Origin of the sequence: Sorangium sp. So ce693, assembly GCF_051521375.1 — a bacterium.
Classification (GTDB): Bacteria; Myxococcota_A; Polyangia; order Polyangiales; family Polyangiaceae; genus Sorangium; species Sorangium atrum.
This window is the reverse complement of record NZ_CP150347.1, coordinates 12,173,228-12,230,898: the sequence shown is the minus strand read 5'-3', so window position 1 is coordinate 12,230,898 and position 57,671 is coordinate 12,173,228. Positions and strand designations below refer to the sequence as shown.

Below are 57,671 nucleotides of genomic sequence, written 5' to 3'. Positions count from 1 at the left end.
AGCACCCCGCCGCCGGGCGGCGACGCTCGACGTGCGATGTCTCGTCGCAATCGCCCGTGATGTTCGGCTCCGCGCTCGGCAAAGCGGACCCGGCATTCCGTGATGGCCGCGTCCAACGCCGCACCCATCACGGTAGAGCTTGTACCTGCGCTAGCGCCGATGGGGCCGGTAGTAACCGGTGGCCGGGCGGTAGTAGCCGGCGGCCGGACGGTAGTAGCCGGCGGCCGGACGGTAGTAGCCGGCGGCCGGACGGTAGTAGCCGGCGGCCGGACGGTAGTATCCAACAGCCGGACGGAAGGGATAACGCACGCTGTCGAGCGATGTTGGCGGTGCTGTCTCCTCGACGAGATTCAGGTTGTCGATCGGCACCGTATTCGCCGCAGAAGCAAGCGCGGAGATCCCGCACACTCCTGCGCTGACGGCGATGAGGCCAAGAATTTTCAGATGGTTCATTTGTCGGCTCCCTCCTCTTCGGTCGCGTGACGTCGCGCCCACGGACACGACGGTGCGCCCATGACGATGCAGAGAACGGGCCGAGTTCTGCCGGTGCGGCAGGTGGCAGGCTGCCGATCGCAGCGCACCAATCATTCCTGAGTTGTGGGTTGGTCAGGTGAAGCCGTGCAACGCGTGAGCAGCGTACTGCGACACCGCAGCGTCAGCGGCATTACAGCCATTCAAGGCAGTCGAGAACCTACCCCGGCAGGGAGCATCCAGGTTCTTGGGATCGTGTTCAGGACGCTCACCAGGGCAGCGGTCCCTCCTCGTTCGAGAAGCTGCCCGTCGGCCCGTTCGCGTCGAGCAGCGCCAGCCGCACCGGCTCGCGCGCCCCTTGCTCCACGCTGCGCGTCCCCCTGAAGTTGTTCAGGTCCGTCGAGGTGAACCCCGGGCACGCCGCGTTCACCTTGATCCGCGTCCCCTCCAGCTCGTTCGCGAACGCCACCGTGATCGCGTTCAGCGCGGTCTTCGACGGCACGTACGCCGCGCTCGGTAGCCGGTGCGGGTTCGATGGATCGGACTGCTTCGCCAGCGACCCCACCTCGCTCGACACGTTGACGATCCGCCCCGCGGGCGCCTCGCGGAGCAGCGGCAGCATCGCCTGCGTCACCGCGATCACCCCGAACACGTTCGTCTCGAACACCGCCCGCACCTCGGCGACGGGCGCCACGCTCGGTCGGCTCGCCTTCAGCAGCTCCTCGAACGGCGTCCCCGGCTTGCCGGCGTGCGAGATCGCGGCGTTGTTCACGAGCACGTCCAGGCGCCCGAGCTCGCGCCGGATCCACGCCGCCGCCGCGGCGATCGACGCCTCGCTCGTCACGTCCAGCTGCACCGCGCGCGCGCCGGCCCCGACGCTCTTCGCGGCCGCCTCCCCGAGCTCCAGGTTCCGCGCCCCGACGAGCACCGTGAGGCCGCGCCCGGCGAGCTCCTTTGCGATCTGAAGACCGATTCCCTTGTTTGCCCCGGTGACCAGGGCGACCAGCTTGTCATGCATGGCCCCAGTGTGCGGCCGCCCCGAGCGCCCACTAGGCGATCCTTGGCGCGACCTATCCGCCAAGAATGCCCAAGCCCCGAGCCCCCGCGCACGCTACCGTCCCGACATGACGGACTCCGTCGAGCTGCCCGTTTCGGTGCCTGGCCTCCGCGTCTTCCGCACGACCACCGAGAGCGTCCGCGCCGGCGTCAAGCAGTACTACGCCGTCGCCCGCGTCGAGCGCGGCGGCTTCGACTGGTGGGGGCGAGGCAGCGCGTGGCACAGCCCTCCCGGCTCCATCCTCGTCAAGGAGCCCGGCGACGTCCACCGTGACCTCGCTCTCCACGGGACCACCGTCTTCACCGCCGTCGTCCTCCCCGCGAACGACGTCGCCCGCGCCCGCGACGCGGGCAAGGTCGTCGCCATCCCCCACCTCGAAGCCGGGGACGAACGCGCCGCCCCCTTCCACCGCCTCCACGACGCCATCTGCGCCGGCGCCGATCGCCTCTCCCTCGAGGTCGCCCTCGCCGAGGCCATCGCCACCTTCGGCCGCCTGAGCAGCGCCCGCTCCGACCACACACGGCCCGTCCGCCGCGCCATGGAGTACCTCCGCGAGCGCCTCGCCGAGTCCATCACGCTCGACGACCTCGCGGCTCACGCCTCCCTCGACAAGTTCCACCTCTGCCGCGCCTTCCGAGCCCAGATCGGCATGCCTCCCCACATGTACCTCACCCACCTCCGCGTCCAGCGCGCCCAGCAGCTCCTCACCCAGGGCGTGAGAGCGTCCGAGCTCGCCCCGCGCGTCGGGTTCTATGATCAGAGCCAGCTCACGCGGCACTTCAGGAGGATCGTCGGGGTGACGCCGGCGAGGTACGGGAACGCGAGGGTGAGCGTCGCGGGGTAAAGCCTGCGGGGCCTGACGCTCGGCGAGGTCGTCTGAACTGCCCTCGCTCGTCTCCGGTCCTCGCTCCTTCTACCCCGCTCCGTCGAGCTCAGATCCGCTCGGTGGCGAGCGCGGGCTGGGCGAACAGGTCGGCGTGCTGGGCCACGAAATCGTGCACGCTCGTCGCCCGCTTTCCCGTGATCGTCTCCACGTCGTGGGTGAGGCGATCGTAACGGTTCTGGGCGTGGAGCCGGGCCATCGTCGAGATGTGATGCGCGAGGTGCTCGGGCAATCGTCGCGGGAGCAGCACGCGGTTCTGCCACTCTTCGAAGGGAACATCGACGTAGCGAATCGGTCGGCCCAAGGCGCTCGAGTACTCCGCCGCGACGGCTCGCATGTCCTCGGACCGCGGACCGGTCAGCCCGTAGATTCGGCCGATGTGGGGCGCGGGGTCGGCCAGGATGGTCGCGGCGACCTCGGCCACGTCACTCGCCGCGACCGGTGACGTGCGACCGGTGCCGAAGGGGAGCCGGATGGTCGCGTCCTCGGCGATCGACTCCGCCGCCCAGGCCAGGAAGAAGGGGTTTTCGAGGAAGACCGTGGGGCGCAGGTGAACGACAGGGAGGCCGGACCAATCGAGCACCTGCTCGGCGAGCCAGTGCTGGCGCTGCTGGGGAGAGTCGGTCATCCGGGACGCGCTCATCTGCGACACGGTCATCTGCGAGATGTTCAGAAATACTTCGAGATCGCCGCGGTCGCGCGCGAGGGCGGCCGCGGTGACGGTGGCTTCGAGGTGCTCGGCGGAGACGCTCAGGCCGAAGTAGACGCGCCGAACCCCTTCGAGGGCACGGAGGACGTCTTCGGCGCGGGTGAGATCGCCCGCGATGACCTCGGCGCCGGTCGCGCGCAGCGCCTCGGCGCGCTCGTCTTCGCGGTGAACGAGGGCGCGGACCGGGAGGCCGCGCCGGCGGAGCAGCTCGACCGTCTTGCGGCCCACGGCGCCGACACGACCCGCGGCCCCGGTAACGAGGATCGAGAACACCCGATGCCATTAAGCGCGGACGTCGAAGCGTCAAGCCCATCGCCGGCGGCCAGCGGCGAGCTGTCCTGTTCCGAGCGCGAGCCCGGTCGCCAGCCCCCTTGACGCTGGGTCCGCGCGTCAACTCGGCATATGGCGGTGGTCGATGGCCAGCTCGAAGTCCACGAAATAATTCTGAGCTCGACGCGGCTGGAGGGCATTCAGACACAGGGGGAGCCGGCCGACCTCGGGAAGTCAGCGGCGCACCGCTATTCGCCGCCGTCTTGCGCGTCGACAGCGGCGGGGAGGAAGCCGCGGATGGCTATCGCGATCGCCTCGGCGTGCGTCTCGAGCGCGAAGTGGCCGGTGTCGTAGAGCTTGACCTCGGCGTCGGGGTTGTCGCGCTGGAAGGCCTTGGCGCCCTCGGGTAAGAAGAAGGGGTCGTTCTTTCCCCAGACCGCGAGCAGCGGCGGCCGCTGGGCCGCGAAGTAGGCGTGAAACTGAGGGTACATCGCGACGTTGCTCGCGTAGTCGCGGAACAGGTCGAGCTGGAGCTCATCGTTGCCGGGGCGCGCCAGGAGGGCGGAGTCGAGCGTGTAGGACTCCGGGGCGACCAGCGTTGGGTCGGGCACGCCGTGCACGTACTGCCACCTCGTGGTCTCAGGGGTGAGCATTGTGCGGAGCGCTTCCCGGTGGTCGGCGGTCGGCTCCCGCCAGTACCGCTGGATCGGGTCCCAGGCGGTGCTCAGGCCTTCCTCGTACGCGTTGCCGTTCTGCGTGATGATCGCCGACACGCGCTCGGGCCGCGCCAGCGCGAGGCGGAAGCCGATCGGCGCGCCGTAATCGAAGACGTAGAGGGCGTAGCGGGTGAGGTCGAGGGCGTCGGTGAAGCCCTCGACGACCCTTGTGAGGTGGTCGAACGTATAGGCGAACCGGGCGCGATCCGGCGCGTCCGAGAAGCCGAAGCCGGGGAGATCGGGAGCGACGAGGTGATAGCGGTCCGCGAGGCGCGGTATCAAGTCGCGGAACATGTGCGACGAGGTCGGAAAGCCGTGCAAGAGCAGCAGAGTCGGACGCGTGGGGTCGCCGGCCTCGCGGTAGAAGACTTGATGACCGGCGACGGCGACCGTTCGGTGATGGATCATGGTGGAACCCCCGGGTGCCAGGGTCTACCACCGCGCGCGCCCGGGTCTACGTGCTACGTGTCCGCGCGTCCTCCGCGTCGTCCGTCGGGGTCTCCACGCGGCTGGTAACCCCCGGCTCACGAAGGGCTTCCGTCCACGCCCTCCGGGGAAAGCGTCCGCTCGGGCCCTTCCCCGCCTGCGCCACCGCCGCTCGCGCCGCCATCGCTCTCTCCACGCCTGTCCGACTCCCCCTCCTTCCTCGGTCGGCCCGAGTTCGGCCGGCCCGCGGCGAACAGCGACGGGAACCGCTCCTGCACGCGCGTGTTCCTCCGCCATAGCCACAGCGCCGTCGCCCGCACCTCGTCGTAGCGCCGGCAGAGCAGCGTCCAGACCCGCACGTACCGGCCGTAGGCCTCCCGCGCCTTCGGCGTCATCGCCGTCGAGCGCCGCTGGACCATCACCCCGGCCAGCTCCCGCGCGCGCGCCGCGTCGCCGGCCCGGTAGAGCTTCCGGTCGTCCTTCACCACGCCGGCGCGCAGCTCGTAGATCCGCGCGTAGCCGAGCAGGTCGTTCGCGAGGTCGCGGTGCCCGGTGCCGGGCCGCAGGCGATCGAGCTCCGGCTTGATCACCGGGTCGTCCGAGAGGTGGTACTCGCATAGCGCCTGCATGCGCCCCTCGATCTCCATCGCCTCGCTGACGAGCTCGACGGGCAGCCGCGCGTCCGTCGTGAGCGCGCCGGCGGCGCGGGCCTCGGCCAGCGCATGGAGCGCGGCGAAGCACACGAGCTCCAGCTCATCGAGGTGCGTGATGTCGAAGTCCTCCCGGGGCAACCGCGCGAAATGCGCGCGAACGTCGGGCGAGGACACGAACCCGACGACGCCGAGGGCCGCAACCGTGGCCGCCTCGACATCCAGCCTCACGGTCACGAGGTCGGCCTCGGCGAGGCGGTCGAGCTCCGCGGCGAGCGCCTCGATCGCCTCCTTGCCGGCGGCGGGAGAGTAGATGGGCGAGGGATACGTCGTCTCTCCAGCTGGCATGGCGGCCGCGGAGCGCTTCTTCGACTTGGTCACAGCAGGCATATCTCTCCTCCTGAAGTCTCCTCGAAAAGGGAGCGTGTCGGTTGCGTTCGACCCGGGCCGTCACCTCGCCGCGCAAGCCGCGCGAGCGAACGATGGACCCGTGCCGCCGGGATCGAGCGCGCCGCGCGAAGGGGATCCGTCGCCCGGCGTTCTTCCGTCCCGTCGAGGAGAACAATCGGGAGCGCGACCCCGATCGGGTCACGAAAATCGACCCGAGCCCGTCGTTTTCCTTGTCTATCCGTCCGGGAGGCGGCCCTGCACGTCCGGAGATCCGTCGACACGAGAAAGAGACGCCGGCGAGGCTCTCGGTGGGGGCTCGGTCGACTGCGGTCAGGTCGTCGAGCGCTGCAGGCAATTTCGACCGTTGCGGGTCGAGGTTGACCGTTACCCCGGGCAGCCTCCGTCCAGAGCTCGAGCTCTCGCAGGAGCCTCCCGACAGCTTCCAGGCAGAGTTTCAGCTTCCCCCGGCAGCTCCCGCCAACCGCCGTCCAGAGCTCGAGGTCTCCCGGGAGCCTCCCGACAGCTTCCAAGCAGAGTTTCAGCTTCCCCCAGCGGCTCCCGCCAACCTCCGGCCAAAGCTCGAGCTCTCCCCGGAGCCTCTCGGCAGGTGGTGTCAGGGATAGGGCCTCTCCCAGATCTAGTGTCCGGAACCTGAAAATGCAGTGTCCGGAATGCTGATATCTGTTGTGACCTCGTGATCGGTCCGTAGGCTTCCGCGGGAATCAGTGCGGGGCGCGACGCCTGCCAGCGTCCGCCCCGCGTGGCCGACACCTCACACAGCGAGGTCCCGACAGATGTTGACCGTAGTCCCTCCCCCGTGCGGGTGGTCCTCCCCCGCTTCCGTGGACACCCCCGGAGGCACCAGGAGGCAGGGATGGGACGGAGAAAGAGGAGGGCGTTCACGCCCGAGTTCAAGGCGGAGGCGGTACGGCTGGCGAAGGCGGGCGACCGGAGCATCGGCCAGGTGGCGAAGGACCTCGACCTGACCGAGACGGCGCTGCGCGACTGGATCAAGCACGCGAACATTGACGCGGGCCACGGCTCGCCGGGGGCGTTGACGACGGTGGAGCGTGAGGAACTGCAGCGGCTGCGCCGCGATGTGAAGCGGCTGGAGATGGAGCGCGATATCTTAAAAAAAGCGGCGGCCTTCTTCGCGAAGGAGAGCGAGTGAGGTTTGAGTTCATCGACGCGGAGAAGGCGCACTACCCGGTGCTGGTGCTGTGCGCCGTGCTGCAGGTCGCGCGCAGCGGCTATTACGCATGGGCCAGCCGCTCGGAGTCCGCGCGGGCCCAGGCCGATGCCCAGCTCAGCGCGCTGATTAAGGCCGTGCACCACAAGAGCCGGGGCAGATACGGCAGCCCGCGCGTTCACGCCGAACTGCGTGCTCGCGACATCCGTGTTGGAAAAAAGCGGGTCGCACGGCTGATGCGCGCGGAGCGGCTCGCGACACGCAGCAAGCGGCGCTTCCGCCGCACCACCGACTCGCGGCACAAGGACCCGATCGCGCCGAACGTGATCGAGCGGCAGTTCGAGGCCCAAGCCCCCAACCAGGTCTGGGTGACCGACGTGACGTACATCCCCACCGGCGAGGGCTGGCTGTACCTGGCCGTCATCCTGGACCTGTTCTCGCGCCGCGTGGTCGGCTGGACCGCGAGCGCGACCAACGATCGCGCCCTGGCGCTTGCCGCGCTGGCGCCCGCCTTGAGGGCGCGCCGTCCAGCGCCTGGGCTGGTGCACCACTCGGACCGCGGTAGCCCCTACGCCAGCGACGACTACCGCGGAGTGCTCGGGTTGCATGGGCTCATCCCGAGCATGAGCCGCGCCGGCGACTGATGGGACAACGCCGTGGCCGAGAGCTTTTTCGCGACGCTGAAGGTGGAACTGGTCGAGCAGGAGCGCTACCCGACGCGAGCGGCCGCCATCGCGTCAATCGGCGACTACATCGAGAACTTCTATAACCTGAAACGACGGCATTCACGGCTCGCCTACGTGAGCCCGATCGAGTTCGAATTGAAGACCTATGTGACCGCGTTCGCGGCATAGTGAAACTGTCCGCGGAAGCGGGGGAGGACCAGACACGCGTCTCCAGCGGGAGCGGTGCGGGCATGACGGGCCTTGCCTCTCCCCCTGGGCCAGCCCATGATGCGGCTGCGACGCGCGCTCTGTGGGCCACCTCAGGGTGTGTTTGCAGCCCGCCCGTAGTGACCAGCTACGGGCGGGCGCTTTCGTTAAGGCCCTTAGTCTACCACTTGAGATGTCGCCGGCTCGCTCTTGATGGGCCCGGTCGGGCAGTGCATGTCCTAGCTCGCATGCGCGATTACAGCCTGTTTGACGACGTTTTCGAGCGATGGTCGCGAGCGCCGACGGACGGCGAAGCGCCAGCTGTGATGCCACGGCGTGAGCGCACATCGCTCATTCGCGCCGTGCGCGCGCTCGCTTCACCTGCTTGCGGACTTTCGGATGCTGTTGGCTGGCCTCCACGATGACCCGGCCAACGACCTCGACCGCGAGATCGAAAGCCCGCTCCGCGAGGCGCTGGAACCAGAGCCCGAACGGCGAGTCGATCGGCCGGTACAGCCCCAGGTCGCCGGGCTCCCCGCCGGCCCAGGTGATGGGCAGACCGGACGCCTCCAGCGTCTGCCTGGCGAAACCCTGGGCGAGCTGGAGGGCTTGCAGCGCGTCGACGCCCTCCTGCCACTTGAACACCTCAGCGCCGAGCCCGGAGATGAGCACCGGGCAGCACCAGTCGCCGCCCTGCGCGCCGGGAGCAATCGGCTTGCCGATGACGAGTACGATCTGCCGGTCAGGCTGGCCATCCACGCCGTAGTGACGGACCGCGATGGGCTCACCGATGCGCTTCTTGGGCATGGGGCAAGGTTAGTCCGGAAACGACGTGACCAGGCAGTAGACCTCCCATCTGACCGGTGACCCGCTGTTCGCAACTTCCCAGCAAGCCCTCTTTCTCACCGGATCCAGCTTCCACTGTGATCGGCAGAATGCCTCCTTTGCCCGTTGACTCGCGTGGGTCAGCAGCAGGCAGATCCCCTTGGCATCGGACCGCGGCTCTCCCATCGCAGCCCCGAACGCAGCAATGTCGGAGTCTGCCTCTTCGGTCTCCTCCTCGGTGGTGCTCGCAACACAGCTCGCGGACAAGGCGACAATGGCGACACCGATGAGCTTCGCGCCACGCATAGACCCCCCCTGTTTGACCGCTCGCTCCACCTAGAGCCGGGGGAGCTCAGCGGCAGCCGCAGGTCGCCCAGGGCATCGCGTGCTGATGTGGGCGGAATCATGGCGCTGAAGCACGCGACCCGCTTCGCGCGGTACGGCACCTAGCGGTCGTTCGCGCTGCAAAGTCCACTCAGTGGAGTGGGGTGTCCGGGATGCGCCGGGCAAGTGTCCGGAACGCGGATGGCTCCGATGTGGTTCCGGACATCACCTCTCGGCAGCCTCGGGGCATAGTTCCAACTCACCCGGCGACTCCCAGCAGGCTCCGCTCTGAAGTTCACCACCTGCCGGTCGGCCACGACATGCCGCGCTCGCGAGCCGCGCTCTATCCTCGTGCAAGCCCGGGATCGAGCCCGACGCCCCTTCACGAGGACCCGATGAAGAGCCGCCCCCTCCTCCTCTTCCTGTTCCTGCTCGCCGCGGCGAAACTCGCCTCCGCGTGCGGCGGCGACACCGGCAACGGTGACGGTGGTGGCGGCAACGGCGGCGGCGACACCGGCAACGGCGCGCTCCTGTTCGGCCCCTACAAGGACACCAGCGTCAACATGAATTGGAACACCAACGTGATCTCCACGAAGGTGTCGGGGACCCAGACCGTGTTCGCCGACGACTTCACCGCCGCCGGCGGCAACGTCGTCAGCCTGGCCTTCGCCACCGGCGAGTGCGGCGACGAGCGCTGGGGCGACGTGCCCGGCGCGGCGATGGCCGCCGCCAACGTCCCCCTGCTCGAGGCCGCCGGCGTCGGCTACATCCTGTCGACCGGCGGCGCGGCGGGCGCGTTCACCTGCGGCTCCGATGCCGGCTTTGCGACCTTCCTCGATCGCTGGGCCGGACCGCATCTGATCGGCGTCGACCTCGACATCGAGGCCGGCCAGTCGCCCCAGGTGATCGCGGCGCTGGTGCAGCGCATCGAGACAGCGCACGCCGCGTACCCGGACCTGCGCTTCAGCCTGACCGTGGCGACCCTGGCCAGCAACGAGGGCGCGTCGACCGCGCGCTCCCTCGGCAGCAACATCGGCTCGAGCCTCAACGTCCTCGGCGACACCGCCATGGCCGCGGTCGCCGACGTCTTCGGCTTCGACGGCAGCGCGGCGACCTGGCCGAGCTACGTCACCGTCAACCTGATGACCATGAACTACGGCTCGCCCGGTCCCGGCGTGTGCGTCGTGTCGGGCGGACAGTGCGACATGGGCCAGTCGGCGATCCAGGCCGCGTACAACCTGCACGATCACTTCGGCGTGCCCTACGCCAACATCGAGCTCACCCCGATGATCGGCGGCAACGACGTCCGCGGCGAGCTCTACACGCTGGCCGACGTCGACGAGACCGCCGCTTTCGCCAGGTCCCAGGGCCTCGCCGGTGTCCACTACTGGTCCTACGACCGCGACGTCGACTGCCCGATCGGCGCCGCCTCGCCGGTGTGCAACTCCCTCGGCAACGCCGGAACCCGCGGCTTCCTCGCCCGGTTCCTCGCCGCGGGGCTGTAACCACAGCGCGACCGCGCGCGGCGGAGTGGCCGGTGTACGGGGTGAAGCGGCCCTGCGCCCCGGACGCCGCCCAGCCGCGCCCCCCGGTCCCGACCGCGGGGCCAGAGCGCACCCCCCCCGGTCCCGAAGAACGGGTGATGGCGGCGACGAGGTGCGGCCACACAGCCTCGACCATCACCTCGGAGGTACCGGATGCGATGTGGGACATGGCTCGCGCTCTTCGCTCTCCCTGCGCTCGCGGCGTGCTCGGCGGTTCCAGACGAGCCGCCCCGCGCGCTCTCGGCAGAGGAACCGCCCGCGGCCTCCGGCGCCGGCGAGGCAGCTGCCTGCAGCGCCCTCGCGCCGGCGGGACCCGCGCTGAGCCTCGCGCAGCCGGGCACCGACCTGCTCGATCCTCAGTGGGTCCTCGGGGCCAAGGACGCGCCGGTCTATCTCTACACCTCGTCCGCGTCCGCGACCCCGACGGGGGGCCGGGTCCTCCAGCGCGTCACCCTGGACCCCTGGTCAGCGCAGCCGCCCGCCTTCAGCGAGCCGGCGCTGGCGCTGGACGCAAAACACCAGACCATCCCGGGCGATGCCTTCGCGGTGGCACAGCTCTATCCGTTCGACGAGGACGACAACTTCGAGTCCGTGGTCGCTTACCGAGAGCGCTATACGACCCTCTTTCCGGATCCCCTGCCGCCGGGCGGCTTTTTCAGGACCGCGCGCGCCTGGAGCGAGGGAAGCGAGCCCTTCTCTTCATGGTCGCAGCACATCGGCATGCACTACGGCGAACGCATCGTGTCGTTTCGTTCCTCAGGGGCGGAACAGCTCGCGATCACCGAGGTCCACGAGCCCGGCCCGCGGTACGCGATGATGGTCAGCACCGTGTGGAAAGGGGTGGGCAGCTCGAAGAGCGGGATGTACGTCGGGTGCGCAACAACACCCATCGCCTTCGATGCGGCATGGTGGAAGCGAGTGGATGAAGAGGATACGGGATGGGTGCTGCATTACTGGCTCTTCGGCGCCGCGCTGGGCGCGCCCACCGATTGGCAGCTCGGGTGGCGTCCGTGCGACGTCAAGTACCCGGGCGTCGGACCGGCGACGACCATTTACCTGGGGCGGTACTCCGCAGACGGCCTCAGCATCGGTTCCAACGGCGGCGCGATGGCCTCGAATGAGGCGATCCACGAGGCCGCGCCGGTCGCGCGCCTCCGCATGGCCCCCCGCCCGGACGGCGCGTGGCTCGCCTGGACCCTCGCGCCGCTCGAGGACGCGCCGAGCGCGCTGCGCGTCGCGCGCATGACGCCTTCGGGCGGGATCGCGCTGCCCCCCGTCACCGTCCCCTCGTGCTCCACGCCCGTCCCGGAATCGCTGGCCGCCGAGCAGGTGGACGGAGACCTGGTGGTCGCGGTCGTCGAGACGAACACGCGCGGCCAGGACCGGATCGTGCTCCGCCGCCTCGACGCGGATGGCACGTTGACCTCGATGACCACCGTTATCCCGGGAGGGAAGGTGGAAGGCAGCCTGTCGATGCTCGCACAGCGCGATCGCGGGCTCTTGATCGCGTGGGCGGAGCGGCCGTCGAGCTCGTCCGCCTCGCAGCTGCGCGCGGTGCGCCTCGGTTGCGCCGAGGGGTCCTCCGCCGCCACGCCCGTCTGCAGGACCGAGGAGGTGATCCCGCAGTGACGTGGCACGCGGCACGCGCCACGCGGCGCGCGGCCGCCGGCCTCCGAAACTTGGCCCGCCCTCGCCCGGCGTGCGAACCCCGAGCCCGGAGACCTCTGCAAGGATGACCAGCCCTCGCTCCCACGCCGAGCTCGTCACGCTGCGCAAGCTCGCGCAGGACCTCGCCGCCCAGCGCAAGGAGCGCCTGTCGAGCGTGCACCTCCTCGTGGCCATCGCCATGAGCGGCGGCCCCGCCGCCGATCTGCTCCGCGATCGGCGGCTCGACGACGAGGCCCTGCTCAAGGCGACCCGCTCGGTCGACGACGAGGGCCCCGACCCGATCGGCCGGGCGATGGGGGGCGCGCGCGACGTCGCGAAGCGGGCGACCGCGAAGGAGCCCGCGGCGCTCCACCTGCTGCTCGCGCTCCTGTCCGACCGCAGCTCGGCCGCGCACCGCGCGCTCACCCAGTCGGGGGTCGACCTCGCGCGGCTGCGGACCGCGGCGCTCCAGATCGCGCTCGGCGTGGTGCAGGCGCGGCGGACGCCCTCGCGGCTGCTCCAGGACGGCGGCGCGCCGGAGACGCCGCCCGCGCCGGCCGCGGCGCCCACGGCGCGACGCTCCCGCGGCGAGGCCGCCGATCCGGCGCGCACGCCGCGTTCGCCACGCACGTCCCAGGAACTGCGGCCCTCCAAGGGCGCCGGCGTCGCCGTCCCGGAGCTGCGGCCCTCCAAGGGCGCCGGCGTCGCCGTCCCGGAGCTGCGGCCCTCCAAGGGCGCCGGCGCGCCGGAATCGCGGCCCTCCAAGGGCGCCGGCCCGGGCGTCACCGTGCCGCTGTTCCCGCCGACGCCGCTGTTCCCGCCGGGGCGCCCCCGCCCCGCCGCGGCCCCGGCCGGAGCCGACGCGCTGGCCTCCGCCGAGCCGATCGCCCTCACGCCCACCCCCTCTCCGGCGTCCTCGGCCTCCCCTGCCCCCGCTTCCGCCGCCTTCCCGGCCGCGCCCGCGACGGGGCGGCCGCTGCCGCCGCTCGCGCCGCCGACCGCCACGAGCGCCGCCGCGAGCGCCGCCCTCGCGGCGCGCTTCACCCTCGACCGCGCGCGCTTCCCGGCCCTCGCCTCGCTCGGGCACAACCTCTCGCTCGCGGCGGTGCAGGGGGAGCTCGAGCCGATCGTCGGCCGCGAGCACGAGATCGAGCAGGCGCTCGACGTCCTGGCCAAGCGCCACGCGAACAACCCCTGCCTCCTCGGCCCGGCGGGCGTCGGCAAGACCTCGGTGGCGCGCGGCATCACCCACCGGCTCGCGTTCGACGAGCGGGAGCCGCGCGTCGTTGTCGAGCTCGTGCCGTCGGAGCTCCTCGCGGGCACCGGCGCGCGCGGCGCGCTGAGCGAGCGCCTGTCCGCGCTCCGGTCCGAGCTCCGCGAGGCGGGCGGGCGGGTCATCCTGTTCATCGACGGCCTGTCGGAGCTCTTCGGCAGCGGCGCGCTCGACGAGGCGATGGCCGAGCTCAAGCTCGCGCTCGCCCGCGGCGAGCTCACGCTGATCGGCACCGCCACGCCCGAGGAGTACAGGAAGAGCATCGAGGTCGACCCGGCGCTCGCGCGGCGCTTCACGATCGTCGAGATCGACGAGCCCGAGGAGGACGAGGCGTTCCTGCTCCTCCAGAGCGTCGCGGTCGGGCTCGGCGCGCACCACGGGCTCGCGTTCACCGACGAGGCGCTGGCCTCGGCCGTCGCCTGGTCCGTGCGCTACCTGCCCGGGCGCGCGCTGCCCGACAAGGCGCTCTCGATCCTCGACCTCGCGGGCGCGCGCACGCGGCGGCGCGCGTCGTCGACGTCACGCGCGTCGCGCGCGGCGCTCCGCGAACCTGCGCAGCCGGCGCGGCAGGTGGGGCCCGCCGAGGTCGCCGAGGTGGTCGCCGAGCTCGCCGATCTGCCGGTCGAGCGGCTCCTCGAGACCGACCGCGAGCGGATGCTCTCGCTGGAGACGCTCCTCGCCGAGAACGTCGTCGGCCACGGCGAGGCGCTGGCGCGCATCGCGCGGGTGCTCCGCCGGAACGCGGCCGGCCTGCGCGCGCGCCGCCCGATCGGGTCGTTCCTTCTGCTGGGGCCGACCGGCGTGGGCAAGACGGAGACGGCGAAGGCCATCGCCGAGGCGCTGTTCCACTCGCCCGACGCGATGACGCGGCTGGACTTCTCCGAGTACGCGGAGTCGCACGCGGTCGCGCGCCTCGTCGGCGCGCCGCCCGGCTACGTCGGCCACGAGGCGGGCGGCCAGCTCACCGAGGCGGTGCGGCGGAGGCCGTACCAGGTGGTGCTGCTCGACGAGATCGAGAAGGCGCACCGCGACGTGCTCGAGGCGTTCCTCCAGGTCTTCGACGAGGGCCGCCTGACCGACGGCCGCGGACGGCGGGTGGACTTCACGAACACGGTCCTCGTGATGACCTCGAACCTCGGCGCGGCGGAGGCCGGCGCGCTCCGCTCCGAGCGCTCCGTGGGCTTCGCCCGCACCTCCGCGGCCGTGTCGCCCGAGCGCCTCGGCGAGGCGATGCTCTCGGCGGCCCGCGCCACGCTCCCGCCCGAGCTCTACAACCGCATCGACGAGGTCCTCTGCTTCGCGCCGCTCACGCGGGCGGACGTCGCCGAGATCACGCGGCGGCTGCTGGGCGGCCTCGAGCGCGAGCTCGAGGCGCGCGGCGTGGAGCTCGAGGTCGAGCCCGAGGCGATCGACGCGCTGCTCGACGCCGGAGGGTTCGACCCGGAGCTCGGCGCCCGGCCGATGAAGCGCACGATCGCGCGCCTCGTCGAGGCGCCGCTCGCGGAGCTCATCCTGCGCGGCCAGCTCGAGGAAGGGTCGGCGGCGCTCGTGGGCGTCGAGCAGGGCGAGGTCGTGGTGGACGCGATCGCGCGGGCCAACACGCGGCGCTACGCCGCGTGCTCCAGCTGAAGCGCGGCGCTACGCCGCGTGCTCCAGCTGAAGCGCGGCGCTACGCCGCGTGCTCCAGCTGAAGCGCGGCGCTACGCCGCGTGCTCCAGCTGAAGCCCGAGGGCCCTCGGATCGAAGTACGCCTTGAACCTCCTGATGGCGCCGGCCGGGTGCTCGATGACGCTCACGCCGTCGTACGAGAACTCCCCTCCGTGGGATAGCTTTCCACGGCTCGTCCACTCGAGGATGGCGGCCTCGTCCGACTCGACGACGCACCGGAACTCCGACCGCACTTCGCCGAAGGTGTGCCGGTAGCTGCGCCAGAAGTTGCGGGCGCCGTCGGGGCCGTGGAGCGGCCTCGAGACCGTCGGGTTGCTGAGCTCGGCGTCGGGCGCGAACAGCCGCGCCATGGGCTCGACGTCGCCGCTCTCCTCGATCCGATGCAGGGCTTCGATGAACTCGCTCGCCTTGGACATGGTGCCTCCTGCAGTGCGGGCGCCTGCAAGGGGCGGACCTCTCAGTGCGCGACGGAGCGCTCGTGCCGCCGCGTGACGACAGCGATCGCGACGGCGAGCAGCGCGGCCAGCAGGAACCCCCCGCCGAACGCGAGGCCGATGATCCAGGGCTGGATCGCCCTCCCCAGGCCGTCCGCGAAGCCCGTTGCGGCGGCGCGGCTCGCGCGCTCGATCGCGACGCTCGAGCAGCCCGGGTCGCCGGCGGGGCACCCGGCGAGCTGCTCCATGAGCTCTTCCGTCCCCTCGCGCGCCGCGGCCCTCGCCGCGGCGCCCGTGCCCTGCTCGACGAGGGTGACGAGCGCCCGGTCGTGCTGGAGGGCCCCCTCGATCACGGCGCTGCTCACAGCCTCGCTCGTCTGCGCGATGACCGGCTCCAGGCCCTCGGCCTGCCGCCCGATCTCCGCCGCGCCGGCCCGGACCGCATCGTGGACGATGGCCCCCACGAGCGGCCGCTCGCGCTCGTGCGCGCCCTCGGCCGGCCTCTTGGCCGATCCTCCGGCGGGCCCGGCCCGGTCCTGCGCGCCGCGCTCGAGCGCCTCGAGCGTGCCGTGGGTCGCCTCCTTCGCCGCCTCGCGGACGCACCCCGGGGCGAGCGCGAGGGCGGCGATCAGCGCCGCCGCGGCCGATCGGCCGGAGCGCGTCGGCTCGCCCGCGCGCGGCGCCGTCGACGCCGCCGGTCCGGGTCCGGGAGAGAGCGAGCATTGCACAGCCGCGCCGGCCTTCATCAACCGTGCCCGCCGCGCGTCCTGCAGCGTGCGCGGAGCCGCCTCCCCGCGCCCGCGGCCGCTTACGGCGGCCCCGCCTCGATCGCCCGCCGGTACCGCTCGCGCCGGTGCGGCTCGCGCAGGATCTCGTAGGCCTCGTCGAGCACCTCGATGACGAGCCGCACGTCGTCGAGCAGGTCCACGGTCGCGGCGGTGAGCAGGGTGGAGGGCTCGAAGGCCTTCCTCAGCGCGAGGTACGCGCGGCGGATCTCGTAGTTCGTCGCGTCGCGCGGGATGCCGAGGATCGAGAAATAGTCCCCGTCCTCCACCAGCGCGAGCCGCGCCCGGACGCGCTGCCGGATCGCCTCCTCGTCGAGGGGATCCTCCACCGGCGGGGGCGGCGCCTCGGTGATCGACGGCGGGATGAGGACGTCGAGCACCTCCAGGCAGACGAGCGCGTAGAGCACGCTCGCGTTCTCGGGCTCCGCCACGCTCACGAGCTCGCCGACGCTGCGGCCGCGCGCGGTGCGCACGAGCTCCTCCTCCTCGCGCCGCAGCGCGCACTCGCCGAGCAGGTTGCGCCGGACGCCGTCGTCGAGGCGCGCCCCCGGGCCGCCGAGGCGGCGCAGGGCGACCTCGGGGGCGATCACGCGGCGGATCGTCTCGACGAAGACCTCGGCGCCGGTGGCGCCGCCGAAGACGTTCGGCTCCGCCTTGAGGCGGCCCGGCGGCTCGGGCTCGAGGTCGCACGTGCCGGCCTCGACGAGCACGACGTGGCCGATGACCCACTCGGCGTGCGCGCGCAGCACCGGCCAGAGGTCGTCCTGGCCGAGGTGGCCGTGCGCGATGAGCGCCGCGCCTGCGTGCCGGCCCGAGGCGGGGAGCTTGCCCGCGAGCCGCGCCGCGACCTCGCGCTCGAGGTCGCCCCGCCCGACAAGGAAGGCGAGCAGCGTCTCCTCGGGGATGCTCGAGCCGGCGGTGACGAGATCGCCCTCGTGCAGGACGATGCGCCGCGCGCCCTCCTCGGTCGTGATCGCGAGGGCGCCGGAGGAGCGGCTGCCCACCGCGCGGGCGAGCGCGCGCGGCGCGTCGCCCGGGCCGAGCACCGTGGCCGAGGAGGCCCCGCCGGAGCTCGGCGCCTCGTCGACCGGCTCAGGCGCCATGGCGCGGCCGAGCACGGCCGCGCTGACCGTGGCCGGCGCGGGCGGCACAAGCGGCAGCGGAGGCGGCGCGGGCCCGCGCAGGGCCGCGCCGGAGATGGCCATGGACGGCGGAGCTTGCAGGGGCCCGCGGCCGAGCGAGACCGGGCTCGGAGCGGCAGGCGGGCTGGGCGCCAGGAGGCCGCGCCCGAGCGAGCCGGCGCCCGCGCTCGCCGGGACGGGCACGCCAGGCGGCGCAGGGGCGCGCCCCGCCGGGGCGGAGCGGGCCTGGGACGGCACAGACGGCAGCGGCTCGGGCTCGGCCCTGCCGACCGACGGCAACAGCGCGGTCCGCACCTCGACCGAGGGAGGCGACACGAACGCGACGCCCGGAGAGGGCGGCGGCGGAAAGCCGGGCGCGCGGGCATCACGGGCCTCGCGCGACCGGGGCGGCGGCTCCGTGATGCGCTGGCGCACGCTCGGCTCGAGGCGACCCGACGGAGCGCGCGCCCAGTCGACGTCGTCGCCGCCGCGCGCGGGGCCCGGCAGGGCGCGGTCCCACGCAGGCTCCTCTCGCGGCGCGGGGGATGGCGAGGGCGACCGATCCCACGCGGGCTCGGGGCGCGGCGGCGGCGACGCGAAGGCGTGGGGCCGGCCCGCGTCGCGCGGGGTCGGCGGCGCGGCGTCGCGGCCGCCGCTCCGGCGCGCGGGACCGCCGTGATCGCGCTCCTCCCTGCCGTGCAGGTGCGCCTCCCTGTCGAGCGAGAGCGCCGCGAGCTCGGGGCCGGCGCGCTTCGTCGCGTGCGCCCCGTCGAGCGCGGGCTCGGCGTCGAGGTCGTCCTCGTGCTCGTCGCCCGGCTCGGCGAGCTCGACGAGGGAGTCGCCGGGCCCCGTGTGCTCGGCGCGGGTGGCCGCCGGCTGCGGAGCGGGCGCGACGCCGTACGGGCCTTCGCTCGTCCTCGGCTGCGAGGGCGACCCGGTGGGCACCGGGGCGACGGCCGCGCTCGCGCCGGTCCGCGGCTCGTCCTCGTCCGGATCGAGCGGCTCGTCGAGGGCCGAGAGCAGCTCCGGCGACAGCATCAGGTCGACCTCCTCCTCGGCCGCCGGGATGCTCGACGGGTGCGCCTTCGCCGTGACCCGCTGCTCGGCGGCGACGAGGATCTCCTCGAGCTCCGGGCTGATCCGCGCCGGCAGGAGCCGCGGGCCGACCTCGTCGCCGTCCTCCTCCGGGGGCGGCAGCACCGAGCCGACGTCGAGCGGATCGAGATCGCTCGAGAAGTCGGGGTTCGACGGGACGTCATGGTCGAGCGGGAGGCCCGCCGCGAGGCGCGCCTCGACGGCGTGCTCCCCGCGGAACCGCCCGGGCTCCGCGACAGCGCTCACGTGCGCGGCGAGCTCGGCGGTGTCGACCGGGCGCTCGAAGACCTGCCCGAACAGCTGGGGATCGAGCTCCGCCGAGCGGACCGGATCCCCCACGAGGAGCACGGACGCGGCGACGCCGCCCGGCCGCAGGTAGAGGCGCTCGAGCGCCTCGATCGCGCCGGGCTCGTCGATGTCGACGATCACGACCCGCGGCGCGTCGCTCGCGAGGCGCGCGTCGAGCTCGGCGATGGACGCCGCGATCACCTCGAAGCCCCGGCCGCGCAGCGCCGCGCCGATCGCCTCCCCGTCGGCCGACGCGTCGGCCAGCAGGATGGCGCCTTCGCGCGGGCGCGCGTGCACTGCTTCGTAGTCGTCGCGGAGCTCGGACACGGCGGTCATCTCGTGGCGGCGGCCCGGCGGAGCAGCGCCCAGGGGCCCGCATCGACTGGACTCTCGACGGTCGTCGGCGGGCTGTCAAACGCGATCGCGGCCCGCTCGCGTTCCCGCTCGTGTTCCCGCCGCGCAGCGCAGCTCCCGCCACAACGGCCCCGCCGGCGCGGCGAGGTCTCCACCCCTGCTGCGCTGGGAGCGCCCGGCCGACATCACCTCCGCTACGCGAGCGCGAGCGCGACGTCGCTGCGCATCGACGCACGCCCGCACGCGCGCGGCGGCGCCCCCCGCTGCGGGCGCCGCGTGGTAGACGTCGACGCATGGTGCTCGGCGCTTCCCACAACGAGATCGCCCTGACGGCCTTCCTGCTCATCGTCGTGCTGCTCGCCGCGAAGATCGGCCGCATCGGCGAGGCCATCGGGGGGCTGTTCGAGCGGGGAGCGCCCGCGACGGACGGCGGCGCGCCCGAGGACGGCGTGGAACAGGCGGACCCGAAGGAAGAGCGCCAGGAAAGCTGAGCGCGCCCCCTCGCTCGCGGCCTCGCCCGCGCTTGCGTTCTGTTTTTTTAGAATCCATAGTCTCCGATGGTCGTGAACGAGCCGGCCTCGCCGCGGTCGCGGCGGCGCGCGGAGATCGCGGCGCGGATCCCGCGCGGGTACCGCCCGGCGCTCCACCTCGCGGCGCCCACGCTGCTCGGCGCGCTCGTGCTCGCGGCGGCGGTGCGCCTGCTCGATGCCGTCGATGCCGTCGAGCTCCTCGCGGTGCCGGCGACGCTGCTGCTCGCCTTCGCCTTCGAGTGGTGGGCGCACAGGTCGGTGCTGCACCGGCGGGCGCCGCTGCTCGGCGCGCTCTGCGAGCGGCACGAGCGCGAGCACCACCTCGCCTTCACCGCCGACGACATGGCGCTGCGGAGCGCCCGCGAGCTCTGGCTGGTGCTGACGCCGCCCGCCTCGGCGCTCCTGGTCCTCGCCTCGCTGCTGCCGCTCGCCGCGGCGGCGGGCGCCCTGTTCTCGCGCGACGCGGCGCTGCTCGGGCTCGCGACGGCGATGGCGTTCTTCGTCAGCTACGAGTGGCTGCACCTCGCGTATCACCTGCCAGTGGGCAGCCCGGTGTACCGGATCCCGGGGCTCGCGCGGCTCCGCGAGCACCACCGCCGGCACCATGACCCCCGGCTCATGAAGCGCTGGAACTTCAACGTGACCGTGCCCGTGTTCGATCTCGTGCGCGGGACGCGCTGGTCGCCGCCGCCGCGCCGGCCTACGCCGCGCGCGTAGCCGCCGCGCCGGCCTGCACAGCGCGCGCAGCCGCAACGCAAGGGCGCGCAGCGCCACGCAGGGGCGCGCCCTGCGCAGCGCCCTCCTCCGCCCCGCCGGGGCGCGCGAGGTGCGCGCGCGCGCCGGGGCGTCCGCCGCGGCCGTGTGCTAACGGGTCGCGGGTGCAGCCGCGGACCAGAGACGGCCTCGTCCTCCTGCTCGTCGGGGTCCTGCTCGGCGGCGGCGTCGCCTGGCTCCTCGGCCGCCAGCGGGAGAGCCCGCCCGCCGCGCCGCGCGCGCTCGACGCCGTGCCCGCGGGCGCGATGCTCGTCGCGACGCTCGATCTCCCGGCCCTGCGCGCCTCTCCCGCGTTCGCCTCGTTCCTGCGCGAGGAGCGCGAGATCCCGGGGCTCGGCAAGGTGCGCGACGTGTGCGGCTTCGACCCGGTGGCCGCGCTGACCGAGGTCGCGATCGCCATCCCGGCGGCGGGCGAGGGCGGCGACTTCGGGCTGGTCGCGGCCGGCGCCGTGCAGGACGAGGCGCTGCTCGCGTGCGCCTCCAAGGTCATCGAGGCCCGCGGCGGGCGGCCGGTCGTCGCCGGGATCGGCAGCTTCCGCGCGGTGCGGGACTCGAGCGCCGAGGGCCACGGCGAGATCGCCGTGCGCCCCGGGGGGCCGATCCTGCTCGGCGGGGGCGCGTACCTGCGCGCCATGATCGACGCCGCCGAAGGCCGCGCCGGGAACGTCGGCGCGAGCGGCGCGCACGACGCCATCGCCCGCGCCGTGGGCGAGGGGGCGGCGCGCGTCACGGTGGTGCTCACGCCCGAGCAGCGCGCCGAGATCGGGCGCGAGCTCGCGCTGAGCGGCTCCAGCCGGTCGCCCGCGGCGTCCCTGCTCTCCGGCGGCGCCAGCGTCGCGCTCGGCCCCGAGATCGCCGTCCACGCCGCCGTCCTCTGCGACGCGGAGGCCCCCTGCGCCGCGCTCGGCGCGGAGCTGCGCGCGGCCCGCGACGCGCGCGCGGCGGACTTCGCGACGCGGCTCGTCGGCTTCGGGTCCGTGCTCGAGCGCATCGCGATCGCGGCCGAGGGCAAGGCGCTCCACGCCCGCGTCAAGCTGTCGGCCGAGGAGGCCGGCGTCCTCGTCGATCGGCTCGCCTCGCTTCGCGGCCTCCGTCAGCCCGCGCTCCCGCCCAGGCCGCCGCCCGCGCAGGGAGACAGCGACGCGCCGCCGCACGCAGACGCCAGCGCGCCGCCGCACGCAGACGCCGGCCCGCCGCCGCCCGACGCGGTCGTCACACCCCGCCCGCGGGCGATGCCGGACGGCGGCGCGCGGTAGCGCATGGGCCCGCGCCGCGGAGAACCGAGCGCCGCGCTGCGGCGGAGGGGCTCCATGGGTTCGCCCCTTCCCCTCTGGCATTCACCATCCCTGGTCCGATGGTTCCGTGGTCCGCCTGACGAGCGCGCCGCTCCGCCGCCAAAAGCCGCGCGGCACGGCCGATCGGGCCCCCACGGGCTGCCCCGAACTCCTGTAACCTGATCGTTGCCTTCCGACGGGATCGGCGCTCCGGTCCTTCCCGCCGCGCAGGAGGCGGGTGGGGGCACATCGCATGCAGGTCGTCGGGATCTCCGCCTTCGTGGTCGTCGGGACCCTCCTTCTGGTCGCCCTCTGGGCGCTCCGCCGGCGGCTCCACGCCCGCGAGCGCGAGCTCGAGCGGAAGGCGCAGGAGCTCGCGGTGAGCCGCGCCGCGGAGCAGCGGCTTGTGGAGGAGCTCGCCGAGGCGCGGCGGGCCGAGGAGGAGGCGCGCAGGGCGAGGGAGGAGGCCATGAACGCGAGCCGGTCGAAGAGCGCGTTCCTCGCCAACATGAGCCACGAGCTCAGGACCCCGCTCAACTCGATCCTCGGCTTCGCGCAGCTCGTCGAGCGCGACCCCTCGCTCGCCGACCGGCACCGCGAGAACCTCGCGGTCATCTGCAAGAGCGGCGAGCACCTGCTCGGCCTCGTCAACGACATCCTCGAGATGGCGAAGATCGAGGCCGGCCGCATGACGCTCGTCGACGCCGAGTTCGACCTCCACGACACGCTCTCGGGGCTCTCGGAGATGTTCGCTGTCGAGGCCCAGAAGCGGGGCCTCACGCTCACGGTGGAGCGGGCGCAGGACGTGCCGCGGCACGTCCACGGCGACGAGGGGAAGCTGCGGCAGGTGCTGATCAACCTGCTCGGCAACGCGCTGAAGTTCACGCCCCGCGGGTCGGTCACGCTGCGCGCCTCGGCGCGGCGCTCTACCGGCGTACGTGACGGCGGCGCGCACGACGGCGCGGCGGGGCGGGTGCGGGTGTCGTTCGAGGTGGCGGACACCGGCCGGGGCATGGCCAAGGCGGAGCTCGCGGAGCTCTTCGAGGCGTTCGCGCAGACCGCGACCGGGCGGCAATCGCGCGAGGGCACGGGCCTCGGCCTGCACATCAGCCGGCGCATCGTGCGGATGATGGGGGGCGACATCCGGGTGGAGAGCCAGGCGGGCCGCGGGACGACGCTCCGCTTCGACGTGCGCCTCTCGCTGGTCGACGCGCCCGACGCGCGCGCCGGCGGCGCCGCGCGCCATCCGGCGGCGCTCCGGGCCGTGGGGCTGTCGCCGGGCCAGCCGAGGTACCGCGTGCTCGTCGTCGACGACCGGTGGGACGTGCGCCACTGCCTGCTCAAGCTGCTCGACGCGGTGGGCATCGAGGCGCGCAGCGCGACCAACGGGCTCGGCGCGGTGGCGCAGTGGGAGACGTGGGCGCCGCACCTCGTCCTGCTCGATCTCCGCATGCCGCTGCTCGACGGCTACGAGACGGCGAGCCGCATCAAGTCGAGCCCGCGGGGGCACGAGACGGTCGTCGTGGCGATGACCGCGAGCGCGTTCGAGCAGAACCGGGCGCTCGCGGCGGAGGCGGGGTGCGACGACTTCGTGAGCAAGCCGTTCCGCGACGCGGACATCCTCGGCCTCCTGACGAAGCACCTCGGGGCCCGCTTCGAGTACGAGGAGCGCGCCGCCGAGCCCGGCGCGGCCCAGGGGGCGCCGGCCGTCGACCTCGCCCGGGCGGCGGCCGGGCTGCCCGCCGCGCTCCGCAAGGACCTCCGGCGGGCGGCGACGCGGCTCGACGCGAAGGCCGTCCAGGCGACGATCGATCGGTTCCGGCCGGAGGACGCGGAGCTCGCGGGGGCGGTGGCCGAGCTCGCACGGGGGTATCGCTTCGACAGCATCTTGGCGCTATCGAGCGCCGACGAGGAGGAGCCGTCATGACGGACACCGACGCAAAGCCAGCCCCCCGCGGGGCGGCCCCGGGCGCGCGGCCGGAGCGCCCAAGGGAAGAGCCCCCGAGCATCCTGATCGTGGACGACATGCCGGCGAACCTCTCGCTCCTGACCTCGATGCTGACGGCGCAGGGCTACGAGGTACGTGCGGCGATCAGCGGCGCGATGGCGCTGATGTCGGCGGCGGCGGCGCCTCCGGACCTCATCCTGCTCGACGTGAGCATGCCCCACATGGACGGCTACGAGGTGTGCCGCCGGCTCAAGGGCGATCCCGGGACGGCGGACATCCCGGTCATCTTCCTGAGCGCGATGACGGGCATCGGCGACAAGGTGATGGCGTTCGACGCGGGCGGCGTCGATTACGTCACGAAGCCGTTCGAGCTGCGCGAGGTGCTCGCCCGGGTGGGGACGCAGCTGCTCTTGCACCGGCAGCGCCGGGAGCTCGAGCGGCAGCGGAGGGAGCTCGAGGAGCGCTACGCGCAGATGCGCCAGATGCAGGCGGCGCTGCGCGGTTACCTCTCCGACCGGGCGTGGGAGAGCATCGAGGAGAGCGTTTCGTCGAACAGGCCGAGCCCGCCGGCGCGCGAGGTGCTGACGGTGCTGGTCAGCGACATCGAGGAGTTCGTGCGGCTCTCGGAGAGCGAGGAGCCCGGGCCGCTGATCGCGGATCTCAGCCTCTACATGGCCACGGTGGCGCAGATCGTCTACGACCACGCGGGCGAGGTCGACAAGTACGTTGGCGACGGCATGCTCGCGTTCTTCCGGAGCGCGAGTGACGCGCTCGAGGCGGCGCTGCGCATCCAGCGGAGCATCGCGGCCTTCAACGAACACCAGCGCTCGCAGGGCCGGCCCGCCTTCCCGACGCGGCTCGGGCTCTCGACAGGGCCGGTCCTCCTGGCGAGCATCGGGTCGAGCGGCAGGCGGGAGTTCACCATCATCGGCGATCGTGTGAACACCGCGTTTCGGATTCAGGCACAGGCGAGGGCCGGTGGCCTGCTGATGGATGAGGCGACGTTCACCGCGGCCGGGAGCCCGGGAGAAGCGATGCCCGCGCTGGTGCGGATCCGGGGAAAGCAGGGAGAGGAGAGGCTCTATGCGATCTCGCCGGAGGCAATGGTGGAAGGCGGCGGGCGCGGCGGGGCGGAGGGCGGTTGAACGTTCACACGCGCACCCGGCCCGAGAGGCCCGCTGTTCAAGGCTGCTCCCGCGCCTGATCGTGTCGCCCCACACCGCCGGCGCCATTCGAGTTCGAGCGCCTGGATCGTGCGATCTGCCGAAAACCTTCGTTCTTGAACCACGCGATGGCCTCGTGCAATAGTCGCCGCGGAGGATGGAAACGAACATGAAGCTTCGAATTAGCGTTACTTTGCTTGGCCTGCTCGCGACCTTCGCGGCGGGCGCGACTGCGTGCTCGGATGACGATGGTGGCACGACGTCGACGTCGTCCTCGACCAGCGGCACGGGCGGCGGCGCCACCAGCGGTGGCGCCACCGGCGGCGGCGGCGCCGGTGAGGGCGGCGGCGCCACGACCAGCGGCGGCGCCACCGGCGGCGGCGGCGCCGGCGAGGGCGGCGGGACCGGCGGCGGCTCGGCCTGTGAGGCGCTGCTCTGCGACGACTTCGAGTCGTACGAGGGCCAGGGCGAGAACGGCGAGAAGCTGGGCAAGTGGACGGTCTACACGGCCATGACGGGCTCCACCGTGTCGGTCGACACGTCGAAGCATTACAGCGGCACCAAGTCCATCAAGGTGACCACGCCCGCGAGCTCGGGAGACAACAACTACAAGTCGGCCATGATCAAGTTCACGGGCACCGACGCCCTGCCCACCGACGAGAACGTCATCCATGGACGCATGATGTTCTTCCTCGAGGCTGCGCCGACGGGGGATGTGCACTGGACCATCATCGACGGTTCAGGGACGATTCCTGGCAGCGATTTCGAGGGGATGCCCTACGCGGCACAGTATCGCTACGGCGGGCAGCACCCGGTCGCGGGCGGCAGCCAGCTCATGGCGAACTACGATACGCCCGGATACTGGAGCGACCCGAAGACCGGACCGCAGTCGGACTGCTGGCACCACGCGGAGGAGACGACGGTGGTCCCGACCGGCGCATGGACCTGCGTCGAGTTCAGCTTCGACGGGCCGAAGAACGAGATGCGCTTCTGGCTCAATGGCGAGGAGCTCTCCGATCTCAAGGTGTCCGGGACCGGCCAGGGCTGCGCCAACAACGTGGAGAACTACACGTGGAAAGCGCCGGCGTTCGACAGCATCGGCCTCGGCTGGGAGTCCTATCAGGCGGATTCCGCCCGCTCGATGTGGATCGATGACGTCGTGATCGGCACCGGGCCCATCGGCTGCCCGCCCGCGCAGTGAGCGCGCGTCGCTGAGCTCGGCGAGGCGCCGAGGAGAACTCCGCGCCTCGCTCGTCTCTGTCCCCGGGGTCGGGCGCGCGCTGCCCGCGGCCCCGCCTTCAGGCGCGCCGGCGCGCGCGGCGCAGGCCGCGGCGACGCGGCAGCGCGCGCCTGGAGCCGGCGCGCCTGACGAATGTCGGGTTCGCCGATTGATCGCTCGCCAGGACCGCTCTACGAGACGGCGGAGGTCCAACGCCTCACGAACCTGGAGGTCTCCGCTGTGATGAAACCGGCCTATCGTCTCTCGCTGCTCGCCTCGTTCGTCCTGGGCGCCACCGCTTGTGGCGGCGCGCCCGAGCCGGCCCCCGCGGTCCCCGACGTCCCCGCCCAGCCCGCGCAGCCTGCGCCGGAGGCGCCCGCGGCGCCCACGGCCGCGGCGCCCGAGGCCGCCCCGCCGGCCGCGGCGCCGGAGGCCGCGCCGCCTGCGCCGCCGGTGAGCATCTCGGTGCCCATCGAGGCGCGGACCAAGTCGAAGCTCAAGGGCACCGCGACCTTCACCGAGGTCGAGGGCGGCGTGAAGGTCGCCGTCCAGATCTCGGGCGCTCCCAAGGGCAAGGTCGCCGTCCACGTGCACGAGACCGGCGATTGCAGCGCGCCGGACGCGAAGAGCGCGGGCGCGCATTACAACCCCGAGAACCACCCCCACGGCATCCCCGACGGCGCGCCTCACCACCTCGGCGATCTCGGCAACATCGAGGTCAAGCCCGATGGGACCGGCGCCCATGAGATCATCGCCAAGGGCGCGAATCTCAAGGACGGCGCCCCGAACACCTTCCTCGGCCGCGCCATCATCGTCCACGAGAAGGCGGATGACGGCAGCCAGCCCGCCGGAAACGCCGGTGGCCGCATCGGTTGCGGCGTCATCTCGCAGGGCAAGTGAGAGCCGCGCGCGACGCGATCCGCCGCTCCGCGCTCAGGACACGTTGACTCCACCTCGCCGCCCGTCCTGAGGGGGCCTCTCCCCGAGCGCCCGCAGGGCGGGAGTCTCGCTCTCCGTTGTCACCGGGGCGGAACGCTGACCGGATCGCCCTTTACCCCCGACGGCCCGGAAGCGCTGGAGCCCGACGGCCGCTCCTCGGGCCGCGTTCCGCTGGCCAGCAGCGCGACGACGATCGCCGCCGCCACCGCCGCCAGGACGAAGCCCGCCCTGAAGGGCGAGCGCAGCCGCCGGAGCGTGTCGGCGATCGTCGTCTCGTCGGAGTCCTCCTCGACGCGCGCCCTCTCCGGAGCTGGACCGGCCGCGCCCAGCGCTGCGCGGCCGGCCTCCGCCCGGGTCTGCGGCCGGCCCGAGCCGGTCGCCGCCTCGCTCCGCTCCGCAGGACCGGCCTCCGCCCGGGCGCGCGCGTGGTCCGGGATCGTCGCCGCCTTGCTCCGCTCCGCCGGATCCACCTCCGCGTGGGCGCGAGGGCGGCCCGAGCCGGTCGCCGCATCGCTCCGCTCCGCAGGACCGGCCTCGGCCCGGGCGCGAGGGCGCTCCGAGACCGTGACGGCCTCGCTCGGCTCCGCCGTCTCCGCCTCCGCCTGGGCGCGAGGGCGGTCCGAGACCGTCGCCGCCTCGCTCCGCTCCACCACGTCGGCCTCCGCCGCACGGGCGCGCGAGCGGTCCGGGACCGTGGCCACCTCGCTCCGCTCGGCGGGATCGTCGTCCGCAGGAGTCGCAGAGAACACGGGAGGCGGCAGCTCCGGGCGCAGCTCGGTCGCCATGCCGCCGGTGGATGGGCCGGAGCCCATGGTGGTGGGGATCGAGCCGCGCTCCCCCACGTCGCTGCCGTCCACGCCGGGGCGCGCCCCGGACAGCGAGTCGCGCAGGCTCCCGCGGAGGATGCGCTGGATGCGGTCGACGAGCGGCTGGGCAGCGGGCGGCGCGAACGGGCGGAGCGCCAGCGTGAGCTCCGCCAGGTCGGGCCAGCGCTTGTCGCGGTCCCGCTCGAGGCACCGCATGATGATCGGATCGATCTCCGGCGAGAGCCCGCGGCAGACCTTCGACGGCAGCTGCGGCACGAACTTGCCCCCGAGCACGAGCGAGACCGTCTGGACGGAGCGCGCGTGCATGGGATACCGGCCGGTGAGCAGCACGTAGAGGAGCGACCCGACCGCCCAGATGTCCGCGCGCGCGTCGACGTCGCGCTGCCCGCGCATCTGCTCGGGCGGCATGTAGTGGGGCGTCCCCAGCATCTGGCCCGTGCTGGTCCGCATCTCGGCGACGCCGAGGAGCGCCGCCTGCGACACCTTGGAGACGCCGAAGTCGAGCACCTTGATGCACGGCGTCCCCTCGCGGGTGTGCGTCAAGAAGAGGTTGGCCGGCTTCACGTCGCGGTGCACGAGCCCGAGCGCGTGCGCCTCCGCGAGCGCGTCGCACGCCTGGATGACGTAGAGCGTCGCCTCCTCCACCGGCAGCGGGCCCCGCTGCTTGCGGATGACCCGGAGATCGCGGCCGTCGAGGAACTCCATCACCATGTACGGCAGCCCGTTCTCGAGCCGCCCGACGTCGTGCACCTTGACCGCGTGCTCGCTCCTGAGCCGCGACGCGATCCGCGCCTCCTGCAGGAAACGCCCGCACATCTCCGGATCGGCCGCGGTGGCCGGCAGGAGCACTTTGATCGCCCGGAGCTCGTCGAGATCGACGTGGGTCGCGGCGACGACGGCGCCCATCGCGCCCTTGTCGAGCAGCCGGTCCACGCGGTACTTGCCGGCGATCAGGGTTCCGACCTCCAGCCCTTCGATCTCTTCCAGGCCGCGCATGTTCGAAACCTCCGACCGAGAGCGCCGCGCCGCGGCAGCCAGCATAGCGCAGCCGATCGTCGGCCGGACAGCCGATGCCGAGGCGGCGCGCATCTGGCCCTCTGCGCCCTCTGCTGGCCGGTGCGACGTTCGCGCATCGGCGCGGCGCGATGTCGCGGACACTCTCACCGACGCCGAGCGCCGCCGCGCTCCCAGGAGCGCACTGCCCGGCGCGGCCCGCCGGCGCGGCCCGCCCCGGCTCAGCCCCCTTCCCGCGCCGCGCTCGGCCTCTTGATCGCGACCGTCCGCCGCGCGCCGCCCGACTCGAGCGTGAGCTCGAGGGTGGCCCCCTCCTGCGCGCTCGGCAGCGCATGACGCATCGCTTCAAAGCTGACGAGCGGCCGGCCGTTGATCGCGAGCACCGCGTCGCCGACGCGGACGCCCGCGGCCGCGGCGGGGCCGCGGTCTTCCACGGCGACAACGACGGCGTCTCCGCTCGTCTTCAGCTCGCCTTCGAGCAGGGGGAAGAGGGGCGCCGCGGTCAGCCCGAGCGCGCTGACCGTCCTCCGGTAGCTCTGCACGGCGGCGTCGAAGCTCTCCTTGCGCATGCGGTAGCGCGCGACGGCCGCCACCGCGCCGTCGCGCTCCTGGAAGCGCGCGTCGACGCGCTCGGGCGTGGCGAACGCGCCGACCTGCTTCAGGTAGCGGCTCGCCTCGGCCTCCGCCATGCCGGCGCGCCGCGCGCCGCCGCCGTGCGCCTGGATGAAGCCGTACGCCTGCGACCCCGCGAGCGCCGGCACGACGTTGCTCGCGAGCCGGGAGATCGCGTCGGCGCGCGCGACCGCGAGCGCCGCCTCTCGGCTGGCGCCCGAGCCCTCGCCGACAACGAAGATCGCGTCGCCCTCGGCGGTGAACGGCCTGTCCATCCACGGAGGGCCCTCCTCGACCGGCGGCGCCGCGCGCCACCCCGAGCTCGGCGCGGGCGGCGGGGCCGCCCCGGCGGCGGGGCGCGAGCGTCCCCGGGCCTGGTAGGCGAAGGCCACGGCGAGGACGAGCAGCGCTCCCGCCGCGAACGCGGCGAGCACCCCGCGCGATCGGGTGCCTCCGGCCGCCGAGACGGCCGCGGCCGGCGGAGACGCCCCCGCCGGCGCCGCTGCCGACGCCGCGGCGCCCGCCGATGCCGCTGCGCCTGCCGACGCTGCTGCGCCCACGGGCGCCCCGGCCCCCGCCCCCGTCACATGCCCCCCGGCGGCAGACCGCTTCGTCGCCGGCTCATGCGCCCCGGCGAGCGTGGGCGCCGGCTCCGGCGCGGCGCCGAGGCGCTTCAGCGCCGGCCGGAGCCACGGGAACGCGAGCGGCGCGTTGCACCGCTTGCACGGCACGTACGGCTCCCGATCCTCGCGGGCGGCCTGCGCGGCCTCCTTCACGTCGAGCAGCGTCTGCCGGGGCGCGTTGCACCGCTCGCAGGTGCCGTCGACGATCGCCGAGACCACCTCCGCGCGCAGCGGGGGGCTCTCCGCGGCGAGGTGCTCGAGCAGCACCACCGGACAGCCCTCGATCTGGATCGACGTCACCTCGCCGCCCAGCGCGCGGAGCGACAGCGCGAGCGCCCTCGCGCCCTCGGACGTCACCCCCGCCGCGCCCGCGAGATCGAGGACCAGCGGCCCCTCGATCCCGTCGAGCGCGCGCTTCCACCGGACGTGCGCGTCGAGCTTGCAGCGCACGCGGATGCGGGTCCCGCGCTCGTCGACCGTCTTCTCGATCGCCTCGTGGGTCGCCGCGTCGAGCCGCGCGAGCTCGTCGAGCGCGGCCCGCACGTCCGCCGGCAGATCGATCCCCGCCTGGCTCGCCGCGAACGCGAAGTAGCTCTCGGCGTCGTCGTCGAACACCGCCGCCGCGCCGCAGCGCGGGCAGGGGCTCGCGGGCGGCTCGTGCGTCCTGACGAGGTGCGCGTCCCTGTCGCAGTCGAACAGCCGGTCGAAGGCGGCGCCGCAGCGCTCGCACCGGTACGGGCCGTAGAACGACACGACGCGCCCGTCCCCGAAGAAGCGGCGGATCATGCTGATCTGGTTCACGATCGGCTCGGTGCAGCGGCCGATGTAGATCTCGGACGCGCTCCGCGACACCTCGGCCAGCATCGCCATCCACTCGCGCACGCCGAACGACGTGACCCGCTGCACCCCGCCCAGATCGAAGAGCACGCGGCCGGAGATGCCGCGCGCGACCGCGAGGCCCTGGAGCTCCTCGGTCATCCGCCCCGACAGCGAGACGATGAGCAGGCTGCCCAGCCTCCGCTTGGTCACCGTGAGGGCCCGCGGGCCGTGCCCGTGCGCCCCCTCGGGCTCCGCGCCCTCCACGCCGGCGCCGGCGTCCGCGAGCGACAGCGCGGGGAGCCTCCTGGAGCGCGGCGGCGTGTCCGGATCCCCCGCTGCGTCGGGCCGCGACGCCGCGAAGAGCGGCGCGGAGAGCTTCGTGGCGACCCCGCCGGGGCGGCCGGTCTCGACGGCCTGCGGCGCCTCGGCCACGGCGTCGAGCGCGCCCGCGAAGGAGTCCTCGTTCTGTATCGCCTCCTGCTTCTCGACGATGTGCGATTCGAGGCCCTCCCCCGAGGTGAGCGCGCCCCGCCACACCTCCACGCGCTGGCCGAACAGCTCCGACATGAACGACGACAGGGCGAGCGCCGAGGTGGCGAGCCGCTCCTCCCGGGCGAACGCCTCGAGGTCGATCTGGAGATCCCTCGCGGTCGCGTACCGCTTCTCCCGATCCCGCTCCAGGCACTTGAGCAGGATGCGCTCCAGCCCCGGCGGGTAGTCGGCGCAGACCTCGCTCGGCGGCAGCACGGGGTCCTCCACGATCGCCCGCATCAGCTCGAACTCGGTTGCGCCGCGCCGGAACATCCGGCTCCCCGTCGACATCTCGTAGAGCAGCAGGCCGACCGAGTAGATGTCGCTCCGGCGATCGAGGTGCTCGCTCGTGCACTGCTCGGGCGACATGTACGGGACCTTGCCCTTGAGCGCGCCGTCGCGCGTCTCGTTGACGCGGTTCGCCGCCTTCGCGATCCCGAAGTCGAGGATCTTCACGGCCCCGTCGTAGGTGACGATCACGTTGTGCGGGGACACGTCGCGGTGGACGATGTCGAGCGGCTTGCCGTCGAAGCCGACCTTCTCGTGCGCGTAGTGGAGCCCGGCCGCGACGCCCGCCGCGATGGTGATCGCGTGCTCGATCGGCATCCGCCGGTTCGCCGACCGGAGCGACTTCCTGACGGTCCTGAGATCCTCGCCGTGGAGGTACTCCATCGCGATGACCGGCACGCCGTCGACGTCCTCGACGTCGTACATCTGGACGAGGTTGGGGTGGTCCAGGGTGGCGGCGATGCGCGCCTCGTCGAGGAACATCCGCACGAACTCGGGGCTGTCGACGAGGTGCGGGAGGATGCGCTTGACCACGCAGATCTTCCGCACGCCCGAGATGCCCGCGACCGAGGCCACCCAGATCTCGGCCATGCCGCCCATGCCGATCTTCTTGATCAGCCGGTACCTGCCGAGCGTGGAGGGGTGGCGCGAGCCGACGCTCATGGGGCCGGCGGCGTAGCGCTCGGTCATTCGACCGCCTCCATCGCGCGGGCCGGCGGCGTCACTTCTCCAGGAGCGCGGCGGGCGGACATGGTGCTCATCGAGGGCCTTCGGCCTGGGATTTCGCGAAGCTCACGCTGCGGCGCTCACCGCGCGACTCGATCTGGAGCGTCATCGTACCACCGGCCGGCGTGCGCGCCCACGCGTCCGCCGCGGCCTTCCCGAAGATCTCGACGGACTGGACGGGGCGATCGTTGACCGACAGTACGATGTCCCCCGCGACGACCCCTGGATCCGCGCCGCGCTGCGAGCGCTCCGCCGCGACGACGACGAGCTCGCCGGAGGTGCGTACCCTCGCCTCGAGCTGCGGGAAGAAGCGCGCCACGGTGAGCCCCTGGAACGTGGCCGTCTGGCGGTAGAGCTCCGCGGCCGCGTCGAAGCTCTCCCTGGGCAGCCTGTAGCGCGCAAAGGCGAGCACGCCGTCGCCTTCCCGCCGCACGACGGCGTCGACGCGCTCGGGCGTCGCGAACGCGCCGACCTGCGCAAGGAAGCGCCCGGCGATGCGCTCGACGATCTCCGCGCGCTGCGCCGGCCCGGCGTCGGCCGGCGGCTGCGCGACGAGCAGCTCGGCCGCGGGGGAGCCCGCGAGCTCGGCGGCGAGGCCGGACGTGAGGCGCTCGAGCGCGCCGTTGCGCGCCGCCGCGAGCGCGCCCGACTCGCTGGCCGCGGGGCCGCCGCGGCCGACGACGAGCACGCTCTCGCCCTCGACGACGAACGGCCGCTCGACCCACGCGGGCGGGAGGTCGTCCATGACCGACCAGCTCGCCGTGCCGGGGCCGCTCGCGGGCGGCGCCGGCGCGCGCGCCTGGCCCACGGGCGCCGCAGGGGCCGCAGGGGCCGCCGAGGCCGCGGGCGCCGCCGAGGCCGCGGGCGCTGCCGAGGCCGCAGGCGCCGCAGCGTGGCCGACGCCGCCGCGCCACGCCGCGAAACCGACGGCCGCGAGCGCCACGCCGCCGAGGAGCGCGAGGAACGCCGCGTTGCCGCCCGCGCCGCGCTGCTGCGACGCGGCGGCGCCCGCGCTGTGCTGCTGCGCCTCGGGCGCCGCGGCCTGCTGCTGCTGCGGGCTCGCCGGAGGCAGGGCGGGCGGCAGCGGGGCGGAGGGGGCACGCGCCGCGTGGGCGCCGAGGAGGTAGAGCAGCGAGCGGGAGCCGTCGAAGGCGAGCGGCGTGTTGCAGCGCTTGCAGGTGACGCCCGGGTCCTGGCCGCCGTGGAGCAGGGGCGCGCGCCGATCGACCTCGACGAGCACCGTCCGGATCGCGCTGCACGACGCGCAGCGGCCCTCGACGACCGCGGACGCGATCCTCGCGCGCTCGGGCCACGAGGGGCCCGCCGTGCGCTCGGCGAGAAGCCGGGGACAGCCCTCGATGCGGATCGCCTCGACGGCGCCGTCGATCTTGCAGAGCGCAGACTCGAAGCGCGCCGCGCCGTCGGCGGTGACCGCGGGGACGTTGCTCAGGTCGAAGACGACCTGGCCCTCGAGGCCGTCGATGATGCGGCTCCAGCGGAGCGTGGCGGTCAGCTTGCTGCCCACCTTGAGGCGCGTGACGCGCCCCTCGACGGACTTCTCCACCACGTCGCCGACGGCCGGCTCGTCGGACCGCTCGAGCTCGAGGAGGATCTCGCGCACCTCCGGCGGGATCGCGCCGGCGCCGTGCTGGGCGACGAACCCGAAATAGGTCTCCGCGTCGTCGTCGAAGGCGCCCGCGCCTTCGCAGCGGGGGCACACCGCGTCGGGCGCCTTGCCCTCGGCGAGCGAGGCCGCGTCGTGGGCGCAGTCGACGAGGCGCTCGAACTGGGCGCCGCACGACTCGCAGCAGTACGGCGCGTAGAACGAGACGACCCGCCCGTTGCCGGCGAACCGCCGGATCATGCTGAGCTGGTTGATGACCGGCTCGGAGCAGCGCGCGAGGTAGAGGGCGCGGAGGCGCGGCTGGGCCGCGTGGATCATCTGGAGCCACTCGCGGACGCCGAACGACGTGATCCGCTCGACGCCGGCCAGATCGAGCAGGACCTTGCCCTCGAGCTCCCGCGCGAGCGCCGCCCCCTTGAACGCCTCGGTCATGCGCCCGGCGAGCCGGACGACGAGGACGTCGCCGATCGTGCGCCGATCGAACGCGAGGCTGTCGAGGCGGCCGGCGGCGCCGGCGGGCGGCACGCTCCGCGTCGGCGCGGCGCGGTGCGCCCAGGCGGCCGGCGGCGGCCGGTCCACGGTGGTGGGGCTGTGCCCCGACGAGACCGGCCCCGAGGCAGGCTCGGCGCTGTGCGGGCGCGACGCCCTGCGGCCGTTCGGCGGCGGCACCCGGACGGTCGGCCGCGGCTCCTCGCCCTCGCGCGCCGGGGACAGCGGCGACGGCCCGGGCGCCGCGCTCGACGCCGACGCCGGCGCGTCGAAGGCGGTCTCGGACGTGAAGGTCGAGTCCGACGCGATCTCGAGCTCCTCGAACTCCGCCATCCCGCCGGCGGGCTGCGCGACGACGCGCGCCGCCACGGCCGGCGCGCGCTTCGCGGCGCGCGGCCTCCGCTCCCTCGGGCCTTCGCTCCTGACGAGCGGCGTGAGCGCCTCGGAGAGGACGGTGAGGGTCATGGTCTGGTTGTGCAGGTCGCAGTGGCCGGTCGCGTACGGCGAGATCTCCCCGTACGAGTAGAACCCCGTCACCTGCGTGCCCTTCGGCAGCACGTCCAGCACCGCCTCGACCTCTTCCTCGGTCCGGTCGCCCAGCACGATCCGGCGCCCCACGCAGCTGATCGCGATCGCCAGCGCATTGTCCCCGCCCGCCTTGCCCGCCTCGCTCGCCGCCCTCGCCGCCTGCTCCGCGCCCCCGATCAGCCGCTCGAAGTCCGCCTTCATCAGCTGCACGAGGTGCCCTCTCGGCACGTCCCCCGCGAACGTCAGCGACTGCGCGTCGTGGTCCACCGCCAGCACCGTCCGCACCAGCGCCTTCTCGTCCTGCGCCGTCGCGCGCAGCGCCAGCGGGAACAGGAGCGCCGACGCCGGCAGCTCCGCCGCCTTGTCCCCGAGGTACTCCTTGTACAGAGCCAGCGCCGGGCGGCCGTCGACCTCGTAGAGCACGTTGCCCTCCGAGCGCGTCACCACGCGCTCCGGCCCGAACTTGTCCCAGCCGCCCTTCGACCCGTGCTGGATCACCACGTGCTCGCCGTACAGCCCCACGGCCGCCACGAGCCCGCTGCGCACCACGTCCCCCGCGCACACCCACGTCCGCTTGAACTGCGTCCCGTCCCCGGACAGGCCCCCGGTCACCACCACCGACTCCGGCAGCACCGCGTTCAGCCCGCGCACCAGCTGGCTGCCGTTCACCCCGAGCCCCTCCGACAGCACGAGCACCCCGCGCAGCCCCGGCCGCTCCAGCTTGCGCGCCAGCGCCTGCCCCGCGGCGAACGACTCCGACGCGCTCGCCACCTCCACCTGCGCCGTCGCCAGCGCCGTCCGCTCGAACCGCGCCACCGCCACCGTCAGCGTCCCGTCGCGCACCGACGTGCCCGCGATCTCCCCCGCGCTCGAGCACCCCACCACGTGCGACCGCGGGTACGCTCGCCGCAGCTCCCGGATCGCCCCGGGGTCGTCGAGGAGCTCCGGCGCCCCGAACGCCAGCACCAGCGTCCGCTCGCTGTCGAGCACCGGCAGCACCCGCACGGACCACTTCTTGGTGTCCCGATCGTAGTGGAAGGTCTCGAGGATCATGGAGCTCCGCGCTCTCAGGCTACCGCACGCGGGGGGCGACCGGCGTCATGTCGTGACGGGACGGGCGCCATGACGCGGCGGTCGAGCTCGCTGGTACGCCCGTCGTCTTCGTGGCGCCCTACGACACGCGGGCCACGACGAGCGTCACGTCGTCGTCGAGGGCGCGCTCGCCGCGGAACCTGGACACCGCCTCGACGATCGCGTCCCTCGCCTCCTCGGGCGCGCTGGCGGCCACGCTCTGGAAGAGCGATCGCAGCCGCTTCTCGGTGAACTGCTCGCTCGACTCGTTCTCGCACTCGGTCACGCCGTCGGTGAACCAGAGCAGGGCGTCGCCGCCCTCCAGGGCGATGGTGCTCGATGTGTACTCGGCCGAGCTCGCCGCCCCGAGCGGCTCGCCCTGCGCGGCGAGCTGCCGGATCGCGCTGTTCCTGACCAGGTAGGGGAACGGGTGCCCGGCGTTCGCGAGGGTCAGCGAGCCGGCTGCGGGGTCGAAGATGCACGCCGCGCACGTCATCAGGAACTTCTGCTGCCCCGCCTCGAAGATCGAGCAGTTCATGACCCGGAGCAGCTGCGCCGGGCTGAGCTGCTCGCGCGCGAACGTGCGCACGACGTCGCAGGCGGCCTTCGCCGCCCCCGTGATGATCGCGGACGAGATGCCGTGCCCGGTCACGTCGCCGACGACGGTGAGCAGCCTGCCGTCCGGCAGATCGTGGAACGTCCACCAGTCGCCGCCGCACTCCGCCGCGGGCTGGAAGTGGCTGGCGAGCCGCAGGGACGGCCGCTCGATGACGTCCTCGCTCGGAACGAGCATCTGCTGGACGGCGCGCGCGACCTCGAGCTGCTTCTTCAGCGACGCCTTCTCCGCCGTGTCGTGGAGCAGCTGCACGAGCCGGTCCCCGAGCGCGACGAGCTGGACGCGGACCTCGTTGATGGCCTCGTCCGAGCCGCTCGCGCCTGCGGCGTCCTGGGTCGCGCTGCCAGGCGCGGCCTGGGTCGCGCCGCCGGGCGCCGCGCTGCTCAGGGAGAAGAGCTCGCCGAGCTTCGACGCGAAGCGCCGCTTGGCCGTGGAGATCGTCGAGCCGACCTCGATCGGCCGCGACGGCTCGACCTGCGAGCTCGCGGCGTCGTGGAAGATGGTCAGCGCGTCCCCGATGGCCACGACGACGCTGCGCAGGCGGTCCCGCTCGGCCAGGAGCTGGCGGTGCAGCGCGCCCATCTCGTTCGTGGAGAGGTCGAGCGAGCGGGTGAGCAGGCTCCGGTCGTCGGCGACGTGGCGGTAGTGCTCGCTGATGCGCGCGACCACCTTGTGCCAGGTCTCCTTGTCGGGCGGCTCGCCGAGGTCCTCGAGCCCGAGGCGCCTGAGCTGCCGCGCGAGGAGCGGATCGATCTCAGCCATGGCGCCCGCCTCGGCCGGCTCGCCGTCCTCTCGCGCCGCGCGCGGGCGTCACCACCCGGTCCGCTCCAGCGTCTCGATCGCCGGCGTGGAGCGCTCGAAGAAGTGGAGGGACGCCGGGAGCGAGCGGAACTCGCGCGGGTTGACGTCGAGGTCCCAGAAGGAGGTGACCATCGTCGAGGCCATGGGCGACACGTCGACGACCAGCACGGCGCCGGCCGCGTAGATCTTGAGCATGCCGAGGCCGGCGCCGCCGCGCGAGGTGTCGAGCACGGGGGAGCTGGCGGAGTCGGCGCCGCGGGCGCTCAGGCCGCGGGTGATGCCCTCGAAGACGTGGTGTCGCCGGAGGCCGCCGAACGGATCGTGGGCCTGGAGGGCGAGGTACGCGCCGTCGGTGCCGAGGCGCAGGGTGGGCATCTCGTTCTCCTCGAGCACGACGTCGCGCCGCCTGTCGTGCGCGTAGCGGGGGCGGCCGCGGCGGTCGACGGGCGCGTCGTACATCGCGTTCATGAGCAGCTCGTGCGCGAGGGCGGCGAGCCGCTCGGCGACGCGCGCGGGGGCGCCGGAGCGCTCGGCCCAGTGCGCGACCTCGGCGACGGTGCGGTCGCGGTCGTCGCTCGTGCGGGGGCGCCATTTCACGATGGTCGCGCCCCAGGAGAGCAGGTCGGAGAGGCGAGGCGGCAGGGCGAGCGGCTTGAGGATGCGGCGGACGGCGAGGGCGATCTCCCAGGGCCGCGGCATGGAGGCGAAGCTCGGCCAGCCGACGATGCTGGAGAGGCGGGGCTCCTTGAGGGCGGCGTGGAGGATCGCGTCGGTGCTGCCCGAGGTCCACACGAGCAGGTGCATGCTGGGGTATCGCTCGGCCGCCCACTCGAGCGCGAGGTCGAGATCGGCGGCGTCGCAGCCGAGCAGGAGGGGTCGCTCCGACAGCCGGGCGCGCAGCTCGGCGGGATCGCTGGCGACGGGCACGTCCTGCAGGCCGGAGGCCGCCGCCATCACGCGGGCGATGCGCTGGCCGACGACGCGGTTCCGCTCGAGGACGGCGATGGTCGCTTTGGGAGGAGAGGCGCTCAAGGGCTCACCGCGGGTTATCCCCCTGGCACCGGCTGCTCCGGGGGTGGGCACGGCCCATTACATCACAGCGCGCGTCCGAGAGGCGCCGTGAAGACGCCGAGCCGCCGCGTGGGCATGGAGGCGCGGGGGGGCGCTCGCCCCCGCAGACGACCGCACATGCAGAGGCGGCGTCGCCGCCGAGCGCCGGATCCGGGCCCTGCACGGCATCGCTCCGTCGAGCCGCCGTCAAGCCGCCGCGCCGGTCACCGGACGCACTGAGACCAGGCCGTCTTGTTGTTGACGGTGTGCTGCTCCCAGTCGAGCGTCGTTGGATTGTACTCGAGCCAGACGCCATCGGTCCAGGTGTTCGACGTGAAGGGCCCGCCCAGCCCTGTCATGCCGCACGCCACCCCGCCGACCGAATTGCTCGCCAGAGGATCGATGCGGTGGTTGTTGCCGGCGAGCCACTGCCAGGCACCGTAGTTCTGCGGCACATCCACGCAGATGGCCTTCACCGTGGCCGTCACCGGGGTATCCACGCCCGTGGTGCTGACGCCCTCGAGGAACCATTCGCCCGAGGCGTCTTTTCGCACCCTCGCGTAGTCCGTGATCCAGTTGTTGAACCTGAATGCGCCGTTGCTGATCACCTGCGTGAGGAAGCACCGTCGTGACGACGTGCCGAACCCCATGCTCGTCGGCAGGCCGTCCCCCGGTCCCCAGGTCCAGGTGTAGTGACCCGTCCTGTTCTCCGCCGTGTTGACGCACACGGCGTTGGCGCCCAGGTTCTGGCCGCTGGCGGCGTCGACGTCGAGTATCCAGTCGCCGCCGGACCGCTGCACGCGCACCGAGGCCTGAGAGCTGGCCCCGAGCTTGCCCCAGACGCCTGCGAGGAAGCACGTCCGGTCGACGTCCGTCCCCAGGTTGAGCTCGCAGCTCCCCCCGCATCCCCAGCTGTACCCCGACCAGCCGACCGCCGCCTGGGCCTCCCCGACGGCCTCGTCCAGGGCCCCTTCGTCCTCATGGCCCACCTCGCCCACGCAGCCGAGCGCCAGGGGAGCGACGAGCAGCGCCAACGCCGAGCCGAGATGAGCGCTCCAGGGCTTGTTCACCAGCGTCTTCGATCTCATGGGAGGAGCTCCTTGGCAGAGGGGAAGTGAGTCGATTTCAAGTTCAGGACAACACTCCAACCTCTATCGTTTTCAACGATGGTTTGTCAACATGGTTAACTTTCGAGCAGCGCATTCTCTGCGACATGAAGCATGAAGGAGGAGGTCCGGAATCAACGAGCACCACGCGTGGGTGAGCCCCGTGCTCGCCTGTCGGGGCGCACGGGCGCGCGGGCGCACGACCCGCTCGGCCAGGCTTCAAGTCTCCAGCTCTCGCCATCCGTCGCCGTCCCTCGCCCTCCCTCGCCGGACGGCGGCGACGGAGCGCGCGGCGACTGCCACGTTTGCGCGTTGACACCCACACGACTTAACCGGTAAAGTCGTCCATGCCATGCCGACCACGGCGTGGCGTGGAGGACCTCGCGCGGTCGTCCGTCGGCCCTTGTCTGCCGGGCGACGGCGCCGCGCGCTGTCACGGGGATGAAGCGTCGCGGGGACCGGACGTCGCCCGCGCGGAGAGGCTTGTCATGAAGACTGGACTTATGCCGCGTCGCATCTTCTTTCTATCGGCGCTGATGCTTTCCGCCGGCGCCGCCGCCGGTTGCTCTTCCAAGGAGAAAGTCGAGGCGGCTCGTGGCGCTCCGGAGGGGTCGGCGGCGTCCGCGCCGGCGCCTGCGGCGAAGGGCGCCTCGATGGTCACGATATCGAGGGAGCAGCAGGCCTCCTGGGTGCGGAGCTTCAACCCCCTGCTCGCCGAGGGGAGCGTGCGATTCCCGACGCTCGCCGGCATCTACGAGCCGATGCTCATCTTCAACACGATGAAGGGCGAGTACACGCCGTGGCTCGCCACGAAATACGCGTGGAGCGACGGGAACAAGAGGCTCACCTTCACGACGCGCTCCGGCGTCCAGTGGTCGGATGGACAGGCATTCTCGGCGAAGGACGTGGCGTTCACGTTCGAGCTCCTGAAGAAGCACCCCGCGCTCGACCTCTCGGGGGTGTGGAAGTTCGTCGAGTCCGTGAAGGCGACGGACGACACGACGGTCGAGTTCGCGTTGAAGCGGCCGTACGTCCCGGGGCTCAGCTACATCGGCCACCAGCCGATCGTGCCGGAGCACAAGTGGAAGGACGTCGCCGATCCGGTCACATACGCGAACGAGACCCCCGTGGCGACAGGGCCGTTCACCGAGATCAAGACCTTTCAGAACCAGGTGTACGAGCTCGGCAAGAACCCGAACTACTGGCAGAAGGGGAAGCCGGCCGTCGATGGGCTGCGCTTCCCGGCGTACCCGGGCAACGACCAGGTCAATATGGCGATCATCAACGGCGAGGTCGACTGGGCGGGCGCGTTCGTCCCCGAGATCGAGAAGGTCTATGTCGCCAAGGACCCGGTGAACCACCATTACTGGTTCCCGCTCGTCGGCGGCATGGCCACGCTCTACCCGAACAGCACGAAGAAGCCGTTCGACGACGTGCGCGTGCGCAAGGCGATCAGCATGGGCATCGATCGGGCGCAGATCGTGAAGATCGCGTCCAACGACTACACCCAGCCGGCGGACGCGACGGGGCTCGACGACTCCTACGAGCGCTGGCGCAACCCGAAGGCCGTGGCGGCGGGCGACTGGGTGAAGCTCGACGTGGCGAGGGCGAAGCAGCTCCTCGACGAGGCCGGGTACGCGCCGGGCCCGGACGGGATCCGGGTGAAGGACGGCAAGCCGATGCGCTTCGAGATCAACGTCGTCACCGGCTGGTCCGACTGGGTCCGCGCGGTCCAGATCATGACGCAGAACCTCAAGCAGCTCGGCATCGACGCCTCGCTCAAGGCATATGATTTCAGCGCGTTCTTCGAGGCGCTCCAGAAGGGCACGTTCGACATGTCGATGGGGTGGACGACCGTCGAGCCGACGCCCTACAACTACTACCGCGATCTCATGTCGGCGGAGCTCGTGAAGCCCGTCGGCGAGGCGAGCGCGCGCAACTGGCACCGCTACGGCGACAAGGAGGCCGACAAGCTGTTCCAGCAGTTCGAGGCAGCGACGGAGTCAGCCGAGCAGAAGCGCATCCTCGACGAGGTGCAGCTGCTCTACGCGCAGAACGCGCCGGTGATCCCGCTCTTCAAGAACCCGTCCTGGGGCGAGTACAGCACGAAGCGCTTCACCGGCTTCCCCACCAAGGAGAACCCGTACGCCAAGCTGTCGCCGAACAACCCGCCGGAGTACCTGCTCGTCCTCACCGAGCTCAGGCCGAGATGACACGGAGCTCAGGCCGAGATGACGCGCCGCGGGCCTTCGCGGGGGACACCGCGGCGGCCGCATCGGCGGTGATCCCCTTCATCGGTGGCGGACTCACCACGCTCCGAGCGCCACAACGCCGATCTGGTGCGCCGTCGTCACTGGCAAGACACGGAGCGCGGTCGTCCCCGGCTTCGATCGGTCGAATGAGACGTGCGGGACGAAGGACGCCACGGTGGCTGCGCCGACGACTGCCCCCGTCGCGACGAGCGCGGCCCCGAGGACGCCGGACCTGTCGCGCTGCACGCGCAAACGGTGGAGCTCGGGGCACGCGGAGGGCTGCGGTACCTTCGAGCACGCGTCCGAGGTCCACGCTGGATCGCGGCTGAGGCCTTCGATCCGCTCGTCGATGTCCCCGTCGAGCGCGCTCGACCGCAGCATGAAGACGGCCCCCGACGAGACGGCGGCCGTCGTGACGGCGATCCCCGCGATCCGCAGCGCGCCCGGCCACGACGCCCAGGGCCCCGGCGTCGGGGGCGCGGCCGGCCCGACCGGTGCGCTCTTCTTCGCGCTCGGCTCGGGGGCGGGCGGGGGCGGCGGGGCCACGCGCGAGAGCGTCAGCGTCGCGCCGACCGTCGCCCCACCGGCGAGCTCGACCCGATGCGAGAGCTCCTCGTACCCCGACAAGCGGGCCAGGAGCGTGTGCATCCCCGGATCGACGAACAGCTCGAGGACCGTGGCCCCTGTGCCGATCGGCTCCCCGTCCAGGAGCACCTCGGCGTCGGGCGGGGCGGCAGCCACGTAGATCCTTCCGACGTGCTCCAGCGCCTTGTTGAACCCGCTCTTGAACCGGCGGACGAGCGGCTCTTTCAGGACGGCGTCGTGATCGAGGCTCTCCCCCAGGTGCTCGGCGGCCTCGCGGTGCTTGCCCTGCTCCAGCTCGGAGAGCCCGAGATACCCGAGGACCTCGGCCTGCTGGACCTCGGTCATCCCGGCGGCGTCGGGCGCCGCCAGGGCGGCCTCGAAGCGCGCCTCGGCGTCCGCCCACCGCCGCCCGAAGAAGGCGATCCGCGCCTGCTGGCGCAGCGCCGCGGCCGCCGGCGGCGAGCCCCCGGGCGGCGGCGCCGCGCGCGAGGGCGCCGTGGCGCCGAGCAACGCGCCGAGAAGGCAGCACCGCAACAGGACCGACCGCAAGCGCAAGCGCGTCATGTACAGCCCACCTTATCAACGACGTCGCCAGCCCGGCAACGGCGCACACCGGCGTGGCATCGCGCTCTTACACGACAGGTTTGACGTCGTCTCAGGAACGCAACCGACCGAGGACCTGAGTCCGCTCGTCCACCCGAGAGCCCCACGCGCAGCCCCGTAGGGGCACACGCGATTCACGCGATTCACATGGCGTGATGAACCCGAGGAGCTTCCCGGAATTTCTTGGTGGGAGGTGACTGCTCGGCCCGTGCGGAATCCACCGCATGAGCCTGGTACGCCACGCAAATCCAGCATGACTGCAACCACTTGTGAGACGATCCGATGCCCTCAGTGACCCATGAAGCCCTGGTGGAGCTGTTCAAGAACCGGCCCACGCTCGCCGCCGAGATGCTGCACGACGCGCTCGGCCATCCGGTCCCGGCCTTCACGGAGGCGCGCGTCGAGTCCTCCGATTTCACCGAGATCGTGCCGTCCGACCGCCGTGCGGATGTCGTTGTCGTGCTGCTGGTCGGCGAGCAGCAGCGGCCCGCGATGTCCATCGTGGTCGAGGTCCAGCTCGGGGTGGACCCGGACAAGCCCTACGTCTGGCCCGTGTACGTCACCCAGACGCGCGCCCGGCACCGCTGCCCAACCGGGCTGCTGGTCGTGACCATCAACGCAGCGATGGCGCGCTGGTGCTCGCGGCCGATCGACACCGGCCACCCTGGCTGGACGCTGACGCCGCTGGTGCTCGGGCCCCAGGGCGTCCCGGTCGTCACCGACGTTGAGCAAGCGAGGGCGGCGCCCGAGGTGGCCGTGCTCTCCGCGATGGCGCACGGACAGAGCGAGGCGGCCGAAGCCATCGGCGTGGCCTTTTTTTCGGGGGCGGCGGACGAGCTCGATCAGGAGCGCCGGGCCGTCTACGGGGATCTGGTGCTATCTCGCTGAACGCAGCGGCGAGGCGGAAGTTGGAGGCGATGATGAAGAGCGGTTACCAGTTTCAGAGCGAATTCGCGCGCGGCTACGTAGCGAAAGGTCGGCAGGAGGGAATCCTCGAAGCCAAGGCGCACGACGTTCTCGTCTTCCTTGAAGCCCGCGGGCTCGAGGTCCCCGCCGAGGTGAGGGAACGCGTCCTCGCGAGCACCGACATCGACGAGCTGGATCGCTGGATCCGCCGCGCCGCCGTGATCAGCGACGCCCGGGAGCTCCTCGCCACGACCGGCTCCTGAACCAACACCCCGGGCCCGAGGAGCAGCCGAGCGCGCTGCCCCTGTCGCCAGGCGGCGATGCAGGGTGTCCCCTGCACCCCATAGGCGTTAACCAAGCTTCGCGCCGCGTTCTCCTACATCCGAACGTTTACGTGGTCGTGAACGTGGTCGTGGTCGTGGTCGTCAACGATAGGCCGTGAACGACCACGACCACGTCCACGACCACGACCACGTTCACGTAAACGTTGGTGGTCGAACGAGCTTGGCTGACGCCTATGCCCCTGCACCCGCTACTTCTCCGCGCTCGCCTCCTTGAGCGGCGGCGGCAGCGCCGGCAGCCCCGGACGCGGCCGATACCCTGGCTTCCGGTACGACAGGATCGGGATCGCCTCGTTCTTGTACGGCGCGCTCTCCCCCGGCTTCGGGCACTGATCCCGCACCCAGTAGACGTCGCACGCCACGATCTCGTCCTCCGGCCGCCCGGTCCGCTCATGATACCTGAGCAGGTAGTCCTGGAGGCCCGGCTTGCGAAATGCCTTGTTCCGATCGAGCCTGATCCTGTTGAAATAGTCCTGCTGGATCTGCCCGAGCCCCAGCCCCCGCGCGTCGGAGAGGTTCAGATCCGGCGGGAGCCCCGTGAACGGATCCACGTGCCGGCCGTCGACCGTGATCGCGTCGACGCTGATCGACCCGTCCTCCGTGATCGGGTTCGGCGCGAACATCCCCCACCCCTGGAGGATCCGCGGATACACGATCGTCGCCTGCACGAAGCTCGGCTGAGAGTGCTTGAGGAACGCAGGCACGCTCTTGTTCTCGTTGATGGCCTGGCTCACCGCGCAGAGCCCGAGGTACGCGATCAGCGCCTCCCGCGCGATCGTCCTTCCGCGGGCGAAGCGCTCCGCGAGCGGCGACGGGCTCTCCACCACGCCCGCCGCCCTCCCGCGCGGCGCCCGGCCCAGCCCGAAATACCGCGCGATCTCGTCGCGCCGCCTCGAGGCGACCCCGAGCAGCACGCCCGGCGCGCCGAGGGCCAGCGCCCAGACGAACGGCCAGGCGAAACGACCTCCAGGGAGCGCCTGCACGATCTCGCGCAGCGCCGCCGCGCCGCGGAACACCCGCCCATCCGCCGGATCGCTCGCGTCGCGCACCTCGAAGAGCTCCGGCCGGGGCTCCCCTCCCCCGGCCGCCTCCGCGCCGCCCGCGGGGACAGCGCGCGCCTCCTCGAACCGGAGCAGCTCCAGCGCATCGAGCCGGACAAGGAAGCGCATGAGGGCGAAGGCGAGCGGTGAATCGCCGTCATAAACGACGACCCGGGGCGCCGCGCGGCGGCGATACCAGCGCTCTAGCGCGTCCCAGTGCTGCGCCGTCGGCAGCAGGAACGACCAGGCGATCATGAACCACGAGAACGGGCCGAGGCGCATCATCACCCCGAACGACCCGTGCAGGGCCCACATCCCCCCCATCGCGAGCGCCCGCGTGAAGCGGCGGCCATAGGGCGAGAGGATCCACGTCACGAGCAGCGCCTCGAGCATCAGCACGCCCCAGGTGAGCCCCTTCGTCGCCCAGAAAGGGATGAGCTCCCGCGCGAGGACGGCGACCCCGGTCACCATGCGATCGAGGTGCAAGACGTAGTGCACCGTCTCGCCGTGACGCCAGATCTGGCCCGACTTGTTGACGACGTTGAAATAATAGACGGTCGCCAGGTTCAGGATCGCGAGGAGCACGATCCCCGAGACGTACGGCCGCTCGGCCCAGTCGGGGCGCCTCCGATCCGCGAGATCGGCGGCCGTCCGCTCCCGCCGCTCGCGGTAGGAGCGAATCAGCGCGTCGACGGAGAAGCGCCTGCCGGTCGGCATGAACATGGCCCAGCAGGCGATGATGTTCACGACGACATAGCCGCCGTTCTCGATCATGACGATCCGGTTGTCCCTGCTCGTCACGAGGATGAACGACATGATCGAGAACAGCCGCGTGTTCCATCCGACGAAGTAGCAGAGAAAGCAGAAGAGCGAGAGCGCGAACGCGACGTGGACCTCTCCCGTCGACGAGAACGCGTGATACAGGCTGAAGTTGTATCCGCTGCTCGGGTGGAAGAGGTGATAGTGGTTGGTGAGCACCCCGTCGTTGCTGTAGATCCAGCTCGCCTCGGCCCAGTGGCGCACGCAGTCGGCCGAGAGGAGGAAGCCCAGCACCAGCCTGAACAGGCCGAGCGTGCGGACGTCGATGGTGCAGTAATGCTCCTTGATCCATCGCCCCACGCGCCGGAGGCGCCCCTCGGCCGGCCGCCTCGGAGCCCCGCCCTCGGGCGCTCGCGGCGCGCCCGCACCGCCCGGCGCGCTCTCCCGCGGCTCGCCTTCGCCGGGCGGAACATCCGCTGTCGACGCGCCTTCGCCGGACGGCACATCCGCTGTCGACGCGCCTTCGCCGGGCGGCACATCTTCTGTCGGCGCGCCCTCACCGGGCGGAACATCCGCTGTCGACGCGCCCTCACCGGACGGCGCGCCCGCGCCACGTCCGAGCGCCGCGTCGGGGTCCGCGGCGCTCGGGTCCTCGTCAGGCCGACCCATCCGAGCGCCTCAGTTCGGCTTGCCGTGGTGCCGGAGGACGCTCGGCGCGAAGGGTAGGCCCCCCTCGCCCAGCTTTCCCGTGCCACCCCGCGAGTGCGAGAACAGCTTCTCCCGCTCGAAGCTGCTCGGCGCGGGCTCGCCCGGCGCGGGGATCGGCGCCGAGACCCAGTACGCGTCGAAGCCCCCCAGCGACGCCTCGCGCCCCGTTCCGGACGCCTGAGGTCCGCCCTTCGCGAGGTAGTCGCGGAAGGCGCGCTGGTAATCGGACCACTCCGGCCGCCGGATGCGATCGAGGTAATCGGACCAGAGCTGGCCGAGCCGCGCCCCGGGGTTCCCGGCAGGCTGGAGCCGCGGCTCCTCCCCGGTCAGCGGATCGATCGGCTGCGACGCGCGCGTCTGGCCGTCGATCACCATCAGCGCGTTGTCCCGCGGCGGCTCGGGCGCCATCACGTTCCACCGCGCCAGCATGCGCGGCCACGACGCCACGCCCGCGAGCACCGCCCCCTGCGGGACGGCCGCAGCGCCGGGCAGCGGGTTCTCCTTCGCCGTCTGCGCCAGCACCGCGGCGAGCACCACGAGCACCGCCGCCTCCCGCAGCGATCCCAGCGCGAGCCGCGCCGTCCGCACCGCCGGCGCAGGGCCGTCCGGAGCGGGGCCCGCGTCGCCGCCGTCCGCTTCGCCCTCGTCGGGCAGCGGGATCCCGCACGCCTGCCGCCCGAGGAGCTCGCTGATGCGGTGCCTGCGGGCCGCGACCACATCGTAGAGCGCGTTCAAGAGGTGCGAGACGCCCGGCAGCTTGAGCGGCCAGGCGAGCCAGCCGAGCGGCAACGCCAGGAGCCCCTCGGTCACCGCGCCGCCTCGCGTGTAGACGCGCCCCTTCCGGTCGATCGCGAGCGCCGTCCGCTCCACGAGCTCCGGCGTGACCTCCTTCGGCATCGGCACGCGCTCCGTGGCGCCCGTCTGGTTGCGGACGTAGAGCTCGTCGAGCGCGACATTGCCCTGGAACGTCAGGTGCTCGCGCAGATCGAGCCGCTTGACGAGGCGCGCCAAGAGGAGGCAGACGCCGCAATCGGCGTCGTACACGAGCGTGCGCGCGCGCCCCTCGCTCCAGGAGCGCTCGTACGCGTCCCAGAGCTCGCCGGGGAGCACGATCGGCGCCGCGGCGGCGAGCGCCCAGCCGAACAGCCCGAGATCGAAGAACACCCCGAGGATCAGCCCGTGCAGGACCATCAGCGCGGCGGCGGCCCCGCGCGTCCAGCGGAAGAGCGCCGGGACGAAGAGCAGCGCCGGGATGGCGAGCTGCATGGCCCACGTGCCGAAGGTGAGCCCGCGCAGCGTGCCGAGCGGCAGGGTGTCGCGGAGCCAGATGCCCGCGTCGCTCGCCAGGCGCTCGGCGTGGAGCGCATAGTAGAACGCCGTCCCGTCGCGCCACGCCGCGCCGCGCTGCTGGAGCGCCGTACAGAGGTAGATCAGGGCGAGCTGCAGCAGCACGGCCAGCGCGGCGAGCGACGTCGGCGACCACCCGGGCAGGCGCCCGGCCGCGATCTCGGCCTCCGAGACCCTCGACCTGTCGTTCAGCTCCGTGTCGCGCTTCTCGTCCCGCAAGGCGAGCGAGGCGCGCAGGCTGTCGAGCGAGAAGCGGCTCCCGCACGGCAGGAACGCCGTGAGCGCGAGGATCGCGATCGCCGCGTAGTTGCCGGCGTTCTCGAGCAGGATGTTCCTCGACGTCAGGCTCACCAGCACGAGCACGGAGAGCACGTGAAAGACGCGCGTCCGGTGGCCGATGAGGAACAGGGCGTAGACGACGAGCGCCAGCGAGAAGGCGAAGTGGGCCTCTCCCTCCGTCGAGATGGCGTGGAACAGGCTGAAGACCTGCTGTTTGCCCCGGAGGTTGAAGAGGTGGTTGTGGTTCGGGAGGACGCCCTCGTTCGAGTAGAAGTCCCGCACCCATCGCCACCGCCCGAAGAGGTCGGCGATAAGGACCAGCCCGAAGGTGATGCGAAACAACCCGAGCGAACGGGCGTCAAGACGCAAGAAGTGATCGCGAAGTGATTTCACGGAGAGTCCTCGACACGGAATCCGTAATCCGATGCGTGCTCGAGCACAGGGACGCTCGGCTTACGCAAGAGCAGGGAGCGCACCGTCCAGAGATCGCCGAAGACGCGGTAGCGCAGCGCGGTCTGGTCGAGGTAATCGACGCCCGCGGAGCCGCCCGTGCCGGTGCGCCGGCCGATCACCCGCTCGACCATCCGCGCGTGGCGCTGCCGCCAGATGAGCATGGCCTGCTCCATCTCCAGGATGCGGTCGAGCACCTCGCGCGGCCACGCGAGCCGGGGCAGCTCGCGGTAGCTCTCGATGAAGACGATCGCCGCGCGGATCGCCCGGCGCTTCTCGCGCGTGGCCTCGTCGGCCGCCGGATCGTCCTCGGCGAGCAGGAACGCCTCGGCGGCCGCGCTCTCCGCCTCGTAGCGCGCGCGGAGCCGCTCGACGTCCGGCGGGGTGAGCGCCTTGTCGATCGCCATCTGGACGCGGCGCTCGTTCTCCTCGCGCATCGAGCGCGTGTAGCTGCGCAGGAAGCTCAGGACGCCCTCCGGCTCGCTCGATCCGTCGATCGGCGTCCGCGAGAGCCACTCGTACAGGGTGTGCTTGAGGCTCGGCCCGCTCGCGAGCCGCGCCTCCACGCGGCGCGTGGCCGCCGAGGGCGCGCCGTCCGCTGTCTTGAGCGCCTCCTTGTAGCTCCCCTCCCGGCCGAGCGGGATCCGGAGCGCGTCGTCGAGGCCCAGCACGAGCTCGATCTCGCGCAGCTGCGCCGACTGGAAGCCGCTCGCCGGGATGAGGCGATCGCGGAAATCGAGGTAATCGCGGGTCGTGAGCGTCTCCATGACCCGGAAGTGCTCGATCGCCTGCTCGAAGATGGCGACGACCCGCCGGAACGAGCGCGCCGCGGAGGCGAGCTTCTGATCGGGCACCGGGTTCTGGCGGAAGAGCTCGCGCGCCGAGGTGAGCTCCCGGAGGATGAGCTTGAACCAGAGCTCGTAGATCTGGTGGACGACGATGAACAGGGCCTCGTCGTTGCCGACCTTCTGCTCGTCGTCGTCGAATCCACCCTGGAGGGCGAGCAGCTCCTCGACGTGGATGTAATCCCAGTAATTCATGTCGTTGGTGATTCGAGAGGCGCCGCCAGCAGCGTTCGTGCGGCGTGTTCGCAGCAAGCGGTGCGCCCGCGCCACGAGCGGCGCCGGGAGTCTACTTCCCGCCCCCCAGGAAACGGAAGGGCCTGGCACGGGTCGCACGGATTGCGCGCCTGCGCAAAAAGCAACGTGATGCGCCGCCGGGCGAGCGCGCGCGGCGCGCCTTGCCGGGCGAGCGCGCGCACGGGCGGCCTCCACCGAGGAGCGTGCGCGGCGCGCTCAGGGCGCGCTCGCGCCGGGCGGCGGCTCGGCCGGGGCGCGCCGCACGCCGTCGGGGCCCATGTCGACGGGCGGCGCGTAGCTCTTGAGCTCGGCCCGCTCGTAGCTCGCGCCGCCCGCGGCCTCGATCACGACCACGCCGACGTCCGGGCAGAACGTCGACACGTAGCGCGCCGGCCTGTCGCCGAGGCGCTCCTCCACGGTCTGCACGCACCCCGTGAACCGCCCCGCGGGCACCTCGATCGCCACGTCGACCGCGGCGATCCGCGCGCGGCCGCCGTGCTCGCCGGTCCACGCGGTGCCGGGCGCGATCGGCTCCTTGAGCACGAAGACGCCCGTGTCGCTGCGGATCACGCCCTCGCCGGTGAACTCGAAGCGCTTCACCCCCGAGGGGAACCGGAGCTCGCCGCTGCGCGCGTCCGCGCGGTGCACGCGCGCGACGAGGAGGCCCTGCTCGCCGCCCTCGCTCAGGGTCGCGTAGTGGTAGATGTGCCCGTCGACGAGCGGGAAGTAGCGCTCGGCCCGCGTGCCCGAGGAGGCGCCCTGCTGCCCGTCGGGCGCCGCGTCCCACACAACGGGCCGACCCGGGCTGGCGGCGCCCCCGCAGGCGCTCAGCGCGAGCGCGAGCGCGGCGAGCCAGCGCGCGGGGCGGCGGCCTGAGGGACGTCCGGGCTCGGCGTTCACCCCGCTGCCTCCTCGATCGTCACGGGCGGGGTCGTCACGGAGACGCGTGGCCGTGGGACCAGTACCAGAGCGCGAGGAACGCGAGCAGCGCCATGGCCGCGACGAGCAGGACGACGGCGAGCGGGTCGGGGTCGATCCGGCGCAGCAGCGCCCGCGCCGCGCGGCGGACGTCGTCGTGCTCGGCCTCCTTCGCGAGCCGCCCCGCCTCCGCGCGGACCAGCGCGTAGTCGCCGCGCTCGAACGCCTGCTCGAGGCGCTCGATCTCGGGATCGCGAGGGCCCGCCGGCGCGTCGTTGCCGGGGGGCGGCGCCGCCTTCTCGTCGCGCCGCTTCCTGCGCTTCTTCGGCGGGCGCCGCGGCTCGGCGTCGGCCTGCGCGTCCGGCGGCGAGCTCGGATCCGGCTCGGGCCGGGCGTCGGTGTCGGCCTGCTCCGTGTCCGTCACGTACAGCTCTCGGTGGTGATGTAGGCCATGGCCGAACCCCGCGGCAGATCCCCGGGACGGCGCAGGCTACCGCAAGCCCGGCCGCGCGTGCCCGAAAAAGGCCGGAAAACCCGCGGTCCGCCGCCGCTTGCCGCCGGCGGCCCGGCCGGGCGCATCGGCCCGGGCGCGCAGCGCGCTCATCCGATGCGCCCCGGCCTACTCGAACGGCAGCCGGTCCCGCTGCCGGTCGACCTCGGCCGGATCCGGGCGGTCTCTCCAGGGGACCATCGCCTCGCCCTCGCCGCTCACCACGCAGCGGAGCGCCTCGCAGGCGGCCCGGTAGTACGCCTTGCGACCGCAGCCGACGGCCTTGAAATGGCCGCCGAGCTGCTCCTCGATGCGGACGTCCCTGTCGGCGCAGTCGAGGTCGGAGGTGGCGCGCGCCCGGATCATCGGCATCGCGTTCGCCGGCACGTTGGCCACGCTGCACGACAGCGAGAGCGCGCCGGCAAGGAGGACGGCGAGGGGGGCGAGGGCGGCGAGAGGGGGCGGGCGCACGGCGAGAGCCTAGATCACATCGGGAGATCGCGCCGACTCATCTCTGCGCCGTCGGCGGCCATCCTCGTCCAGGCCGGGTGCGGTCGTCGTGCCGGCGGGGCGCGTCGTCATCGCGGCCGAGCCCGTCACACTCCGCGGCCGAGGTCGACCCGACACGTGCGTAGACCGCCGCTCCAGCAGGCAGCTACGCTCGCCGGCTCATGAGCAAGGTCACCGGGGGCTGCTCGTGGAGGAGATCAAGGCCGACGGCAGCCGCTTTCGTTACGGATACGACGCGCTCGCCCCGTCACGATGTGCGCCACCCTCGCCGAGCCCCACGCCCCGGGGACGGACCTCGTCTTCTGCGTCCCGCTCGCGCTCGCCTGGCGCCGATCCGCGCATGCTGCCCAGCAACCTGGCGCCTGACGAGCTGCTCGCTTACGGCTATCTCTCGCGCGACCTCCGGTTCCCGACGGTCTTCGCCATGCGGGATCGCTGGTTTCAGGGGCGGTATGTCCGCGCCTTCGGGATCGACGACGGCCCTCATCCCGACAACCCCGCCCGTCGCGCGCAGGTCATCGCACACGACGATGTGTCGTCGGACGAGTTCGTCATCGAGCTCTGCGCGGGCGAGACCGAGGATCGCATCGTCATCGCCCAGATCCCGCCCTGCAGTCGGCTCGGGGTGACGGTGGGGGCTGCGCTCGACCGGCTCGAGCGGCTGCGCCCTGAGGACCGCGCGCTCCAACCCGATGAAACGCTGTGGGTTCCACGGCTCGAGTTGGAGGTCTGCCGACGGTTCGACGAGCTCACCCATCGGCCTCTCTGCAATCGAGATCTTCAGGGCAGGAGCTTCGATGAAGTGCAGCAGCTGGTGAAGTTCAAGCTCGACGAGGTAGGCGCCAGCGTGATCGCGGAGGCGGTCATGCACGGGTACGGGGCGCCGGCGCAGAAGCGCTATTTCATCGTCACAAGACCTTTCCTGCTGATGCTGATCCGCCGCTCCGCGCCCATTCCGTACCTCGCGCTCTGGGTCGAGACCACGGCGTGGATGCAGGAGCAGCCGGCGCCCCCGCCCCCGGCATTCCCCCCGTTCGATCCATCGTTATGGTCGGGGCCCCACCTGCGCTGATCGCGGCCCGCTCCCTCCGCCCCGCTCTGCACACGCGCCGCAGAGCGGCGGTCACCCGCACAGGAGACGGGTCCAGATCGGCGTTTTCGGCGCGGAAGCGCACGGAAGGGAGCTGAGCACCGAAAACGCCGAGATGGGCCCGTATCCGAAGCGGGTGACCGCCGCTCTCAGAACTGGAAGTACACGAACGGGACCGCGGCCGCGCTCGCCGCCTCGTGGAGACCGATCGCGACCAGGAACAGCAGCGCGCCCTGCACCGGCGCCGGCGCCGCGATGAAGGCGCCGCGGGCGCGCTCGTAGAGGCGCTCCGGCACGTAATGGGACAGGAGCGCGACCCCGAGGAGCGCGACCAGCACGGGCGGGAGGTTCGGGTGGAAGGTCGTCAGCGTGCCGATCTGCCGCAGGATGAGCACGGCCTGCGAGAAGGTCGGCACGCGGAAGAAGATCCACGCGAAGCAGACGTAGTGGAACGTCAGCAGCACGCACAGCGCGCGGACGGGGAAGCGGACGAGGAAGGAAGCGAGGGGCGAGCTCGCTGTCGTGCCATCGCGCTCGCCCTCGCCGGCCGGTCGCCGGCGCTGGACGGCGCGCTGGAAGGCGCGCGTCACGGCGAGGCCGAGGCCGTGGAGGAAGCCCCAGAAGACGAAGTTCCACGATGCCCCGTGCCAGAGGCCGCCGAGCAGCATCGTGATCATCAGGTTGCGGTACGTCGCCAGCTCGGAGCCGCGGTTGCCGCCGAGCGGGATGTACAGGTAGTCGCGGAGCCAGGTGGAGAGCGAGATGTGCCAGCGGCGCCAGAAATCAGCGAGGTTGTGCGCCTTGTACGGCGCGTCGAAGTTCTTCGGGAACCGCACGCCGAGCAGGAGCGCCGAGCCGATCGCGATGTCGGTGTAGCCCGAGAAATCGCAGTAGATCTGCGCGGCATAGCCGTAGACGCCCGCGAGGACCTCCAGGGCCGAGTAGTTCTCCGGGCGCTCGAACACGCGGTCGACGAGGTTGAGCGCGAGCTGGTCGGAGAGGACGACCTTCTTCACGAGGCCGATCGCGACGAGGAACAGCGCCGCCCCGCCCTCCTCGAGGGTGAGGCTCGGGGCGCGCTCGAACTGCGGGAGCAGGTCCCGCGGGCGCACGATGGGCCCGGCGACGAGGTGCGGGAAGAAGGCGACGAAGAGCAGGTAGCGGAGGTAGCTCTTGTGGGGCGGGAGCTCGCCCCGGTACACATCGACGACGTAGCTCATCGACTCGAACGTGAAGAACGAGATGCCGACCGGCGGCAGGAGCACCCGGAACGCGTGGCCCACGCTCGCCGGCTCGCCCGTGAGCAGGGCGCGGAGCGCCGCGGCGTTCTCGAGCGCGAAGTTCCAGTACTTGAAGAACCCCAGGAACCCGAGGTTCAGCACCACCGTGGCGACGAGCATCGCGCGCCGCGCCCGGGGCCGCTCCTCGCGGGCGATCGCGCGGGCGAGGAAGAAGTCGACGGTGGACGAGGCGAAGATGAGCGGCAGGTAGCGCCAGTCCCAGGCCGCGTAGAACCCGTAGCTCACCAGCAGCACGAACACGAGGCGCGGCCAGGCGCCGGCGTACCGCACGAGCGCCCACGATCCGACGAAGACGGCGGCGAAGAACTCGGCGTAACGGAGGGTATTGAAGAGCACGGCCGGTCGGAGTCCGGGTCAGGCTGTGGCGAGGGGCGCGGCGCGCGGCAGGGCCGAGCGCGTTGTCGAGGAGGAGCGGGCTACCCGGGCGGTGGGGGCCGTCTACCACAGGGGGCGCCGCGCGGTCGCTCTCCTGGCGCGGCCCGATGGCGCCGCGCGGTCGCGCTCACAACGCGGCGCCCTGCGGAACGACGCGGAACGACGCGGAACGACGCGGAACGACGCGGAACGACGCGGAACGACGCGGAACGGTACGGAACGACGCGGAACGCGACCGCGCGGGGCCGCGTTTCAACGGCGCCATGGCGCCGCGCCATGTTGAACGGCGCCCCGCGTCGTGCCAAGGATGGATCTGATGCTGGGTCGCCTGATCCTCGGGGTTGTGAAGGGGCTCATCGTGGGGGGCCTGCTGGGCTTCGCGCTGGCGAAGCTCGGCTTCGCCGCGCCGGTGGCGATCATCGCTTACGTGGCCGCGGCGCTCGCCGGGGTCCTCGTGGGGCTGATCGCGGGCAAGCCCATCTGGGCGAAGGACGCGAAGATCGAGGCGGGGATGAAGGCCTTCGTCGGAGCGCTGCTCGGCGCTGGCCTGATGTACGCCGCGCGCAGGTGGCTCACGGTGCCGGTGCCTGTGCCGCTCGGCGAGCTCGGGGGCGCGAACCTGTCGCTCGGCGAGGCCGCGGGGAGCACCGGGACGTTCGGCGGCCTGGCGATCACGTCGCTCGCCGCGATCGCCGCGCTCCTCGGCGGCTTCTACGAGGCCGACAACGACCCCTCGGACGAGGAGAAGCCGGGCGCGAAGCCGGCGGTGAAGGCGGCGGCCGGGGGCAACAACAAGCGCATCGCCGCCTCCGCCGCGGCGGACGAGCTCGACGACGACCTCGAGGTCGAGCCCGAAAAGAAGCGCGCGAAGAAGTAACCCGTGCCGTTCGCGCGGGCCCTCCTCTATGCCGCGTCGCTGGGCGCGCTCGCGCTGGTCGCGCGCTCGCTGCTCGTCGCGCCGGTGCCCATCGCGGTCGCGTGCGCGGCCATCGCCGGCTACGTCGCCCTCATCCTGTGCGGGGTCTTCTTCCTCGGGCTCGGCATGTTCGTCGACGTCGTGAAGCGCGGCCCGCCCGGCGCGCGGGGCGTGGCGCTGACCTTCGACGACGGGCCGAGCCCGGAGCACACGCCGGCGGTCCTCGCGCTCCTCGACGAGGCGGGCGTGAAGGCGACGTTCTTCGTCATCGGCCGCAAGGCCGAGGCCCACCCGGAGCTCGTCCGCGAGATCGCGGCGCGGGGCCACGCCATCGGCCTGCACAGCCACGCGCACGACCGGCTCTTCTCGCTGCGCTCGGCCCGTCGGGTCGAGCGCGACCTCCGGCAGGGGCTCGACGTCATCGAGCGCATCACCGGCGCCCGCCCCACCTTCTTCAGGCCGCCCGTCGGCCACACGAGCCCGCGCATCGCCCGCGTGGTGGACGCGCTCGACCTCGACGTAATCGGCTGGTCGGCGCGGGGGTTCGACGGGCTCCCCGGGGCGGACCCCGGGCGGGTGGCGGGGCGGATCATCCCGGGGCTCCGCGACGGGGCCATCGTGCTGCTCCACGACGCGGCCGAGCGCGACGACCACGCCCCCGCGGGGCCCCTGGCGCTCCCGCGCATCCTGGCGGCGATGGAGAAGCGCAACCTGGTCGGGGTCCGCGTCGACGCGTGGCTCGACGACGGCGACCGGGACGCCTAGACCATCTCCATCGGGTGGCGCTACGCTCGGTCCAATGGCCGCGCCGGTGAGTCTGACGCTCTTTGCGCATATCGCCGGGAGACCGGAGGACGAGCTCGACCTCGCCGAGGCGGCGCTCCTGATCGACGACGCCGCGTACCCGGGCCTCGACATCCCGCACTACCTCGGCGTGCTCGACCGGCTCGGCGGCGAGGCGCGGCGCGCTGTCGATCGCCCCCTGCGCGCCGCGGAGGCGACGCCGGGCAGCGGCCCCATCGAGCAGCTGCTCCGCTGGTTCTACGGCGACCTCGGGTTCCACGGCAACTCCGGGGACTACTACGACCCGAAGAACAGCTACCTGCACGAGGTCCTGGATCGCCGGACGGGCATCCCCATCACGCTGGGCGTCGTCCTCCTCGAGGTGTGCTGGCGCGCGGGCCTCGAGGCCCAGGGCGTCTCGTTCCCGGGCCATTTCCTCGTGAGGACGCCGGTCCGCGGCGGCGTGCTGCTCATCGACCCGTTCGAGGGCCGCCTGCTCGGCCGGGACGACCTGCGCGCGCTGCACACCCGCGCCACGGGCACCACGCGCGATCCGGATCCGCGGCTGCTCGTGCCCGCGCAGAAGCGGCAGATCCTGGTGCGCATGCTGAACAACCTGCGGTCGATCTACTCGAGCCGCTCGGACGCGTCGCGGCTGCGCAGCGTGCTCGAGCGGATGCAGGTGCTCGCGCCGACCGACGAGCTTCGGAAAGAGCTCGATCAGATCGGCGGCGAGCGCCCCTGGCCGTCTGCAGGGCGGGACGTGAACTGACGTGAACTGACGTGGACTGACGTGAACTGACGCAGGCCGACGTGGGCCAGCGTGGCCTCACGGCGGCTCGCTCGCCTCGCGCTGCGCTGCGCCCGGCAGCAGCACCACGAACCGCGCCCCGCCGTCCGCGCCTCGCTCGACCCCGATCGAGCCGCCGGCCGCCTCGACGAGCCCCCGGCACACAGCGAGCCCGAGCCCCGTCCCCTCGCCGACCTCCTTGGTCGTGATGAACGGCTCGAACAGCGTCTCGCGGACCTCCTCGGCGATCCCCGGCCCGTTGTCCTCGACCTCGATCCGCGCGCCCCCGCACGCGCCCCGCGACGCGCGCACCGCCACGCGCCCCCCGACGCGCGGGACCGCGTCGGCCGCGTTCAGGAGCAGGTTCAGGAGCACCTGCACGAGCTGCCCGTGCGCGAGCGGCACGGCCGGAACGTCGGGCGCGACGTCCCGCTCGAGCTCGATCGCGCGGAACGCCCTCTGCGGCGCCACGAGCGAGACGACATCGTCGATCGCCTCCGCGACCGACCCGGAGGGGTGGCGTCCTGCCTCTCCATCATCGCCGCCCTCGGCCGCGCCGCGCGCCGCGGGCCGGGCGAAGTCGAGC

At 72.6% G+C, this 57,671-nt stretch carries 41 protein-coding genes and 2 pseudogenes (2 of these 43 running past the window's edge); 18 read left to right on the top strand and 25 right to left on the bottom strand.

Annotated elements, in window-relative coordinates:
- The 3 genes from WMF14_RS45640 to WMF14_RS45630 form a co-directional block, all read right to left on the bottom strand.
- Positions 1-128 carry the 5' portion of a hypothetical protein gene (locus WMF14_RS45640; protein ID WP_437796871.1) on the bottom strand. It extends 643 nt beyond the left edge of the window, so only the first 128 of its 771 coding nucleotides appear in the window; the start codon lies at positions 126-128; its stop codon lies off the left edge, out of view.
- Positions 129-150: 22 nt separating this feature from the next.
- Positions 151-453 carry a hypothetical protein gene (locus WMF14_RS45635; protein WP_437796869.1) on the bottom strand — a complete coding sequence of 101 codons (303 nt, stop codon included), beginning with the start codon at positions 451-453 and terminating at the stop codon, positions 151-153.
- A 286-nt stretch (positions 454-739) separates the two neighbouring features.
- Positions 740-1,489: an SDR family NAD(P)-dependent oxidoreductase gene (locus WMF14_RS45630; RefSeq protein ID WP_437796867.1), complete on the bottom strand. Its 750-nt coding sequence runs from the start codon at positions 1,487-1,489 to the stop codon at positions 740-742.
- A gap of 106 nt (positions 1,490-1,595) precedes the next feature.
- Here WMF14_RS45630 and WMF14_RS45625 point away from each other — a divergent pair, with 106 nt between their 5' ends.
- Positions 1,596-2,372: a helix-turn-helix domain-containing protein gene (locus tag WMF14_RS45625; protein WP_437796865.1), complete on the top strand. Its 777-nt coding sequence runs from the start codon at positions 1,596-1,598 to the stop codon at positions 2,370-2,372.
- Positions 2,373-2,460: 88 nt separating this feature from the next.
- Here the strand turns inward: WMF14_RS45625 and WMF14_RS45620 are convergent, their stop codons facing one another.
- From WMF14_RS45620 to WMF14_RS45610, 3 genes are all read right to left on the bottom strand, one after another.
- Positions 2,461-3,393: an NmrA family NAD(P)-binding protein gene (locus WMF14_RS45620; protein WP_437796863.1), complete on the bottom strand. Its 933-nt coding sequence runs from the start codon at positions 3,391-3,393 to the stop codon at positions 2,461-2,463.
- A 245-nt stretch (positions 3,394-3,638) separates the two neighbouring features.
- Positions 3,639-4,514, bottom strand: a complete 876-nt coding sequence (locus tag WMF14_RS45615) for an alpha/beta fold hydrolase (RefSeq protein ID WP_437796861.1) — start codon at positions 4,512-4,514, stop codon at positions 3,639-3,641.
- 116 nt (positions 4,515-4,630) lie between these two features.
- Complete coding sequence (locus tag WMF14_RS45610) at positions 4,631-5,572, bottom strand: hypothetical protein (protein WP_437796859.1); 942 nt, start codon at positions 5,570-5,572, stop codon at positions 4,631-4,633.
- A gap of 874 nt (positions 5,573-6,446) precedes the next feature.
- Here WMF14_RS45610 and WMF14_RS45605 point away from each other — a divergent pair.
- Positions 6,447-7,615: pseudogene (locus tag WMF14_RS45605) on the top strand (IS3 family transposase).
- 369 nt (positions 7,616-7,984) lie between these two features.
- Here the strand turns inward: WMF14_RS45605 and WMF14_RS45600 are convergent.
- The gene (locus WMF14_RS45600; protein WP_437796857.1) at positions 7,985-8,440 is read right to left on the bottom strand and encodes a DUF6968 family protein; all 456 of its coding nucleotides are present in this window, start codon (positions 8,438-8,440) and stop codon (positions 7,985-7,987) included.
- Between the two features lie 737 nt (positions 8,441-9,177).
- Here WMF14_RS45600 and WMF14_RS45595 point away from each other — a divergent pair.
- The 3 genes from WMF14_RS45595 (at position 9,178) to WMF14_RS45585 (ending at position 14,875) form a co-directional block, all read left to right on the top strand.
- Positions 9,178-10,287, top strand: a complete 1,110-nt coding sequence (locus WMF14_RS45595) for a glycosyl hydrolase (protein ID WP_437796855.1) — start codon at positions 9,178-9,180, stop codon at positions 10,285-10,287.
- Between the two features lie 192 nt (positions 10,288-10,479).
- Entirely contained in the window at positions 10,480-11,955 is a 1,476-nt protein-coding gene (locus WMF14_RS45590; RefSeq protein ID WP_437796853.1) for a delta-60 repeat domain-containing protein, read from the top strand.
- A 103-nt stretch (positions 11,956-12,058) separates the two neighbouring features.
- Positions 12,059-14,875 (top strand): AAA family ATPase, encoded by a 2,817-nt coding sequence (locus WMF14_RS45585; protein WP_437796851.1) that lies wholly within the window; start codon positions 12,059-12,061, stop codon positions 14,873-14,875.
- 71 nt (positions 14,876-14,946) lie between these two features.
- Here WMF14_RS45585 and WMF14_RS45580 read toward each other — a convergent pair whose 3' ends face one another.
- From WMF14_RS45580 to WMF14_RS45570, 3 genes are all read right to left on the bottom strand, one after another.
- Complete coding sequence (locus WMF14_RS45580; RefSeq protein WP_272096128.1) at positions 14,947-15,330, bottom strand: nuclear transport factor 2 family protein; 384 nt, start codon at positions 15,328-15,330, stop codon at positions 14,947-14,949.
- Between the two features lie 41 nt (positions 15,331-15,371).
- Positions 15,372-16,076, bottom strand: a complete 705-nt coding sequence (locus tag WMF14_RS45575; RefSeq protein ID WP_272096127.1) for a hypothetical protein — start codon at positions 16,074-16,076, stop codon at positions 15,372-15,374.
- Positions 16,077-16,156: 80 nt separating this feature from the next.
- A complete protein-coding gene (locus WMF14_RS45570; RefSeq protein ID WP_437796848.1) occupies positions 16,157-18,964 on the bottom strand; it encodes a DUF4388 domain-containing protein in 2,808 nt (935 codons plus the stop codon).
- A 320-nt stretch (positions 18,965-19,284) separates the two neighbouring features.
- Here WMF14_RS45570 and WMF14_RS45565 point away from each other — a divergent pair, with 320 nt between their 5' ends.
- The 7 genes from WMF14_RS45565 to WMF14_RS45535 all read left to right on the top strand — a co-directional run bounded on the left by WMF14_RS45565 (position 19,285) and on the right by WMF14_RS45535 (position 26,799).
- A complete protein-coding gene (locus tag WMF14_RS45565; RefSeq protein WP_437796847.1) occupies positions 19,285-19,482 on the top strand; it encodes a hypothetical protein in 198 nt (65 codons plus the stop codon).
- A gap of 66 nt (positions 19,483-19,548) precedes the next feature.
- Entirely contained in the window at positions 19,549-20,238 is a 690-nt protein-coding gene (locus WMF14_RS45560) for a sterol desaturase family protein (RefSeq protein ID WP_437796845.1), read from the top strand.
- 161 nt (positions 20,239-20,399) lie between these two features.
- Positions 20,400-21,551, top strand: coding sequence for a hypothetical protein (locus WMF14_RS45555; protein ID WP_437796843.1), 1,152 nt, complete (start codon positions 20,400-20,402; stop codon positions 21,549-21,551).
- 256 nt (positions 21,552-21,807) lie between these two features.
- Entirely contained in the window at positions 21,808-23,496 is a 1,689-nt protein-coding gene (locus WMF14_RS45550; RefSeq protein ID WP_437796841.1) for an ATP-binding protein, read from the top strand.
- Complete coding sequence (locus WMF14_RS45545) at positions 23,493-24,662, top strand: response regulator (RefSeq protein ID WP_272096120.1); 1,170 nt, start codon at positions 23,493-23,495, stop codon at positions 24,660-24,662. Before WMF14_RS45550 ends, WMF14_RS45545 begins: the two co-directional genes overlap by 4 nt.
- Positions 24,663-24,849: 187 nt before the next feature.
- Positions 24,850-25,881: a hypothetical protein gene (locus WMF14_RS45540; protein ID WP_272096119.1), complete on the top strand. Its 1,032-nt coding sequence runs from the start codon at positions 24,850-24,852 to the stop codon at positions 25,879-25,881.
- Positions 25,882-26,142: 261 nt separating this feature from the next.
- Complete coding sequence (locus WMF14_RS45535) at positions 26,143-26,799, top strand: superoxide dismutase family protein (RefSeq protein WP_437796838.1); 657 nt, start codon at positions 26,143-26,145, stop codon at positions 26,797-26,799.
- 119 nt (positions 26,800-26,918) lie between these two features.
- Here the strand turns inward: WMF14_RS45535 and WMF14_RS45530 are convergent, their stop codons facing one another.
- From WMF14_RS45530 to WMF14_RS45505, 6 genes are all read right to left on the bottom strand, one after another.
- Positions 26,919-28,661 (bottom strand): protein kinase domain-containing protein, encoded by a 1,743-nt coding sequence (locus WMF14_RS45530; protein WP_437796836.1) that lies wholly within the window; start codon positions 28,659-28,661, stop codon positions 26,919-26,921.
- A 239-nt stretch (positions 28,662-28,900) separates the two neighbouring features.
- Positions 28,901-32,242 carry a protein kinase domain-containing protein gene (locus WMF14_RS45525; RefSeq protein ID WP_437796834.1) on the bottom strand — a complete coding sequence of 1,114 codons (3,342 nt, stop codon included), beginning with the start codon at positions 32,240-32,242 and terminating at the stop codon, positions 28,901-28,903.
- 67 nt (positions 32,243-32,309) lie between these two features.
- A complete protein-coding gene (locus WMF14_RS45520) occupies positions 32,310-35,972 on the bottom strand; it encodes an FIST N-terminal domain-containing protein (RefSeq protein WP_437796832.1) in 3,663 nt (1,220 codons plus the stop codon).
- Between the two features lie 118 nt (positions 35,973-36,090).
- Positions 36,091-37,368: a PP2C family protein-serine/threonine phosphatase gene (locus WMF14_RS45515; RefSeq protein ID WP_437796830.1), complete on the bottom strand. Its 1,278-nt coding sequence runs from the start codon at positions 37,366-37,368 to the stop codon at positions 36,091-36,093.
- A 48-nt stretch (positions 37,369-37,416) separates the two neighbouring features.
- Positions 37,417-38,439, bottom strand: coding sequence for a hypothetical protein (locus tag WMF14_RS45510; RefSeq protein ID WP_437796829.1), 1,023 nt, complete (start codon positions 38,437-38,439; stop codon positions 37,417-37,419).
- Positions 38,440-38,681: 242 nt separating this feature from the next.
- Positions 38,682-39,545, bottom strand: a complete 864-nt coding sequence (locus tag WMF14_RS45505; RefSeq protein WP_437796827.1) for a hypothetical protein — start codon at positions 39,543-39,545, stop codon at positions 38,682-38,684.
- Positions 39,546-40,051: 506 nt separating this feature from the next.
- Between WMF14_RS45505 and WMF14_RS45500 the strand changes: the two genes are divergently transcribed.
- Positions 40,052-41,776: an ABC transporter substrate-binding protein gene (locus WMF14_RS45500; protein ID WP_437796826.1), complete on the top strand. Its 1,725-nt coding sequence runs from the start codon at positions 40,052-40,054 to the stop codon at positions 41,774-41,776.
- Positions 41,777-41,869: 93 nt separating this feature from the next.
- On the opposite strand, the gene WMF14_RS45495 is transcribed toward WMF14_RS45500, so the two are convergent.
- On the bottom strand, positions 41,870-42,964 hold the full coding sequence (locus WMF14_RS45495; protein WP_437796824.1) for a PEGA domain-containing protein: 1,095 nt from the start codon (positions 42,962-42,964) through the stop codon (positions 41,870-41,872).
- 321 nt (positions 42,965-43,285) lie between these two features.
- Between WMF14_RS45495 and WMF14_RS45490 the strand changes: the two are divergent.
- Positions 43,286-44,172 (top strand): annotated as a pseudogene (locus WMF14_RS45490) (hypothetical protein).
- A 269-nt stretch (positions 44,173-44,441) separates the two neighbouring features.
- On the opposite strand, the gene WMF14_RS45485 reads toward WMF14_RS45490, so the two are convergent.
- From WMF14_RS45485 to WMF14_RS45460, 6 genes are all read right to left on the bottom strand, one after another.
- Positions 44,442-46,718 carry a hypothetical protein gene (locus tag WMF14_RS45485; RefSeq protein ID WP_437796822.1) on the bottom strand — a complete coding sequence of 759 codons (2,277 nt, stop codon included), beginning with the start codon at positions 46,716-46,718 and terminating at the stop codon, positions 44,442-44,444.
- Positions 46,719-46,727: 9 nt separating this feature from the next.
- Complete coding sequence (locus WMF14_RS45480; RefSeq protein WP_437796820.1) at positions 46,728-48,776, bottom strand: DCC1-like thiol-disulfide oxidoreductase family protein; 2,049 nt, start codon at positions 48,774-48,776, stop codon at positions 46,728-46,730.
- On the bottom strand, positions 48,773-49,885 hold the full coding sequence (locus tag WMF14_RS45475) for a tryptophan 2,3-dioxygenase family protein (protein WP_373372224.1): 1,113 nt from the start codon (positions 49,883-49,885) through the stop codon (positions 48,773-48,775). The genes WMF14_RS45480 and WMF14_RS45475 overlap by 4 nt, the downstream gene beginning before the upstream one ends.
- 243 nt (positions 49,886-50,128) lie before the next feature.
- Positions 50,129-50,812: a hypothetical protein gene (locus WMF14_RS45470; protein ID WP_437796818.1), complete on the bottom strand. Its 684-nt coding sequence runs from the start codon at positions 50,810-50,812 to the stop codon at positions 50,129-50,131.
- 34 nt (positions 50,813-50,846) lie between these two features.
- A complete protein-coding gene (locus tag WMF14_RS45465) occupies positions 50,847-51,254 on the bottom strand; it encodes a hypothetical protein (RefSeq protein ID WP_437796816.1) in 408 nt (135 codons plus the stop codon).
- Positions 51,255-51,449: 195 nt separating this feature from the next.
- Positions 51,450-51,791, bottom strand: coding sequence for a hypothetical protein (locus WMF14_RS45460; RefSeq protein ID WP_272096093.1), 342 nt, complete (start codon positions 51,789-51,791; stop codon positions 51,450-51,452).
- 379 nt (positions 51,792-52,170) lie between these two features.
- Between WMF14_RS45460 and WMF14_RS45455 the strand changes: the two genes are divergently transcribed.
- Complete coding sequence (locus tag WMF14_RS45455; protein ID WP_437796815.1) at positions 52,171-52,902, top strand: hypothetical protein; 732 nt, start codon at positions 52,171-52,173, stop codon at positions 52,900-52,902.
- A 167-nt stretch (positions 52,903-53,069) separates the two neighbouring features.
- Here the strand turns inward: WMF14_RS45455 and WMF14_RS45450 are convergent, their stop codons facing one another.
- Positions 53,070-54,557 (bottom strand): MBOAT family O-acyltransferase, encoded by a 1,488-nt coding sequence (locus tag WMF14_RS45450; protein ID WP_437796813.1) that lies wholly within the window; start codon positions 54,555-54,557, stop codon positions 53,070-53,072.
- Positions 54,558-54,912: 355 nt separating this feature from the next.
- Between WMF14_RS45450 and WMF14_RS45445 the strand changes: the two genes are divergently transcribed.
- From WMF14_RS45445 to WMF14_RS45435, 3 genes are read left to right on the top strand one after another with little or no spacing between them, the layout of a single operon-like run.
- A complete protein-coding gene (locus WMF14_RS45445; RefSeq protein WP_272096091.1) occupies positions 54,913-55,473 on the top strand; it encodes a hypothetical protein in 561 nt (186 codons plus the stop codon).
- 3 nt (positions 55,474-55,476) lie between these two features.
- The gene (locus WMF14_RS45440; protein ID WP_437796811.1) at positions 55,477-56,277 is read left to right on the top strand and encodes a polysaccharide deacetylase family protein; all 801 of its coding nucleotides are present in this window, start codon (positions 55,477-55,479) and stop codon (positions 56,275-56,277) included.
- 34 nt (positions 56,278-56,311) lie between these two features.
- A complete protein-coding gene (locus tag WMF14_RS45435; protein WP_276596780.1) occupies positions 56,312-57,067 on the top strand; it encodes a transglutaminase-like domain-containing protein in 756 nt (251 codons plus the stop codon).
- Positions 57,068-57,124: 57 nt separating this feature from the next.
- Here WMF14_RS45435 and WMF14_RS45430 read toward each other — a convergent pair whose 3' ends face one another.
- A protein-coding gene (locus WMF14_RS45430; RefSeq protein ID WP_437796809.1) for an ATP-binding protein crosses the window boundary here: on the bottom strand, positions 57,125-57,671 show its final stretch. 1,001 nt of this gene lie beyond the right edge of the window; only the last 547 of its 1,548 coding nucleotides appear in the window; the start codon falls outside the window, past its right edge; the stop codon is at positions 57,125-57,127.

What these genes read in the sequence shown, in the direction of transcription:
- WMF14_RS45635 (WP_437796869.1), bottom strand. Translation starts at nt 453, where the DNA reads ATGAACCATCTGAAAATTCTTGGCCTCATCGCCGTCAGCGCAGGAGTG.
- WMF14_RS45630 (WP_437796867.1), bottom strand. Translation starts at nt 1,489, where the DNA reads ATGCATGACAAGCTGGTCGCCCTGGTCACCGGGGCAAACAAGGGAATC.
- WMF14_RS45625 (WP_437796865.1), top strand. Translation starts at nt 1,596, where the DNA reads ATGACGGACTCCGTCGAGCTGCCCGTTTCGGTGCCTGGCCTCCGCGTC.
- WMF14_RS45615 (WP_437796861.1), bottom strand. Translation starts at nt 4,514, where the DNA reads ATGATCCATCACCGAACGGTCGCCGTCGCCGGTCATCAAGTCTTCTAC.
- WMF14_RS45610 (WP_437796859.1), bottom strand. Translation starts at nt 5,572, where the DNA reads ATGCCTGCTGTGACCAAGTCGAAGAAGCGCTCCGCGGCCGCCATGCCA.
- WMF14_RS45600 (WP_437796857.1), bottom strand. Translation starts at nt 8,440, where the DNA reads ATGCCCAAGAAGCGCATCGGTGAGCCCATCGCGGTCCGTCACTACGGC.
- WMF14_RS45595 (WP_437796855.1), top strand. Translation starts at nt 9,178, where the DNA reads ATGAAGAGCCGCCCCCTCCTCCTCTTCCTGTTCCTGCTCGCCGCGGCG.
- WMF14_RS45590 (WP_437796853.1), top strand. Translation starts at nt 10,480, where the DNA reads ATGCGATGTGGGACATGGCTCGCGCTCTTCGCTCTCCCTGCGCTCGCG.
- WMF14_RS45585 (WP_437796851.1), top strand. Translation starts at nt 12,059, where the DNA reads ATGACCAGCCCTCGCTCCCACGCCGAGCTCGTCACGCTGCGCAAGCTC.
- WMF14_RS45580 (WP_272096128.1), bottom strand. Translation starts at nt 15,330, where the DNA reads ATGTCCAAGGCGAGCGAGTTCATCGAAGCCCTGCATCGGATCGAGGAG.
- WMF14_RS45565 (WP_437796847.1), top strand. Translation starts at nt 19,285, where the DNA reads ATGGTGCTCGGCGCTTCCCACAACGAGATCGCCCTGACGGCCTTCCTG.
- WMF14_RS45560 (WP_437796845.1), top strand. Translation starts at nt 19,549, where the DNA reads ATGGTCGTGAACGAGCCGGCCTCGCCGCGGTCGCGGCGGCGCGCGGAG.
- WMF14_RS45545 (WP_272096120.1), top strand. Translation starts at nt 23,493, where the DNA reads ATGACGGACACCGACGCAAAGCCAGCCCCCCGCGGGGCGGCCCCGGGC.
- WMF14_RS45540 (WP_272096119.1), top strand. Translation starts at nt 24,850, where the DNA reads ATGAAGCTTCGAATTAGCGTTACTTTGCTTGGCCTGCTCGCGACCTTC.
- WMF14_RS45535 (WP_437796838.1), top strand. Translation starts at nt 26,143, where the DNA reads ATGAAACCGGCCTATCGTCTCTCGCTGCTCGCCTCGTTCGTCCTGGGC.
- WMF14_RS45530 (WP_437796836.1), bottom strand. Translation starts at nt 28,661, where the DNA reads ATGCGCGGCCTGGAAGAGATCGAAGGGCTGGAGGTCGGAACCCTGATC.
- WMF14_RS45525 (WP_437796834.1), bottom strand. Translation starts at nt 32,242, where the DNA reads ATGACCGAGCGCTACGCCGCCGGCCCCATGAGCGTCGGCTCGCGCCAC.
- WMF14_RS45520 (WP_437796832.1), bottom strand. Translation starts at nt 35,972, where the DNA reads ATGATCCTCGAGACCTTCCACTACGATCGGGACACCAAGAAGTGGTCC.
- WMF14_RS45515 (WP_437796830.1), bottom strand. Translation starts at nt 37,368, where the DNA reads ATGGCTGAGATCGATCCGCTCCTCGCGCGGCAGCTCAGGCGCCTCGGG.
- WMF14_RS45505 (WP_437796827.1), bottom strand. Translation starts at nt 39,545, where the DNA reads ATGAGATCGAAGACGCTGGTGAACAAGCCCTGGAGCGCTCATCTCGGC.
- WMF14_RS45500 (WP_437796826.1), top strand. Translation starts at nt 40,052, where the DNA reads ATGAAGACTGGACTTATGCCGCGTCGCATCTTCTTTCTATCGGCGCTG.
- WMF14_RS45495 (WP_437796824.1), bottom strand. Translation starts at nt 42,964, where the DNA reads ATGACGCGCTTGCGCTTGCGGTCGGTCCTGTTGCGGTGCTGCCTTCTC.
- WMF14_RS45485 (WP_437796822.1), bottom strand. Translation starts at nt 46,718, where the DNA reads ATGGGTCGGCCTGACGAGGACCCGAGCGCCGCGGACCCCGACGCGGCG.
- WMF14_RS45455 (WP_437796815.1), top strand. Translation starts at nt 52,171, where the DNA reads ATGCTGCCCAGCAACCTGGCGCCTGACGAGCTGCTCGCTTACGGCTAT.
- WMF14_RS45445 (WP_272096091.1), top strand. Translation starts at nt 54,913, where the DNA reads ATGCTGGGTCGCCTGATCCTCGGGGTTGTGAAGGGGCTCATCGTGGGG.
- WMF14_RS45435 (WP_276596780.1), top strand. Translation starts at nt 56,312, where the DNA reads ATGGCCGCGCCGGTGAGTCTGACGCTCTTTGCGCATATCGCCGGGAGA.